The 56,609-nt window shown below is 73.6% G+C and carries 53 protein-coding genes (1 of these 53 running past the window's edge); 23 read left to right on the top strand and 30 right to left on the bottom strand.

The genetic code is table 11. The annotated features are described in order from the left end of the window. The 5 genes in view from pseC to VK501_RS21270 are tightly spaced (at most 4 nt apart) and all read left to right on the top strand, a layout consistent with a single transcriptional unit that may run on beyond the window. Window positions 1–494: the final stretch of a UDP-4-amino-4,6-dideoxy-N-acetyl-beta-L-altrosamine transaminase gene (gene pseC, locus VK501_RS21290; protein WP_324340974.1), read on the top strand. Its footprint begins 688 nt before the window's first position; the window shows 494 of its 1,182 coding nt (coding positions 689–1,182); its start codon lies beyond the left edge, outside the window; it ends in the stop codon at window positions 492–494. Window positions 495–498: 4 nt separating this feature from the next. Beyond that, window positions 499–1,806, top strand: a complete 1,308-nt coding sequence (locus VK501_RS21285; RefSeq protein ID WP_324340972.1) for an aminotransferase class III-fold pyridoxal phosphate-dependent enzyme — start codon at window positions 499–501, stop codon at window positions 1,804–1,806. After that, complete coding sequence (locus VK501_RS21280; protein WP_324340970.1) at window positions 1,803–2,864, top strand: N-acetylneuraminate synthase family protein; 1,062 nt, start codon at window positions 1,803–1,805, stop codon at window positions 2,862–2,864. Before VK501_RS21285 ends, VK501_RS21280 begins: the two co-directional genes overlap by 4 nt. After that, window positions 2,849–4,240 carry a GNAT family N-acetyltransferase gene (locus tag VK501_RS21275; protein WP_324340968.1) on the top strand — a complete coding sequence of 464 codons (1,392 nt, stop codon included), beginning with the start codon at window positions 2,849–2,851 and terminating at the stop codon, window positions 4,238–4,240. The genes VK501_RS21280 and VK501_RS21275 overlap by 16 nt, the downstream gene beginning before the upstream one ends. Continuing rightward, window positions 4,237–5,361: a glycosyltransferase family 1 protein gene (locus VK501_RS21270; protein WP_324340966.1), complete on the top strand. Its 1,125-nt coding sequence runs from the start codon at window positions 4,237–4,239 to the stop codon at window positions 5,359–5,361. Before VK501_RS21275 ends, VK501_RS21270 begins: the two co-directional genes overlap by 4 nt. An 877-nt stretch (window positions 5,362–6,238) precedes the next feature. Here the strand turns inward: VK501_RS21270 and VK501_RS21265 are convergent. The 3 genes from VK501_RS21265 to VK501_RS21255 all read right to left on the bottom strand — a co-directional run bounded on the left by VK501_RS21265 (window position 6,239) and on the right by VK501_RS21255 (window position 9,761). Then, window positions 6,239–6,931, bottom strand: coding sequence for a hypothetical protein (locus VK501_RS21265; RefSeq protein WP_324340964.1), 693 nt, complete (start codon window positions 6,929–6,931; stop codon window positions 6,239–6,241). Continuing rightward, window positions 6,924–8,408, bottom strand: coding sequence for a hypothetical protein (locus tag VK501_RS21260; protein ID WP_324340963.1), 1,485 nt, complete (start codon window positions 8,406–8,408; stop codon window positions 6,924–6,926). Before VK501_RS21260 ends, VK501_RS21265 begins: the two co-directional genes overlap by 8 nt. An 87-nt stretch (window positions 8,409–8,495) precedes the next feature. Continuing rightward, window positions 8,496–9,761 (bottom strand): glycosyltransferase family 4 protein, encoded by a 1,266-nt coding sequence (locus VK501_RS21255; RefSeq protein WP_324340960.1) that lies wholly within the window; start codon window positions 9,759–9,761, stop codon window positions 8,496–8,498. A gap of 18 nt (window positions 9,762–9,779) precedes the next feature. Between VK501_RS21255 and VK501_RS21250 the strand changes: the two genes are divergently transcribed. Continuing rightward, window positions 9,780–10,304 (top strand): hypothetical protein, encoded by a 525-nt coding sequence (locus VK501_RS21250; protein ID WP_324340958.1) that lies wholly within the window; start codon window positions 9,780–9,782, stop codon window positions 10,302–10,304. Here the strand turns inward: VK501_RS21250 and VK501_RS21245 are convergent. After that, complete coding sequence (locus VK501_RS21245; RefSeq protein ID WP_324340957.1) at window positions 10,253–11,434, bottom strand: glycosyltransferase; 1,182 nt, start codon at window positions 11,432–11,434, stop codon at window positions 10,253–10,255. The two genes, VK501_RS21250 and VK501_RS21245, sit on opposite strands and share 52 nt — an antisense overlap. Window positions 11,435–11,608: 174 nt before the next feature. On the opposite strand from VK501_RS21245, the gene VK501_RS21240 reads away from it, so the two are divergent. Together VK501_RS21240 and VK501_RS21235 are read left to right on the top strand one after the other, a co-directional pair. Further along, window positions 11,609–12,322, top strand: a complete 714-nt coding sequence (locus VK501_RS21240) for a glycosyltransferase family 2 protein (RefSeq protein WP_324340955.1) — start codon at window positions 11,609–11,611, stop codon at window positions 12,320–12,322. Then, entirely contained in the window at window positions 12,322–12,732 is a 411-nt protein-coding gene (locus VK501_RS21235) for a DUF2304 domain-containing protein (RefSeq protein WP_324340953.1), read from the top strand. The genes VK501_RS21240 and VK501_RS21235 overlap by 1 nt, the downstream gene beginning before the upstream one ends. Window positions 12,733–12,740: 8 nt before the next feature. Here VK501_RS21235 and VK501_RS21230 read toward each other — a convergent pair whose 3' ends face one another. The 7 genes from VK501_RS21230 to VK501_RS21200 form a co-directional block, all read right to left on the bottom strand. Then, a complete protein-coding gene (locus VK501_RS21230) occupies window positions 12,741–13,061 on the bottom strand; it encodes a glycosyltransferase family protein (protein ID WP_324340951.1) in 321 nt (106 codons plus the stop codon). Further along, window positions 13,033–13,269, bottom strand: a complete 237-nt coding sequence (locus VK501_RS21225) for a hypothetical protein (protein ID WP_324340949.1) — start codon at window positions 13,267–13,269, stop codon at window positions 13,033–13,035. The genes VK501_RS21230 and VK501_RS21225 overlap by 29 nt, the downstream gene beginning before the upstream one ends. A 205-nt stretch (window positions 13,270–13,474) precedes the next feature. After that, on the bottom strand, window positions 13,475–13,936 hold the full coding sequence (locus VK501_RS21220) for a hypothetical protein (protein ID WP_324340947.1): 462 nt from the start codon (window positions 13,934–13,936) through the stop codon (window positions 13,475–13,477). Beyond that, entirely contained in the window at window positions 13,933–14,496 is a 564-nt protein-coding gene (locus VK501_RS21215; RefSeq protein WP_324340945.1) for an acyltransferase, read from the bottom strand. The genes VK501_RS21220 and VK501_RS21215 overlap by 4 nt, the downstream gene beginning before the upstream one ends. Continuing rightward, on the bottom strand, window positions 14,493–15,623 hold the full coding sequence (locus tag VK501_RS21210) for a DegT/DnrJ/EryC1/StrS family aminotransferase (protein WP_324340943.1): 1,131 nt from the start codon (window positions 15,621–15,623) through the stop codon (window positions 14,493–14,495). The genes VK501_RS21215 and VK501_RS21210 overlap by 4 nt, the downstream gene beginning before the upstream one ends. Then, the gene (locus VK501_RS21205; protein ID WP_324340942.1) at window positions 15,620–16,477 is read right to left on the bottom strand and encodes a glycosyltransferase family 2 protein; all 858 of its coding nucleotides are present in this window, start codon (window positions 16,475–16,477) and stop codon (window positions 15,620–15,622) included. The genes VK501_RS21210 and VK501_RS21205 overlap by 4 nt, the downstream gene beginning before the upstream one ends. A 328-nt stretch (window positions 16,478–16,805) precedes the next feature. After that, window positions 16,806–17,630: a class I SAM-dependent methyltransferase gene (locus VK501_RS21200; protein ID WP_324340940.1), complete on the bottom strand. Its 825-nt coding sequence runs from the start codon at window positions 17,628–17,630 to the stop codon at window positions 16,806–16,808. A 38-nt stretch (window positions 17,631–17,668) separates the two neighbouring features. Here VK501_RS21200 and VK501_RS21195 point away from each other — a divergent pair, with 38 nt between their 5' ends. From VK501_RS21195 to VK501_RS21175, 5 genes are all read left to right on the top strand, one after another. Continuing rightward, complete coding sequence (locus VK501_RS21195) at window positions 17,669–20,002, top strand: glycosyltransferase (RefSeq protein WP_324340938.1); 2,334 nt, start codon at window positions 17,669–17,671, stop codon at window positions 20,000–20,002. Beyond that, on the top strand, window positions 20,003–20,632 hold the full coding sequence (locus tag VK501_RS21190) for a hypothetical protein (protein WP_324340936.1): 630 nt from the start codon (window positions 20,003–20,005) through the stop codon (window positions 20,630–20,632). A 58-nt stretch (window positions 20,633–20,690) separates the two neighbouring features. Then, complete coding sequence (locus VK501_RS21185) at window positions 20,691–22,826, top strand: glycosyltransferase (RefSeq protein ID WP_324340934.1); 2,136 nt, start codon at window positions 20,691–20,693, stop codon at window positions 22,824–22,826. 78 nt (window positions 22,827–22,904) lie between these two features. After that, entirely contained in the window at window positions 22,905–24,233 is a 1,329-nt protein-coding gene (locus VK501_RS21180) for an ABC transporter ATP-binding protein (RefSeq protein WP_324340932.1), read from the top strand. Next, a complete protein-coding gene (locus VK501_RS21175) occupies window positions 24,230–25,138 on the top strand; it encodes an ABC transporter permease (protein ID WP_324340930.1) in 909 nt (302 codons plus the stop codon). The genes VK501_RS21180 and VK501_RS21175 overlap by 4 nt, the downstream gene beginning before the upstream one ends. Here the strand turns inward: VK501_RS21175 and VK501_RS21170 are convergent. Next, window positions 25,135–26,739, bottom strand: coding sequence for a hypothetical protein (locus tag VK501_RS21170; RefSeq protein ID WP_324340929.1), 1,605 nt, complete (start codon window positions 26,737–26,739; stop codon window positions 25,135–25,137). The two genes, VK501_RS21175 and VK501_RS21170, sit on opposite strands and share 4 nt — an antisense overlap. Before the next feature lie 170 nt (window positions 26,740–26,909). Between VK501_RS21170 and VK501_RS21165 the strand changes: the two genes are divergently transcribed. Next, a complete protein-coding gene (locus VK501_RS21165) occupies window positions 26,910–28,166 on the top strand; it encodes a hypothetical protein (RefSeq protein ID WP_324340928.1) in 1,257 nt (418 codons plus the stop codon). 19 nt (window positions 28,167–28,185) lie between these two features. Further along, complete coding sequence (locus VK501_RS21160; protein WP_324341066.1) at window positions 28,186–28,995, top strand: FkbM family methyltransferase; 810 nt, start codon at window positions 28,186–28,188, stop codon at window positions 28,993–28,995. Here the strand turns inward: VK501_RS21160 and VK501_RS21155 are convergent. The 3 genes from VK501_RS21155 to VK501_RS21145 are packed head-to-tail and all read right to left on the bottom strand — an operon-like array spanning window position 28,979 to window position 31,351. Beyond that, complete coding sequence (locus tag VK501_RS21155; RefSeq protein WP_324340927.1) at window positions 28,979–29,878, bottom strand: decaprenyl-phosphate phosphoribosyltransferase; 900 nt, start codon at window positions 29,876–29,878, stop codon at window positions 28,979–28,981. The genes VK501_RS21160 and VK501_RS21155 overlap by 17 nt on opposite strands. A 2-nt stretch (window positions 29,879–29,880) precedes the next feature. Then, window positions 29,881–30,387: a hypothetical protein gene (locus VK501_RS21150; RefSeq protein WP_324340926.1), complete on the bottom strand. Its 507-nt coding sequence runs from the start codon at window positions 30,385–30,387 to the stop codon at window positions 29,881–29,883. 25 nt (window positions 30,388–30,412) lie between these two features. After that, window positions 30,413–31,351, bottom strand: a complete 939-nt coding sequence (locus VK501_RS21145) for a class I SAM-dependent methyltransferase (RefSeq protein ID WP_324340925.1) — start codon at window positions 31,349–31,351, stop codon at window positions 30,413–30,415. Between the two features lie 56 nt (window positions 31,352–31,407). Between VK501_RS21145 and VK501_RS21140 the strand changes: the two genes are divergently transcribed. Both VK501_RS21140 and VK501_RS21135 read left to right on the top strand, forming a co-directional pair. After that, on the top strand, window positions 31,408–31,998 hold the full coding sequence (locus tag VK501_RS21140) for a D-sedoheptulose-7-phosphate isomerase (RefSeq protein WP_324340923.1): 591 nt from the start codon (window positions 31,408–31,410) through the stop codon (window positions 31,996–31,998). A gap of 10 nt (window positions 31,999–32,008) precedes the next feature. Continuing rightward, window positions 32,009–33,058: a glycosyltransferase family 9 protein gene (locus VK501_RS21135; protein WP_324340921.1), complete on the top strand. Its 1,050-nt coding sequence runs from the start codon at window positions 32,009–32,011 to the stop codon at window positions 33,056–33,058. On the opposite strand, the gene rfaE2 is transcribed toward VK501_RS21135, so the two are convergent. From rfaE2 to VK501_RS21115, 4 genes are all read right to left on the bottom strand, one after another. Further along, window positions 33,055–34,506, bottom strand: coding sequence for a D-glycero-beta-D-manno-heptose 1-phosphate adenylyltransferase (gene rfaE2, locus VK501_RS21130; protein WP_324340919.1), 1,452 nt, complete (start codon window positions 34,504–34,506; stop codon window positions 33,055–33,057). The two genes, VK501_RS21135 and rfaE2, sit on opposite strands and share 4 nt — an antisense overlap. 302 nt (window positions 34,507–34,808) lie before the next feature. Continuing rightward, window positions 34,809–35,381 carry a dTDP-4-dehydrorhamnose 3,5-epimerase gene (gene rfbC / locus VK501_RS21125; RefSeq protein ID WP_324340917.1) on the bottom strand — a complete coding sequence of 191 codons (573 nt, stop codon included), beginning with the start codon at window positions 35,379–35,381 and terminating at the stop codon, window positions 34,809–34,811. Between the two features lie 780 nt (window positions 35,382–36,161). Then, window positions 36,162–36,971, bottom strand: coding sequence for an MOSC domain-containing protein (locus VK501_RS21120; protein WP_324340915.1), 810 nt, complete (start codon window positions 36,969–36,971; stop codon window positions 36,162–36,164). An 11-nt stretch (window positions 36,972–36,982) separates the two neighbouring features. Beyond that, window positions 36,983–37,960, bottom strand: a complete 978-nt coding sequence (locus VK501_RS21115; protein WP_324340913.1) for a hypothetical protein — start codon at window positions 37,958–37,960, stop codon at window positions 36,983–36,985. A 22-nt stretch (window positions 37,961–37,982) separates the two neighbouring features. Between VK501_RS21115 and VK501_RS21110 the strand changes: the two genes are divergently transcribed. Further along, window positions 37,983–39,221: a glycosyltransferase gene (locus tag VK501_RS21110; RefSeq protein WP_324340911.1), complete on the top strand. Its 1,239-nt coding sequence runs from the start codon at window positions 37,983–37,985 to the stop codon at window positions 39,219–39,221. Here the strand turns inward: VK501_RS21110 and VK501_RS21105 are convergent. Continuing rightward, window positions 39,199–40,221: a hypothetical protein gene (locus VK501_RS21105; protein WP_324340909.1), complete on the bottom strand. Its 1,023-nt coding sequence runs from the start codon at window positions 40,219–40,221 to the stop codon at window positions 39,199–39,201. The two genes, VK501_RS21110 and VK501_RS21105, sit on opposite strands and share 23 nt — an antisense overlap. Window positions 40,222–40,249: 28 nt before the next feature. On the opposite strand from VK501_RS21105, the gene VK501_RS21100 reads away from it, so the two are divergent. The 5 genes from VK501_RS21100 to VK501_RS21080 are packed head-to-tail and all read left to right on the top strand — an operon-like array spanning window position 40,250 to window position 46,312. Next, window positions 40,250–41,062 (top strand): methyltransferase domain-containing protein, encoded by an 813-nt coding sequence (locus VK501_RS21100; RefSeq protein WP_324340907.1) that lies wholly within the window; start codon window positions 40,250–40,252, stop codon window positions 41,060–41,062. A 6-nt stretch (window positions 41,063–41,068) separates the two neighbouring features. Further along, the gene (locus tag VK501_RS21095; protein WP_324340906.1) at window positions 41,069–42,271 is read left to right on the top strand and encodes a glycosyltransferase family 4 protein; all 1,203 of its coding nucleotides are present in this window, start codon (window positions 41,069–41,071) and stop codon (window positions 42,269–42,271) included. Continuing rightward, entirely contained in the window at window positions 42,271–43,464 is a 1,194-nt protein-coding gene (locus VK501_RS21090) for a glycosyltransferase family 4 protein (RefSeq protein WP_324340904.1), read from the top strand. Before VK501_RS21095 ends, VK501_RS21090 begins: the two co-directional genes overlap by 1 nt. 2 nt (window positions 43,465–43,466) lie before the next feature. Continuing rightward, the gene (locus VK501_RS21085; RefSeq protein WP_324340902.1) at window positions 43,467–44,441 is read left to right on the top strand and encodes a hypothetical protein; all 975 of its coding nucleotides are present in this window, start codon (window positions 43,467–43,469) and stop codon (window positions 44,439–44,441) included. After that, window positions 44,438–46,312 (top strand): polysaccharide deacetylase family protein, encoded by a 1,875-nt coding sequence (locus tag VK501_RS21080; protein ID WP_324340900.1) that lies wholly within the window; start codon window positions 44,438–44,440, stop codon window positions 46,310–46,312. The genes VK501_RS21085 and VK501_RS21080 overlap by 4 nt, the downstream gene beginning before the upstream one ends. Before the next feature lie 168 nt (window positions 46,313–46,480). Here the strand turns inward: VK501_RS21080 and VK501_RS21075 are convergent, their stop codons facing one another. Genes VK501_RS21075 through VK501_RS21030 form a run of 10 tightly spaced genes read right to left on the bottom strand, consistent with a single transcriptional unit; the run spans window position 46,481 to window position 56,458 of the window. After that, entirely contained in the window at window positions 46,481–47,452 is a 972-nt protein-coding gene (locus VK501_RS21075; protein WP_324340898.1) for a lysylphosphatidylglycerol synthase domain-containing protein, read from the bottom strand. Window positions 47,453–47,464: 12 nt separating this feature from the next. Beyond that, window positions 47,465–49,009, bottom strand: a complete 1,545-nt coding sequence (locus tag VK501_RS21070) for a methyltransferase domain-containing protein (protein WP_324340896.1) — start codon at window positions 49,007–49,009, stop codon at window positions 47,465–47,467. Then, the gene (locus VK501_RS21065) at window positions 49,006–49,986 is read right to left on the bottom strand and encodes a glycosyltransferase family 2 protein (protein ID WP_324340894.1); all 981 of its coding nucleotides are present in this window, start codon (window positions 49,984–49,986) and stop codon (window positions 49,006–49,008) included. Before VK501_RS21065 ends, VK501_RS21070 begins: the two co-directional genes overlap by 4 nt. After that, window positions 49,983–50,849 (bottom strand): SDR family oxidoreductase, encoded by an 867-nt coding sequence (locus VK501_RS21060; RefSeq protein ID WP_324340892.1) that lies wholly within the window; start codon window positions 50,847–50,849, stop codon window positions 49,983–49,985. Before VK501_RS21060 ends, VK501_RS21065 begins: the two co-directional genes overlap by 4 nt. Further along, window positions 50,846–52,153: a UDP-glucose dehydrogenase family protein gene (locus VK501_RS21055; RefSeq protein ID WP_324340891.1), complete on the bottom strand. Its 1,308-nt coding sequence runs from the start codon at window positions 52,151–52,153 to the stop codon at window positions 50,846–50,848. Before VK501_RS21055 ends, VK501_RS21060 begins: the two co-directional genes overlap by 4 nt. After that, on the bottom strand, window positions 52,150–53,157 hold the full coding sequence (locus tag VK501_RS21050) for a Gfo/Idh/MocA family oxidoreductase (RefSeq protein WP_324340889.1): 1,008 nt from the start codon (window positions 53,155–53,157) through the stop codon (window positions 52,150–52,152). Before VK501_RS21050 ends, VK501_RS21055 begins: the two co-directional genes overlap by 4 nt. Further along, window positions 53,154–54,140 (bottom strand): galactokinase, encoded by a 987-nt coding sequence (locus VK501_RS21045; RefSeq protein ID WP_324340888.1) that lies wholly within the window; start codon window positions 54,138–54,140, stop codon window positions 53,154–53,156. Before VK501_RS21045 ends, VK501_RS21050 begins: the two co-directional genes overlap by 4 nt. Then, complete coding sequence (locus VK501_RS21040; RefSeq protein ID WP_324340886.1) at window positions 54,137–55,111, bottom strand: NAD-dependent epimerase/dehydratase family protein; 975 nt, start codon at window positions 55,109–55,111, stop codon at window positions 54,137–54,139. Before VK501_RS21040 ends, VK501_RS21045 begins: the two co-directional genes overlap by 4 nt. A 9-nt stretch (window positions 55,112–55,120) precedes the next feature. After that, the gene (locus tag VK501_RS21035; protein ID WP_324340884.1) at window positions 55,121–55,831 is read right to left on the bottom strand and encodes a transaldolase; all 711 of its coding nucleotides are present in this window, start codon (window positions 55,829–55,831) and stop codon (window positions 55,121–55,123) included. Window positions 55,832–55,873: 42 nt separating this feature from the next. After that, window positions 55,874–56,458: an HAD family hydrolase gene (locus VK501_RS21030; RefSeq protein ID WP_324340882.1), complete on the bottom strand. Its 585-nt coding sequence runs from the start codon at window positions 56,456–56,458 to the stop codon at window positions 55,874–55,876. Window positions 56,459–56,609 lie beyond the last annotated feature (151 nt).

Raw genomic sequence — 56,609 nt, 5'->3', positions numbered from 1 at the left:
ACTACGACATCGACACGCTGGGCTTCAACTACCGCATCACCGACTTCCAGTGCGCGCTGGGCCTCAGCCAGCTCGAGCGCCTGCCGCAGTGGGTCGCGGCACGCAACCGCATCGCGGCGCGCTATCACGAGCTGCTGGGCGGCACCGCCGGGCTGCAGCTGCCGGCCGAGCCGCGCGCGGGAGAGGTCCACGGCCGGCACCTGTTCGTCGTGCGCTTCACCGAGGGGGCGCGCCGGCGCCGCGCGATGTTCGACGCGCTGCGCGAGGTCGGCGTGGGGACACAGCTGCACTACATCCCGATCCCCCGCCACGGCCTCTACCGCTCGCTGGGCTACGGCGATGCGACGATGGCCGAGCTGCCCGAGGCCCAGGCCTATTACGAGCAGGCGCTGTCGCTGCCGATGTTCCCCGGCCTGACCGACGGCGACGTCGAGCGGGTGGCGCGGGAAGTCCGGCGGTTGCTGCAGGCGCCGCTCACGCAGGCCATATGGTGAAGCCGTGGCCGCTCGCACCGACACCTCGGACCTGACCGAGTCCCAGCGCTGGCTCGCCCGCTCGCGCGCGGTGATCCCCGGCGCGTCGCAGACGATGTCCAAGGGCCCGACCCAGTGGGTCCAGGGCGTGGCGCCGAGCTTCGTGGTGCGTGCGCGCGGCGCCCGCGTCCAGGACGCCGACGGCCGCTGGTACGTCGACCTGCCGGCCGCGCTCGGGCCGATCATCCTCGGCTACGGCCACCCCGGCGTCGACGCCGCGGTCCGCGCGCAGCTCGACGACGGCATCACCTTCACGCTGCCTCATCCGCTCGAGGTCGAAGTCGCCGAGCGCATCCAGGCGCTCGTCCCCTGCGCCGAGCGCGTGCGCTTCGGCAAGTCGGGCTCGGACGCCACGAGCGCCGCGGTGCGCATCGCGCGCGCCGCGACGGACCGCGACCACGTGATCGTCGCCGGCTACCACGGCTGGCACGACTGGTACGTCGGCTCGACCTCGCGCCGGCGCGGCGTGCCCGAGGCGGTCAAGGCGCTGACGACGACGGTCGCGCCCTGGGACCTCGCGGCGCTGCGCGCCGCGCTGGTCGCCCACACCGATGAGGTCGCCTGCGTGGTGGTCGAGCCGATCGGGACGCGCGAGCCGGGCGAGGGCGAGCTGCAGGCGATGATCGACCTCGCGCACGAGCACGGCGCGCTGGCGGTCTTCGACGAGGTGATCTCCGGCTTCCGCGTCGGGCTCGGCGGGGCGCAGGAACGCTACGGCGCGGTGCCCGACCTCGCCGCGTTCGGCAAGGCGCTGGGCAACGGCATGCCGATCAGCGCGCTCGCCGGGCGGGCCGAGGTCATGGAGGTGCTGGAGGATGTCTTCTTCTCGGGCACCCACGGCGGCGAGGCGCTGAGCCTGGCGGCCGCCCGCGCCACGCTCGACGTCCTGCAGGAGGAGCCGGTGCACGAGCACCTCTGGCGCCTCGGCCGGCGGCTGGCCGACGGCGTTCGCGAGCAGGTCGCCCGCCACGGCCTCCAGGAGTGGGTGACCGTCGGCGGCGCCGCGCCGTGGACGCTCGTGCTGGTGCGCGAGCCGCATCCGGGCGGCGCGGGCCTGCCGGCCAAGTCGCTGCTGCAGCAGGAGATGCTGCGCCGCGGCGTGCTCTACAACGGCTCGAACTTCATCTCCTACGCCTGGGACGACGCCGACGTGGACGAGGTCGTCGCGGCCTACGGCGGCGCCTTCGAGCGCCTCGCGGCCGCCCTGCCCGACGACGTCGCCTCCCACCTCGAGGGCGAGCCCGTCGGCACCGTGTTCCGGGCGGTCTCATGAGCGCGCGGGACCTCGCGCCGACGTTCGCGATCGCCGGCCGGCGGATCGGCGGCGGCGCGCCGTGCTACGTCATCGCCGAGGCCGGGTCCAACCACAACCGCGACCTCGGGCTGGCGCGCGAGCTGATCGACGTGGCCGCCGACGCCGGCGCCGACGCGGTCAAGTTCCAGATCTACTCGGGCAAGACGCTGTACTCGTCCAAGACGCCGCGCTTCACCTACCTCGAAGGCGTCGCCGACAAGGACACCCAGCAGCTGCTGGAGGACATCGAGACGCCGCGCGAGTGGCTGCCCGACCTGGCCGAGCACGCGCAGAAGGCGGGCATCGCGTTCTTCGCCGCGCCGTTCGACGACGCCGCGGTGCAGGAGCTGGCCGACGTCGGCGTCCCCGCCTACAAGGTGGCCAACTACGAGCTGATCGACGTGCACCTGATCCGGCGCGTGGCCGAGGCCGGGGTCCCCGTGATCCTGTCGGTCGGCATGGCGACCTACGGCGAGGTCGAGGACGCGCTGGACGCAGCGGTCGCCGGCGGGGCGACCGAGATCGCGCTGCTGCGGTGCGCGGCGCAGTACCCCGCACCGGCCAACATCATGAACCTGCGGGCCATGGGCACGATGCGCGCCGCGTTCGGCGTGCCGGTCGGGCTCAGCGACCACAGCGAGGGCATCCACGTCCCGCTCGGCGCGACCGGCCTGGGCATGGACCTGCTGGAGAAGCACTTCACGCTGGACCGCTCGATGCCGGGCCCCGACCACCCGTTCGCGATCGAGCCCGACGAGCTGCGCGCGCTCGTGCGCGGCGTCCGCGAGGTCGAGTCGGCCATGGGCAACGGGCGGCTGGAGGGCCCGACCGCGGAGGAGGCCGAGATGCACCGGCTGGCCCGCCGGTCGGTCATCGCGGCGCGGCCGATCCAGGCCGGGACGGCGATCCGCCGCGAGGACCTCACGATCAAGCGGCCGGGCTTCGGGATCGCGCCGAAGGAGCTCGACCACGTCGTGGGCCGGGTCGCGCGGGTCGACATCGAGTTCGACGACATCATCACGTGGGACATGGTCTGAGGGTCGCGGTCCTCGGGCAGGGCTCGATCGGCCGCCGGCACGCCGGGCTGCTGCGCGAGCTCGGCGCCGAGGTCGTGTCGTTCGACCCGCTGGCCGAGGCCGACACGGCCGACGAGGCCGCGGCGCTGCGCGGCGCCGACGCCGCGGTGATCGCCAGCCCGACGTCCGAGCACGAGGCCCAGGCGCTGCGCTGCGTCGCCGCCGGCGTCCCGGCGCTCGTCGAGAAGTCGCTGGCGCGCGACGCGTGGGGCGCCGAGCGGGTGGGGCGCGCCGCGGCTGCGGCGGGCGTCCCGATCGCGGTGGCGATGAACCTGCGCCACCACCCGGGCGTCCAGGGCGTGCGCGCGACGCTGCCGCAGCTCGGCCGCCCGCTGCGGGCCGCCGCGTGGTGCGGCTCGTGGCTGCCCGGCTGGCGTCCCGGCGCCGACTACCGCCAGGGCTACAGCGCCCGGCGCGCGCTGGGCGGCGGCGTGCTGCTGGACGCCATCCACGAGATCGACGAGCTCACCTGGCTGCTCGGCCCTGTGCGGTCGGTCTCGGCGCTGCTGCCGCAGGTGTCCGACCTGGAGATCGACGTCGAGGACGTCGCGCTCCTGCAGCTCGAGCTGGCCTCCGGGGTCCCGGCGACCATCACGCTGGACTATCTGGACCGCGGCTACCACCGCGGCTGCCGCGTCGTGGGCGCGGAGGCGACCGCGGCCTGGGAGTGGACCGCCGAGGAGGTCGTCGTGCACGGGGGCGACGGCCTGCGGCGCTCGGTGCCGGCGCCCGCGGACGCCGCGCCGACGTACCGCGACGAGCTGGCCGCGCTCCTGGAGGCGGTCGCGGGCGGCGCGGTCGCCGGCGCCACGCCGAAGGAGGGCCACCACGCGCTGCAGGTCGTCGACGCCGCGCGTGCGTCGGCGACGACCGGCCGGCGGGTGCCGATCGGCCCGGCCCTGCGTCGCGCGACCGCCGGCGACGCCGACCGGCTGCGGGCGTGGCGCAACGACCCGGCCGCCGTGGCCGGCTCGCTGACCACGGCGGAGGTCGGCGAGGACGAGCACCGCGCCTGGCTGGACCGCGTGCTCTGCGACCCGGCGCGCGCGCTCTGGGTCGTCGAGGACAGCGGGCGCCCCGCGGGCTCGGTCCGGCTCGACCGCGAGGCCGGCGGCGCCGCGGAGGTCTCGATCGCCCTCGATCCGGCTGCGCGCGGGCTCGGCCTGGCTGCGCGCGTGCTGGAGCTGCTCACCGTCGCCGCGGACGGCTTCGCCACCGAGCTCGTCGCGCAGGTGCGCGAGGCCAACGCGACGTCGCTGCGGGCGTTCACACGCGCGGGCTACGCCGAGCGCGGACGGGCCGGCGGCGTCGTCACGCTGCGCCGGCCGGTCGCATGACCCCGCACATCGGCCTCAACCTGCTGTACCTCGCGCCCGGCGACACCGGGGGCATGGAGACCTACGCGCGCGCCCTGGTGCCGCGGCTGCCGGCGGCGTTCCCCGGCGCGCGGTTCACCGCGTTCGCGGGGCGCGAGCTGACCGAGGAGTGGCGGCGGGCGCCGTGGCATCCCGACGTCCGGCTGGTCGCGTTGCCGGTGTCGTCGGCGACGCGGATCGTGCGCACCGCGGCCGAGCAGACCATGGTGGCGGGCGCGGCGGTGCGGGCGGGCGTCGACCTGCTGCACTCGCTCGGCAACACGGGACCGCTCACCGGTCCGCGACGTCGCGTGGTCACGATGCACGACCTGATCTTCCTGCGCCACACCGACACCACCACCAACGTGCTGGCCCGCGGGCTGGCGCTCCTGGTCCCGGCGGTGGCGCGATCGGCCACGCGGCTGATCGCCGACTCCGCCGCCACGGCGGCCGACCTGGACGAGCTGCTCGGCGTGCCCGCCGGCAAGGTCGACGTCGTGCCGCTCGGCCCGGGCGCGCCGCCGGCGGTGGCGCCGATGGACGAGGCGCAGCTGCGCGCCGAGCTGGGCCTCGGCGACCTGCCGCTCGTGCTCAGCGTCTCCGCACGCCGGCCGCACAAGAACCTCGCGCGGCTGATCGAGGCGATGGCGCGCCTGCCGCACGCCGCGCTCGTGCTGCCCGGCTACCCCGGCGCCTACGACGACGAGCTGCGCGAGATCGCGCGCCGCCACGGGGTCGAGGACCGCGTGCACCAGTGCGGCTGGGTCGGCGACGCGCAGCTCGAGGGTCTCTACGCCGCGGCGACCTGCCTCGCGTTCCCGTCCCTCGCCGAGGGGTTCGGCCTGCCGGTGCTCGAGGCGATGGCCCGCGACCTCCCGGTCGCCTGCTCGGGCGTCAGCTCGCTGCCCGAGGTCGCCGGCGACGCAGCGCTGCTGTTCGACCCCACGTCCGTAGACGCGATCGCCGGCGCGGTCGGGCACCTGCTGGACGACCCCGCGCTGCGGGCACGGCTCGTCGAGCGCGGCCGCGAGCGGGTGACGCAGTTCTCGTGGGAGCGGGCGGCGGCGGAGACGGTGGGGTCGTACCGGCGGGCGCTGGGGTAGGGGGGCCGCGGCGCGGGCGCGGCTGGCGTTCCGTGCGGGCGTGGGTGGTGCCGCGGGGCGGCACGGGCGCGGGTGGCGTTCCGTGCGGGCGTTGGGCGGTGCCGCGGGGCGCTCGTGGGGGCAGTGACAGGGAGGTTGCGAGTGGCGCCGGCGCCCGCTGTCTGCCGCCGGCCTCGCGGGGATCGTTCGGGCGTGAATTGCCGTCCGAGGCCCGCCTCATCGGTGAGCGGCACCTAGACGTTGGATGTCAACGTCCAGGTGCCGTTCGTGGCGAGAACGGATCGTTCGGGCGTGAATTGCCCGCCGGCGGGGACGGATGGCGACTTGGGGTCGCATATCGACCCCTATTCGCCATCCGTCTCGGACGACCCGCTCCCGGGCGCCCGCGGAGACCGAGGAGGTCGGCGCCTCCTCTCACCTCCCTGTCACTGCCCCCGAACCACGCCGCGCGCCGCGCGAACGGTGGAGCGGAACGCCAAGCTCGCTCGCCCCTGCCCTCGGGTTGCGCGGTCGCCGGTGGCGTTCCGCGCGGGCGCTCGGGTGCCGCGGGCGCCTCGTGGGGCAGTGACGACGGAGGTTCGAGCGGGCGCCGGCGCCCGCGGTCTGCCGCCGGCGTCGGGTGGGGATCGTTCGGGCATGAATTGCCACCCTCGCGGGACCCGGGTCGACTTTCCCTTGCATCTCAACGGTAAATCGACCCGGACCCTGGCGGACGCCTCCGGGCGCCGGTGCTGCCTCCCGCGCCCCGGCGCCGGCGGACGTCCTGGGCGCCGGCACCATCCGCCAGCGCTCGCTCTCGTCACTGCCCCCGAACCACGCCCCGCGGCCCAAAAAGCGTCCGCACCGAACGCCAACCGCGCCAACCGCGCCCGCGCCCCTACGAGCCGCCCGGCGCCTCGTCGTCCTGCGCGAGCGCCCGCCCCAGCGCCACGCCCACGGCAACGGGCACGCCGATCAGCGCCAGCAGCGCCACCACCCACACCGACCAGCCGCTCATGGGGTTGAAAGCGGCCATGTGGTCGAAGGTCGTGCCGAGGCGGCTGCCCAGCGTCTTCGACGGGCTGGTCAGCAGCGTGAGGCTGAGGTCGAGGTCAGACAGCGAGCCGTCGATCTTGGTCTGCGGCGCCGTGCCCTGGCGGCCGCCGGCCGATACGCCGTAGAACCCCACCTTGTGCTGGCCCTCGTTGGTGATGCACAAGGTGCCGCCGCGGACGTCGCGGGCCGCCGGCTTCAGCGGCACGACGATCTGCTGGTTGCTGCCGGTGCCGGGGGGCGCCACCGCGTCGGCGGCGTAGCCGGGTGCGCGCGCCTCGAAGCGCAGGCGGCCCGTCGGCTGGTCGGTGATCGCGGTGACCACGGCGTAGCGCGCGCCGGGGCCGAAGTCGAGCTGGTCGATGCACACGCGGCCGTGGCGCTTGACCGCGACGTTGCCGAGGTCGCCGGGCCCGGTGGGCTGGACGGTCGGCGTCGAGAACACCTGTGGGCGGGCGCTGTCCAGATACGGCTTGCCCTTCCACGCGAACCACAGCGCGAAGCCCACGACGACCAGGATCAGGGGCGTCTTACGCATAGAACCGCTCCACGCTGAGGGCGAGTCCGGCGATCGACAGCGTCAGCACGCCGACGAGGACCAGCGTGCCGACCACCACGCCCGCGCGCCGCGGCAGCCACTGCGTCAGCGCGGCGATCGCCACGCCGAAGATCCCACCCAGCGGCACGAGATAGCGACCGACGATCAGCGGGTTCTCGCCGCTGGTCTCCAGGAGCGACCGGTACGAGGCGATCTGCAGCAGCGCCATCAGCGAGACGACCAGCGCGCCGAGGATCACCACGACGGGCCAGTTGGCCCGGACGGTGCGCCAGCGCATCGCGGCCGCCGTGTAGAGCGCGATGAAGATCACCGCCGCGAGGACCTGCACGGTGTCGTAGACCCAGTAGGGGAAGTACACCTCGAAGGACCCGAACACGCCCGCGAAGTACTGCTGCACGAAGATCTGGCGATAGCCGATGCCCGGCCCGAGCCGGCCGGCGAACGAGTCGAGGTGCGGGAGGTAGAACTCCCAGATCGACGTCAGCATCTGACGGACGTTGAACTTGCCCGTGTGGCCCAGGTTCGTCTCCCCGCCGTACAGCGAGCCGCTGCCGACCGCGGTCGAGAACGCGAGGCGGTAGACGACGAGACCCGCGACCATCACGCCGACGCTGCCGGCGGCGGCCTTCAGCGTCTCGCGCAGCGACTTGCGGTGCACGAGCCACGCCACGAGCAGCGCGACGCCGAGCGCGGGGACGATCGCCAGCCCGCGCCCGTGGGTCAGGATCGACGCGACCGACACCGCGGTCAGGCCCGCCGCGCGCTGCCACGTCAGGCCGAGCCTCACCGTCCTCAGCGCCAGCCACGCGAACGCGGTCCACTCGGCCGCCAGCATGATGTCCGTGTTGACGATCCCGGCCATGAAGCCGTCCATGGGCAGCAGCGCCACGAAGCCCGCCGCGACGGTCTGCGCGAAGCGCCGGCGCCCGAAGATCTCTCCGGCCAGCAGCCACGTGAACGCCACGAAGGCCAGGAGCAGCAGCCCGCTGAACGCCCGCAGCATGAAGGCGCGCCCGAAGAAGTGCCCGCCCGGCGTGATCCGCCAGCCGATCGCCTCGAAGGCGTAGTACAAGGGCGGGTTCTTGCCGACCGACGTCGGGCCGTCGCCGATGCCCGGGGCGCCGGCGGGCAGGCTCTTCTCGAAGGCGCGGAAGCGCCGCTCGGCGTCCGGCGTCCACGGCGGGCGCGCCTGGCGATTGCGCAGCAGCGCTCCGTAGCCGAACTCGCTGAGCGCTCCGGCCTCGTCCGCGCCGTACGCGCCCTTGCCGCCGCCGTTGGCCGACGGGATGTGCCCCGTTTCGGCCAGGTGGGCGACGTAGCCGATGTGCTCGGACTCGTCGGGACCCTGCAGCGGGGCGGTGGCCAGCGACCAGCTGAGCGCGAGCACGGCAGCGACCCCCAGCAGCAGCGCGAGGGGGGCTGGGACGCGCGCAAGCCGGGCACGGACGCGTGACATCAGCGCGACAGCGTAGGCGCGAGGCCCGCGGGGGCGCGGTGCGACGTCCCCGCCGGTGGGCGGGCTGGGCGCGGTCGTCGACACGGCTCAGCGGGCGGGCCGGCCCCGGCGGGGCCCGACGCGGGACAGCAGCGGATCGGCGTGGCGGCGCACCTTCAGCGCGGCGCGCACGGCGAGCTGGGCCCGGAACGCCGCGTGCTCGTCGTGGGCGCCGGCGAGCTCGTCCTCCAGTTCGGCGTAGCGCCGCCGGTCCTCGCCTGCGCGCACCTCGGCGAGATCGAGGGCGGCGATCATCGCCTGCGCCCCGGCGGCGGCGCGGCGGCCGGCCGGCTGGGGCGCCGGCGGCGGCTCGGCGACCAGCGCGCGCATGACCTCGGCCATCTGCGCCGACGAGGTCTCCCAGTCGGGCCAGGCCCGCGCGGTCTCCAGCGCGCCCTCCCGGAGCCGGTGCAGCAGCGTGCGGTCGCGCGCCAGCAGGTCCAGCGCGCGGGCCGTGCCGACCGGGTCGTCCCAGTCCACCACGAGCGCGTTCTCGCCGTGGCGCACGTACTCCTCGTGGCCGGTGACCGGGTTGGTGACGCAGGTGCAGCCCATGTGGAACGCCTCCAGCGGCGGACCGTACATGCCCTCGGCGCGCGAGAGCTTCAGCAGCACGTCGTGGCGCGCGAACAGGTCGGCCATCGCCGCATGGGGAATGCCGCCGACGTGCTCGTCGACGTCGGCGCGCAGGGTCTCGGGCGCGCCGGGCGTCACCAGCGTCACGCGACGCGGCTCGCGCATCAGGCCCACGGCCTCCAGCGCATGGGGCACGCCCTTGCGCGCCAGATGCAGGCCGCCCTCGACGACGATGCGCAGGGGCCCGTCGTGCGGCTCGGCCCGCGAAGGCGACGCGAACGTCGCCTTGTCCATGCCCGACGGCACGTAGAACGCGCGGTTGCCCGGCTGCATCCGCTCGACGATGTCGCGGATCCACCCCGCGGCGGTGATGAAGCGCACGGGCAGCCCGTAGACCTGGGCGAAGCCGAGGCGGTTCGCGCTGCCGGCCGGGTAGTGGCTGTCCTCCAGCAGCTGCAGGAAGTGCGCGTGGCGCCCGGCGTCGAGCGAGAAGAGGTCGAACGCGGTCTCCCACCAGGTCGCGACCGCGACGTCGAAGCGCCGCTCCCGCGCCTCCTCGACGGTGATGACCTCGAGCTCGTCCAGGCCGCGATAGGCCCAGTCGGCGTGTGTCTTGGGCCTCGTGCGGACCAGCGTGCCGGGCATGCCGTGGTCGTGCGCGAGCTGCCGCGCGTGCTCGATCACGATGCCGGCACCGCCGGAGAGCGTCAGGTCTGGCAGCAGCCAGGCGATGACCATCCGACTATCCTAGGGGCGATGCGCGTGACGTTCCTCGGCCGCGAGATCGAGCACCGGCCGTGGGTCCTCGGCGCGCCGGCCGGCGACGTGGTGCCCACGTTCGTGCCGCATCCGGACGGCGCCTCGGCCGACGCGCTCCTGGCCGCCGTGCGTGCCACCGACCCCGAGGTCGTCGTCGCGCTCTCGCCGCGGGACGTGCCCGGCGAGGCGCTCGCCGAAACCGGTGCGCTGACGCTGGCCGTGGTCGACGAGGAGCACGTGGCGCCGGGCGTGCAGGACGTCTGGGACGTCGGTGCCGCGCCGCTGCCCCAAGCCCCCGCGCTGCCCGAGGGCTACGACCGCGTGCTGACCACCGACCCGCTGCTGGCCCGTGCGGTCGCGCCGCCTTCCCGGCTGCGGCCCTGCCTGCGCGGTCGCGCCCGCATGGAGCTGTTTCGCGCCTCGGCGATCTGGCCTCGCGTGCTGGCCGACCTAGCCGCCGACGTCGCGGCCTACGGGCGCGGCGCGACCGCCGCCGCTGCCGCCGCCGCGGGACGGCCGTAGCGGCCGAGCACCTGCGCCAGCGCCGTGTCGATGCTCAGCATGTCGGCGTGCTCGGCGAACCAGTCCGCGGTGGACTCCCGCAGCGCGGGGCCGCCCTCCACGGTCGCGACGATCCCGTCGGCCAGCGCGGCCGGCGAGAGGTCGGGGCAGACGAAGCCGTTGACCCCGGGCACGATGTGCTCGGTCGAGGCGTTGTCGGGCGCGTCGACCAGGACGCTCGGCACGCCCATCGCCGCGGCCTCGACGACCACGAGGCCGTAGCCCTCGCGCGTGGACGGCAGCACCAGGCAGGCCGCGCGCGCCATCGTGTCCTTCAGCACGTCCTCGTCCACGAAGCCCGGAGCGTCGACGATGCCCTCGGCGCCTTGGGCGACGATCGCGGCGCGGACGTCGTCCAGCTCGGGGCCTTCGCCGAAGATCGTCGCCCGCAGCTGCGGGACGCGCTCGCGGGCGACCATGACCGCCGGCACGATCGCCGGGGCGTGCTTCTCGGGGATCATCCGCCCGGCGAACACCGCCAGCGGCTCGGCCGGCCGCGGCGTCGGGCGGTCGGTGGACCCCGTCCACATCCCGCGGACGACCGTCGGCTCGGTGCGCAGGCCCAGGTCGCGCAGCCGCTGCGCGTGCAGCCGGCTGGAGCAGAACGCCTCCTGGCGCAGGCGTGCGCATGTCCGCTGGACGACCGCCGCCACGCGCCCCTTGACCGGGCCCAGGTACTCGCGCCAGTAGGCGTCGCTCCAGACCTCGAACCAGTCCGACGCCAGGCGGTAGCGCCCGGCGCGGCGGACCATCCCCGCCGCCAGCAGCCCGAAGAACGGCGCCGCGCTGACGTGCACGACGTCGTAGGCGCCGCGGTGGGTTGCGAGATGCCGTGCGACGCCGCGCCCGAAGCGCAGCGCCTGGCCGATCGTGCGGTTCCCGTCGGCGCCGTAGAGCTCCTCGGCCGGCGCGACGGCGATGACCCGCACGCCCGGGACGTCGGGCTCGTCGCCGTCCTCCCACTGGCGCCGCGTGAGGTAGGTCACCTCGTGTCCGGCGGCCGCGAGGGCCTCGCCGACGGCGCGCATCCAGCGCTCGGCGCCCCCGACGGTCCAGGGGAACAGGCAGTCGTAGACCAGGCAGATCCGCATCGACGGGGAAGCGTCGCAGAAACCGCCCGGGCCTCCCTGCCGATCGTCATGGGCGAATGCCCGGAACACGTTCGCGAGGCCCAGCGCAGGTACACTGCGGCACTTGCGCAACCTCTTGGACGGAGGCCCGTTTCAGTCCACGATGTGCCGTTGCCGCGCGAAGCGCCCTCGATCGTGTCGAACCACCTAGTCGTCATCCCGGCGTACAACGAGGAGGCCAACGTGGCCTCCGTGGTGGCCGACGTGCTCGGCGCGCTGCCCGCCTTCGACGTGCTGGTGGTCGACGACGGCTCGTCCGACGACACGGCCGCCATCGCCCGCCGCGCCGGCGCCAAGGTCCTGCGGCTGCCGGTCAACTCCGGCTACGGCGTCGCCCTGCAGTCGGGGTACAAGTACGCCGTCCGCCATCGCTACGCGATCATCGCCCAGATGGACGCCGACGGCCAGCACCGCGCCGAGTTCATGCCGCAGCTGCTGGCGCAGGTCGACTCGGGCAGCGCCGACATCGTCATCGGATCGCGCTTCCTGGACCAGGACGGCCACTACCAGCCGTCGCGGGCCCGCAAGATCGGCATGTCCATCTTCAGCTCGATGGCGTCGCGCATCATGCGCCAGCACGTCACCGACCCGACGTCGGGCTACCAGGTGATGCGCTACGACGTGGCGCGGTTCTTCTGCTCCGACGTCTACCCGGCCGACTACCCCGACGCCGACATCCTGATCCTGCTGCACCGCTCCGGGTTCCGCGTGGCGGAGGTCGCCGTGCAGATGCGGATGCCGACGGGCAAGTCCATGCACGCCGGCCACAAGAGCATCTACTACGTCTACAAGATGTTCTTGTCCATCTTCGTCACGATGCTGCGTCCCGCCGCGGAGAAGCGCGCCTGATGGACGTCCGCATCCGCATCCTGACCATCGGCGGCGCGTTCGTCATCCTCCTGATGGTCATCGAGCTCGTGCGGCGCCGCAAGCTCAAGGAGGAGTACTCGGTCCTCTGGGTGTTCACCGCGGTGTTCATCCTGCTCGTCTCGATCTGGTTCTCGCTGCTGAGCAAGGTGACGAACGCGATCGGCGCGATCTCGCCGGCGAGCACGCTCTTCTTCTTCGGCCTGCTGTTCAGCCTCGTGCTGCTGCTGCACTTCTCGGTGCGCATCAGCTCGCTCGAACGGCGCCTCACGGCGCTCGTGCAGGAGGTCGGCCTGATGAACGTCGAAGAGCCCGAGGGAGTCGAGCCCCCGGACATCACCGGCGAGGACGTCGCCCCGGAGGGCGACCGGGTCGCCGGCCAGCGCGTGTAGCGCGCCGGTCAGCACGCCAGTCCGATGAGGCCGAGGCGCTGGCGGACGCCGTGCCGGGCGTCCATGCGCTCGCGGACGCGCGCCGCCCCCGAGGCGGCGATGCCCGCCGCCCGCTCGGGATCGGCCAGCGCATACCGCACCGCCTCGGCGAAGGCCTCGGGCGTCGGCGGCCGCTCGAGGAGATCGACCCCGGGGCGCATGATCCGATGGTCGCGCTCCGGGTTGCTCGTGATCAGCAGGCATCCCGAGCTCATGGCCTCCGCCGCGCCGCCGGTGGGGAAGCCGTCGATGATCCCGCCGTCATCCTCGCCGGGCCGCTCGGCTCGCACCGGCGAAACGAAGATCGGACATCGGGCATGCAGGGGCCCGGAGCTGCTCGCGGCCCTGCCAACCGTAGAACGTGGCGTTGGGCCCGGCGCGATCGCGCCACGCTTCGTTCGGCCCCACGATGTGCAGGTGCACGTCGGTGTCGACCTCGAGGAGCTTCAGCGCGGCGAGCGCGACGTCGAGCCCCTTGCGCGCCTTGGCGTCGGCCACGAACAGGAGTCGACCGGCCGGGCCGAGAAGTCGCGGCGGCCCGCCGAGTAGAACGCCGTGTCGATTACACCGGGATCGATCGGCACGATGCCGGGAACCTGCTCGACCGCCGACGGGACCCACGAGAGCACCTGGTCGGCGCGCTCCACGAGTTGGCCGACGCGCGCCATCGACCCGGCGGTGTGCACGAACCCGCCACCCGGCGTCAGCGAGATGTGCAGTCGGATCCGCTCGCGCGCCAGGACCGGGAGATGTCCAGTCCGTCGATGGGTCCGGCGGGGTACCCGTCAGGCCTGGGGACGCCCAGGAGGCCGAGGCCGAAGTCCAGGAAGGTGCCGTACGCGTCGGTGATCCCCAGGAGCGGCGCGAGGCGCGGGAAATCCGCGAGCGGCTGCACCGGCTCGGGAAAGTCGTCGGTCATCTCGTACATCGAGAAGAACACCGTGTCGGGAGGCAGCTCGTGCAGTGCGATGGCGTCGCCGTAGCGGAAGCCGCTGCGCGCCCAGGGGAAATGCCCGTCGAGGTACGCCAGTCGGCGGCGGCGCGCGCGTCGTAGCGCGCCGATGGCCGAGCACAGCCGTCCCGCGGCGCGCCGGGCGTACCGCAGCTGTTGCGGCGGGGTCCGCCATGGGGCCCCGTAGGCGGCGGCGAACTCAGCCTGGTTCACCCTCGCGCGTCCCGTGCGCGAACCACACGCTCGAACTCGAGGATCCGATCGCGAGAACGCTCCTTTACCGGCCGGGCCGGTACGCCGACGCTGATCGTCCACGGCGGCACGTCGCGCGTGACAACCGATCCCGAGCCGATGATGGCGCCCTCGCCGACCTCAACGTCGGTGTGGACGACCGCGTTGGTTCCGATGACGGCGTGTGCGCCGATCCGGATGCGGCCGCGGTGCACGGCGCGCTGGGGAGCAGGAATCGTCGGCCCGGTCAGGCCCGAGCCATCCATGAGGTCGGTGCCGGTGATGAGACGGCATCCCGCCGCTAGGCCGACGAAGTCACCGAGCTCACAGGTGCCGCCGCCGACAATCGACACGAAGCCTGCGACGTGCACGTGGGAGCCGATGCGCAGGCCCGCGCCGCCGTCCAGGAACACGAAGTCGTCGACGATGACGTGATCGCCGACCTCGATGCGTTGGGGATCCAGGACGCGGACCCACTCGTAGATCGTGACGTCGTCACCGCAGGCGGCGAGTGCGAACCGGCGTCCGTCGAACCGGCTCACGGCAGGGCGACCTCTCGCAGCGCGGCGCCCACGGCGGCGATGATGGTCCCGATCTCGTCGGGCGTCAGGTCGTTGGCCATCGGCAGCGACAGCACCCGGCTGCTGAGGTCGGTCGTCACCGCGAGCTCGTCGGCGCGCAGCATGCCCGCGAAGGCCGGCATCTGGTGCAGCGGCGGGTCGAAGTACGTCCGCACCTCCACCCCGGCGGCGATCGCGGAGTCGCGCACGACGTTGCGGGCCGCCGCGTCGGCCGCCACCGTGGGGAGGAACTGCCACGTCGACTGGCCGTCGGACGCCTGGAACTCGAGCCCGGCCGGCTGAAGCGCCTCCCGCAGCGCATCCACGTGCGTCCGCCTCGCGCCGAGGATCGCCTCGAGGCGGTCCAGGACCGCCAGCGCGGTGGCGGCGGGCCACTCGGCGAGCTTGGCGTTGAGGCCGATTGCGTCGGTGACCATCCCGTCCTCGAAGCCGAAGTTCGCAAGCCGGCGCAGAGCCGCGGCTCGATCCGCGTCGGCGGTGCAGGCCAGGCCGCCCTCGCCGATGCCGAACGGCTTCGTCGCGTGCAGCGAGAAGACCTCCATGTCGCCGAGCGCGCCGAGCGGCAGGCCGTCGGCATCGCGGGCGCCGAATCCGGCGGCGGAGTCCACGAGGAGGGGCACGCCGGCGTCAGCGACCGCGGCGGTCCAGGCGGCCGCGGTCTCCTTGCGCGGCGGCGTCCCGAACGTCGAACACGCCAGGACGCAGGCGACGCGATCGCGCCGCACCTGCAGCGCGCGGCGCAGCGCCGCCGGGTCGAGCATCCAGGTTTCTGGATCGACGTCGACGAAGACCGGTCGTAGGCCTGCCCACACCGCCGCTCCGGCGGTGGCCGCGAACGTGAACGAGGGCATGAGGACCTCGTCCCCGCGGCGGTCCGCGGTCAAGACCCGCAGCCCGAGCATGAGGGCGAGCGTGCAGTTGGCCAGCGGCACGACATGCATGCCGCGGCCCACGTAGGCCTCCAGGCGCTCCTCCAGCAGCGTATGGCACGGGCCGAAGTTCGAGTACCAGCGCGCGTCCTCGGCCCGGTGGTAATACGCCTCGATGGCCGCCGCCGGCGGGATCTCGGGACGCTGGAAGCGAATCATGCACGCCCTTCCCACAGGCGGCCGGGCCAGTAGTCGCCGACGACTTCGTCCAGGAACTCGAACCGCACGCCCGTGCGCAGCATCCGCCGGGCGCGGTTCCAATCCCCGGGCTCGTGGAACAGGTGCGCGGCCAACTTGTACTCGTACAGCTTGAGCGCGCGGTGCTGCAGGGCCATCTGCCAGCCGAACTGGTGATGGCTCGGCGGGAAGGTGCCGAGCTCCCAGGACGGCTTGTCAGGCTCGTGGTACAGCAATTTGCCGTAGGCGACCTCGGCCCGTCGTTCACGCGCGACGGTGAGGAGCTCCGCCACGAAATCGGGTCGGAACTCGTCATCGTCGTTGAGCACCGCGATCCAGGATCCGCGCGCGAGCTCGATGGCGCGGTTCAGAGGCTGAGTCCCTGCCGTGAACCAGAGGCCGTCGCGGTCCTCCGGGTAGGGGCCGCGACGGTTGAGGTTCTCGTAGCGCAGCCGGGTGTCACCGAACCCAGTCAGGACCTCGGCGGTCTCGGGCGGCGCGAGGTCCCCGACGACGATGACTTCGACGTTGCGGTGCGTCTGCGCGAGCGCCGACGGCACAGAGCGGGTGCGCAGGCCCTCGACGTTCGTGTAGGTCGGGATAACGATCGAGACGAGCGGGTCGGCCTCGGTAAAGGGGACGTCGTAGCCGGGCGCGGTGCGGGCCATGGCGAGCAGCCGACGGTTCGCCGCCTCGTCGTCGACGAGAACCTGCAGCGTGCTGAGCAGGTGGCCGTGGGCGTGCTGCACTCGCGTGTCCAGGTCCTCGGCGGCCGTGCGCTGCTCGGCGCGCAACTCGGCGATTTCAGCGTGCAGTACGCGGACCTCGTCGCGCAATGCGGCGAGATCCCGCGTGTTGTCCTGGCGACGATGACCTAGCACAGCGGCTCATGCTAGTTCCGGCGCACCGTTCGGCGTCCCCCGACGCGCAGCACCCGGTGGACCGCTGCGCTGCTGGCCGGCCTGGAGCTGTGGCCGGCCGGCCTGGCGCTGCGCGGCCGCAACCCGGGCATCGCCGGCGTTCTGGTCGCCGTGGCCTGCCTGAGCAACCTGCAGTCGCTGTCGGCCGGCGCCTCGGGCCTGCCCGGCAGCGCCGTCACAGTGACGCCATTTCCATGCGCGTCGAGGTCCAGGCGCCTACTCCCGCCCCGCTGCCCTCGGCGCGCTACCCCGGATCGCCGGGCACCGCGACGAGCTTGATGCCCGCGACGCCCAGCTCGCTCAGCGGCCGCCGGGCCAGCGAGCGCGTGATGCGCGTCGCGCCGGTCAGCAACTCGAACTTCGTGATGTACAGCCCGGCCGCGAGCATCGCCCGCTGCAGCCCGTCGGCGGTGATGCGGTTGAGGTGGCGGAACTCGTCGACGATGAACGCCACGTCGGCCTCGCGCCCGGCCTCGGCCTCGGCCTCGGTGATGTGCCGGGCGATCTCGTCGTCGTCGTGCAGCAGCTGGGCGTAGCCGTCCGGGTACCACGGCCAGAGGTGCGAGCCGTGCTGGGAGTAGTACAGCGGCCAGATCTGCAGGAAGAGCAGGCCGTCCGGCTTCAGCACGCGGCGCATTTCGCGTAGCAGCGCGACCGGCTCGGCGACGTGCTCGAACGTCGACCACGAGACGAGCGCGTCGAAGCTTGCGTCGTCCGCGGGCAGCGTGGTTCCGGCATTGGCGCGGAACCGCAGGCCAGCGGGCAGACCCTCGCCGGCGACCCCGGCCCGCCGCGCGTCGGCCAGCAGCGCGGCCGTGTCGGTCTCCTCGAGGTCGAACCCGGTCAGGCTCGCGGGCCGAGCCAGCTCGTAGAGCCCGAGGTCGATGATCCCGTCGCCGCAGCCGATGTCGGCCACGTGCTTGCCCTCCAGCGACAGGCCGTCGCCGGCCAGGAAGTCGACGATCTGCTGGGGCGCCTCGCGGTAGTGCTCGTCGAACCACGGCCATTCGCCGGTCTGCTGGGCCTCCCGCAGGAACCGGAAGCCGCTGGGCTGGGCATCCTCGCTCACGGAGCGCAACGGTACCGGCCCGCGTTAGCCTGCGGGCAATGGCCTTCGTGGACCTCGCCCCCGGGGCGCACCTGGATGTCGAACGCGGGGACGTCGTGGTGTGCATCCCGCTCTACAGCGGTCACGACCACTTCGTGCGGTGCCTGTACAGCCTCCTCGCGCACACGCCAGCGTCCGTGCTGATCCTGGTCGCCGACGACTGCACGCCGGAGCCGGCCAGCCGCGCGTTCGTGGAGGAGCTCGAGCGGTCCGGCGCGCTGACCCACGAGGTTGCGTGGATGCGCGGTGCGCACAACGTCGGCTTCGTCGAGAACGTCAACCGCGCCTTCGCCGCCGCGGCGCCCGCCGACGTCGTGATCGTCAACTCCGACGTGATCGTCGCGATGGGCTGGCTGGAGGGCATGCACGACGCGGTCCGTTCGGACTCCACGATCGCGACCGCCACCGCGCTGACCAACCACGGCACCATCGTGTCGGTCCCGCACCGCAACAACCCGCAGCCGAGGCTGCCGATGGACCTGACGCTCGAGGACGCCGCCGAGCGCGTGCGCCGCCGCTCGGTGCGGCTGCGCCCGCGGCTGCCCGTCGCGATCGGCCACTGCCTCTACGTGCGCCGATCCGCGCTGGACCTCGTCGGCGACTTCGACCTCGCGTTCGCCCCGGGCTACGGCGAGGAGGTCGACTTCTCCCAGCGCTGCCTCGCGATGGGCCTGCAGCACGTCGTCGCGGACGACGTCTTCGTCGCCCATCACGGCGGCGGCTCCTTCGAGGCCCTCGGTCAGCGCTCCGAGACACAGATCGAGCACGAGCGGATCATCGACACGCGCTACCCGTACTACGCGCGAGTGATCACCCAGACGGCCGGCGATCCCCAGACCCCGCTGGCCCGCTCGCTGAGCACAGCGTCGCGTGCGCTGCGCGGGCTGCGCGTGACGGTCGACGGCCGCGCGCTCGGCCCGGCGCTGACCGGCACGCAGGTCCACACGCTCGAGCTCGTCGCCGCGCTGGCCCGCACGGGCGAGGCCCGCGTGCGCGTGCTGCTACCCCACGACGTCGGCGAGTACGTCGCGCCCGCCCTGTATGGGCTGCCCGGCGTCGAGCTGCTGCATCCCCACGACGCCGACAACGCCGAGCCCGACGACATCGTCCACCGCCCGTGGCAGGTCGGCGACGTCTCCGACCTCGCGCTGCTCGGCCGGCTCGGGCAGCACATGGTGCTCACCCAGCAGGACTTCATCGCCTACCGCAACCCGTCCTACTTCCCCACCGCCGACGCGTGGCTGGGCTACCGCGCGCTGGCCGCCGAGGCGATGTCGCTCGGCGCCGTCGTCCTGTTCTTCTCCCGGCACGCCTGCATGGAGGCGCTGGCCGAGGAGCTGGTGCCCGAGCACCGGGCGCGTGTCGTGCTGATCGGCACCGACCACCAGGTCTCCGTCCAGAAGCCCGCGCCGCAGCCGCCCGCGCGCGAGCTGGCCGACCGGCCGTTCCTGCTCTGCCTGGGCACCGACTTCCGCCACAAGAACCGTGTCTTCGCGCTGCGGGTGTTCGAGTCGCTGCGGGAGCGCCATGGCTGGCCCGGGCGGCTCGTGCTCGCCGGGCCGCGCGTGGCGTACGGCTCGTCCTCGGCCGATGAGGCCGCCTTCCTGGCGGCCCGGCCGCAGCTCGCCGAGGCGGTCGTCGACCTGCCCGCGGTCAGCGAGGTCGAGAAGGCATGGCTGTTGACTCGCTGCTCGGCGGTCCTCTACCCGACGACCTACGAGGGCTTCGGCCTCGTGCCCTTCGAAGCCGCCGACCACGGACGGCCGTGCCTGTTCGCCCACCAGGCGTCGCTCGTCGAGCTGTTCGACCCCGAGCAGGCGCTTCTGGTGCCCTGGGACGCGGACACGAGCGCGGATCGGGTCATCGGCGCACTGTCGGATCCCGACCGTGCGCAGGCCCTTGTCGACGGCGTGTACGCCGCGGCGGGGAGCCTCACGTGGGACCGCACCGCCCAGGGCCTGCTGGCCGCCTACCGCGACGCGCTCGCAATGCCGGCCCGCTCGGCGGCCCGCGCCGCGGGCGGCGGGCTGGCCGCCGACGCCCGCTACTGGACGCTCCGCCACCAGATCGGCCCGACCGGGATGTCGCTCGTCGGGCCCTACAACCCGGAGGGCCCTCTGCTGCCGCCCGACGCCCAGCGCACGATCGCGGCCCTCGCGCGGCGCTCAGCGACGCGCGGGCCCCTACTGAAGGCGCTGCGGCTGCTCGGACGCATGGGAGGCCGCGGGGGCCGCAACGGCAGCGCCAACGGCGGTGGCGACGTCACCCTGCGCGAGCTCGAACACGCCGACGACCGCCCCGCGCTGCCGCCGGCGACCGGAGGGGTGGGTTAGATGCCGGCGCGCCAGCAGCTCGAGGGGTCGCTGGAGGACCAGCGCCGCTGGCGGGCGTCCTACGTGGACGACGTCGACGCGATCCACGCGTTCCTGGGCGTCGACGGGATCGCCGTGGCGGCCCGTCGCGTCGCGGTGATCGACAGCGGCGACGGCATCCTCGCGCTGGGCTTGGCGCAGCGGCTGGGGGCCGCGCAGGTCGCCGGCTTCGACGACGAGGGCTGCAACACCGTCACCCTGGCGACCTGGGCGGGGTGGTATTCGGGTTCGGCGCAGCTGCCCGCCCACCTGCGCTTCGTCGGCACGCGGCCTTACGAGATCCCGGGCGAGCCCGGGGGCTACGACCTGGCGGTGTGGTGGGGCGACATCGGGACCCGTCGCGACCCCGTACGGGTCCTGCGCGAGGTGCGGCGCCTGCTCGCTCCACAGGCCCACGTGCTGCTGCGCGTGCCGCCCAACGGCTCGCCTGGGCTCGACGAGCTTCAGCATGCCGTGCTCGCGGCCGGGCTGGCGCCGGCGCGCGTCGAGGTCGACGCGGCCACGGTCCGGCCCGACCTCGAGCAGCGGGCGCAGCCGCTCAATGCCCTGGCGACGCGCGGAGCGCGGATGCTCGCCTACCGCGTCGAGTAGGCCTGGATCGTGGCGCCCGCCATGGGTCGCGCACGGCCGAGCTTGTAGGTTGCCTCGCGTGGCGCTCACCGTCGTGGTGCTCCTCCGTTCGCCGGACGACGCCGCCCGCTGCCTGCGGGCGCTGCTGCCGACGCTGCCCGAGGGCGTCCCGGTGCTCGCCGGGGGAACGGCCGAGGCCTGGGCCGCCGCCGAGCGCCTCGGCTCCGCCGCCGAGGCCGTGCGCTGGCTGGAGGCCGACGGCGCCGCCGCCTGGAACGCCGCGGCCGCGCTCGCACCCGCCGACGACCTCGTGCTCCTCGACGGCGCGACCGAGGTCGCCGACGGCTGGCTGGACGGGCTGCGCGCCGCGCTGGGCGAGACCGGCGACGTGGCGACCGCCACCGCACTGAGCAACGACGCCGCGTTCCTCAGCGTGCCGCGCCGCAATCTGCCATGGCCGTTGCTGACCACCGGCCAGCCCGTGGCGGAGGCCGCCCGCCGCGTCCGCGCTGCCGCGCCCGACGTCGTGCCGCGCGTGCCGACCGCCCTGCCGCACGCCACGCTCATCGCGCGACCCGCGCTGGACCTCATCGGCGCCTTCGACCCCGGGCTCGGCGACGACCGCGAAGCGCTCGCCGACTTCTGCCAGCGCGCCGGCGCCGCCGGGCTGCACCACGCGGTGGCCGTGGGCGTCTTCGTCGCCCATCGCAGGGCGGAGCCCGACGCGCCGTCGATCGGCCCGGGCGCATGGCCTGGGGCGGCCGGCGAGCGCCATCCCGCGCTGCCGGCGGCCGTGCGCGCGACCGCCGAGGACCGCCACTCCGCGCTGGCCCGCGCGCTGCTGTCGGCGGCCGTGGCGCTGGAGCCGCTCTCGGTGACGATCGACGCCCGCGCCCTCGCGGGCGGCGTCACCGGTACGACTATGCATATCGTCGAGCTTCTGGGCGCGCTGGCCGCCCGCGATGACGTCCGCGTGCGGGCGGTGCTGCCGGCCCGGATGGGTGACGCCGCGGCGGCGGCGCTCGACGGCCTGCATGCGGTGGAGCGGCTCAGCGAGGACCAGGCCCGCGGCGGCGTGGCGCGCACCCACGTCGTGCACAGGCCATGGCAGGTCGCCGCGGTCGGCGACATGGCCTTTCTCGACGCGCTGGGCGAGCGGACGCTTCTTACCAACCAGGATCTCATCGCCTTCCGTACGCCGGCGGTCTTCGCCGACGCCGAGGCGTGGCTGGAGTACCGCCGCATCACCGGCGACGCCCTCGCCCTGGCGGCGATGGTCCTGTTCTTCTCCGAGCGGGCGGCGGCCGACGCCGCCGATGAGGACCTCGTGGAGCCGGGGCGTGCGCGGGTCGTCGCGCTCGGCAGCGACGCGTCGCACGTCGCGAGCGCGGGGGCGGCGCCGCGGCGCCCGCGTGTGCTGGACGGCATGCAGCGCCCGTTCCTGCTGATGCTCGGCAACCGGTTCCGCCACAAGAACGGCGCGTTCGCCCTGCGCCTGCTGGCCGCGCTGCGCGCCGACCAGGGCTGGGACGGCGAGCTGGTCTTCGCCGGCGCCGACGTCCTGCACGGCTCAGCCACCGCCGAGGAGGCCGCCTGGCTGCTGCGCCATCCCGAGCACGCCGCCGCGGTGCGCGAGGCCGGCGTGGTCGACGAGGCCGAGAAGGCGTGGCTGCTGGAGCACGCCGCCGCGGTCGTCTACCCGAGCACCTACGAGGGCTTCGGCCTGATCCCGTTCGAGGCCGCCGCTGCAGGGACGCCCTGCCTGTTCGCGCCCGTCTCCTCGCTACGCGACACGCTGCCCGCAGCTGCCGCGCTGCTCGCCCCGTGGGACGCCCGAGCCAGCGCCGCCGCGGCGATCGACGTGCTGCGCGGCGGTCCCGCCGCCGAGGAGCACGTGGCCGCGCTGCGCGCGGCCGCAGCGCCGCTGACCTGGACGGCGACGGGCGACGCGCTCATCGCCGCCTACCGCGATGCCGTGCGGCTGCCGGCGCCCCGCGCCGCGCGGCTGGCCGACGACCTCGCTCGCGCCGAGCACGACTTCTGGAAGGTCCGCGACCTAGTCCGGGGTCCGGGTTGGGCGCTCGTCCAGCCCGAACTCGGCCTGCTCAGGGACGGTCTGCAGGACGAGCTCGCGGGCCTGCTCGCGCAGCCGGGTGGCGAGACGGTCCTCCGACGCGCCCTGCGCCTCGCGCGCCGGCTGCCGCGCCGTGCGTGAGCCACCGCAACTCTTGGCCAGGCCGTTCGTTGGGGACTGGAGCGTGCCGCAGATCGCAACCGCGTACCCTCAAGCCCCGTGAGCGACGTCCGCCCCGCGGAGATGGCAATCGCCGTCGATCGCGTGTCCAAGCAGTTCGACTTGCCGCGCGAGCAGGTCCATACCCTCAAGGAACGGTTCCTCCATCCGCTGCGGTCCGCGCAGACGGACACACTGCATGCCCTGCGCGACGTCAGCTTCGACGTGCGCAAGGGCGAGTTCTTCGGTATCGCCGGCCGCAACGGCTCCGGCAAGTCCACGCTGCTGAAGTGCGTGGCCGGGATCTACGGCAGCACCGTCGGAGACATCTACGTCAAGGGCCAGGTGTCGACATTCATCGAGCTCGGTGTCGGCTTCAACCCCGATCTTCCGGCGACCGACAACATCAGGCTCAACGCGACGATGCTCGGGTTGAGTCCGAAGGATTCGCGTTTGCGAATCGACTCGGTGCTGGACTTCGCGGAGCTGCGGGAGTTTGCCGATCTCAAGCTGAAGAACTACTCCTCGGGCATGATGGTGCGGTTGGCCTTCAGTGTGATGATCCAGGTCGACGCCGAGGTCCTGATCATCGACGAGGTGCTCGCCGTTGGCGATGCTGCCTTCCAGCAGAAGTGCTACGACGAGTTCGAGCGCATCCGTCGCAGCGGCAAGACCGTGCTCTTCGTCACCCACGACATGGGGGCTATCCGTCGCTTCTGCGACCGAGCGGTGCTGTTGGAGAAGGGTCGGCTGATCGCCGAAGGCAACCCGCAGGACGTCGGTCTACGCTACCTCCAGCTCAACTTCTCCGAGGAGGCGCGCGCGACTGAGCGCGCCGCCGCCGAGGAGCAGATGCAGACCGCCGCACACGCCGTCGCCAGCGGCCAAGCGCCGCCGCCGGCTGAGCCGATCGTGCTGAGCGAGAGCGAGGAGGTCGTGTTGGGCGAGGGCGGCGTCGACATCACCGAGTCCTGGTTCGAGGACGAGGACGGCGCGCCGCAGCTGACGCTCAATAGCAACCAAGTCTACGCCTTCGCGATGCGAGTGAAGTTCACCAAGGACATCGAGAACCCGCTGTTTGCAGTAAGTATGACCAACAGCGCCTGGCAGCAGCTCTTCGGCGCAGCGTCGGTGTGGACTGACCCGACGCCCGGCCTGTTCCCTGCCGGCGAGGAGATCGTCTGGCGCGCATGGTTCCAGAACATCCTCGGCCCCGACCGCTATGAGGTCAGCTGTGCGGTCTCGCTGGCCGGCGGCCGGCACCTGCAGTTCCGAGAGCGGATGTTCTCCATTGTCAGCGCGACGTTGCGACCGACCGGCTCGATCGTCGACCTCCCCTACCGCCTGGAGCTCCAACGCCACGGCACGACACAGCAGGTGGCGTCATGAGCGCGACCACGGTGCCACTGGGCGCGACAGTGCAGGAGAGCCGCCTCGAGATCCCGCCCGAGATGGGCAAGCCGATCAGGGGCCCGAACGCCTTCGGCGACGACCCCAAGCGCCTGTGGCGGTTGGCGTGGACGATGGCGGTCACCGACTTCAAGCTGCGCTTCTTCGGCTCGGCGCTGGGCTACTTGTGGACGCTGATGCGCCCGCTGATGCTCTTCGGCGTCCTGTACTTCGTCTTCGCGGTCCTGTTCGATCTCGGCGCCACGGCGAAGTACCAGCCGGTCGCGCTGCTACTGGGCATTGTGATGTTCCAGTTCCTCGGCGAGGCGACCCAGATGGGCGTGCGAAGCCTGCTGCAGCGCGAGTCGCTGGTTCGCAAAATCGACTTCCCGCTGCTGGCGGTGCCGCTGGCCGCGGTGCTGACCGCGATGTTCAGCCTTGTGCTGAACTTCATCCCGATCACGGGGTTCCTGCTGCTGTCGGGCGGCAGGCCGATGGTCTCATGGATCGAGGTGCCGTTCCTGATGCTGGCGCTGGCGCTCTTCGCCTTCGGGCTGGTGTGCCTGCTCTCGTCGCTGTTCGTGCGCTACCGCGACGTCGAGCCGATCTGGGACGTGACGATGCAGATCCTGTTCTACGCGTCGCCGATCATCTACCCGATCCAGAAGATTCTGGACGACCAGAGCATCCCGCAGTGGGTCCCGCGGCTGCTGATGGCCAACCCCTTCGCGGCGATCATGCAGCAGACACGCCACGCGTTCGTCGATCCCAGCCACCTCGGCGCCGCCGCTGCGCTGGGCCAAGACTGGCGCGTGATGATCCCAATTGCCGTGACACTCGGGGTCGCGGTGATTGGAATCTTCGTGTTCACGCGGCTGACGCCGAGCATCGCCGAAGAACTCTAGGCGCCCTCGCTGCCACCCTGCCGGTCCATAGGATAGACCGGGCGCAAGCCCAGCTTGGTGCGGGCGCGCTCGCAGCGGGCCTGGGAGGTGATGGGGACGGCCCGCCCGTCGTTGATCGAGACGAAGTAGGTGTGGGGGCCGTACGGGGCCGGCCCAGCGACCGGCTCGGCGATGCCGTGGGCGGTGCACTGCAGTGCATTTAGGTCGCGAACCGGCCCGCCGGTGATCGCTCGCTGGTTCCATTTGAGCTGCAGCGCCGACCGCAGGTCGTTGGCGTAGAAGACCGGCAGCTGCGGGGCCACCTCGACGGGATAGTCCCAGGTGTAGATCGCAGTGCCGTCGGGGTGGTCAGGCACATCCTGGGTGATGCCGGCCAGCACGTCGCGTTGGATGCGCGCCGACTGCACGTACAGGTCGACCTCGTTGCGCGTCCGCGCCGTATACCAGGCCCCTAGGCCGAGGAGGACCGCCACCAGGACGGCCGGCACGGCCCATGCGTAGGCGCCCGCCCGCGGCGTCTGCACGTCCGGACGGAGGAGCACGCCGACCAGGCGGACGGCGAGCAGCGCTGTGCCGTAGATCACGGCGACATAGCCGAACATCGCGAGTGCGTTGACCCGGTCGCCAAGGTTCGGGCTCGCCGGCGCATAGAAGTCATCCGCCGGCACGAAGACCGCGTAGGCCAGCGCGAGCAGCACGATGCCACCGAGAACGACTGCAACCCCCTCCCGGAGCCTGGCCTGCCGGGCTCCGGCGAGGCGTCCAGCGCGCAGCGCGCCGACGCCGGTGCCGAGGACGAGCGCTATCACAAGCGGCACGAGCCATGTGTGGGGACCCTCGAACGGGACCGTGCGGTTGAACACGGTCACGGTCTGGTCGAGGAACATCTGGGCCCGGTCGCGGATGACGTCGAAGCCGCGCGGGTTGTTTAGGCCCGCCTGCCGGTCCGTGACCAGGTGGTTGGTGGTAAACGCCCATGCACAGAAGCCGACGATCGCAACGTCGGCGGCCCAGCGCTTCCAGGGCAGCGGGCGGATCCCGGCGATGGCGTAGACCACGATCGACAGGCCGATGAGCGCGTCGGCGACCTCGTAGGTGACTGCCGAGATGACGAACAGCGTTGACGCTAGGGCGTGCAGGCCGATGCGTCCGCGTCGCCCGCGGCCCGCGTCGAACGCCGCGACGGCCGCCAGCAGCCCGCCGAATGCGGCCGCGAGCGAGAGGTTGCCGTAGTAATTGGCCAACCACAGGTGCAGCGACGTGCAGGCCGGGAACACCACTGCCAGGAACGGGATGGCCAGCGCGGTGATGGCTGAGAGGCCCAGGCGCCGCAGCAAGGCGTACAGGGTGAGGCCGCTGAGGCCGATCCAGACCATGCCCAGCAGGACATAGGCGCCGCCATGCATGCCGAACGCGCGCGTGGTGAGCACCGAGTACAGGACGAGGCCCGGGCGCTTGCCAGCATCGTCGAAGACATCCTGCAGGAGTTGCCAGGTGCTGTCGGCGAAGTGGGCGCGGGCGACCGTCGCCCAGTCGTCGGCGATGAATCCGGCGTCGCGGGCGTAGCGCGCGTAGGCGACCGCCATGAGCACCGCCAGCACCAGACCGGCGATCCCCAGCTCGAGCCACACTGCGCGCTGACCGTTCGGGCGACCGGGCTCAGCCGCCCCCTGCAGCCGTGAAGTCAGCACGGCGCCATCCTACGGACTTGCGCCGCCTGGCAGCCCGCGCGCGGGGCTGCCCGGGCCACCGCGAACTAACCTGCACGCTCATGTCCTCGCCCACCGCGGCGCCGCCTCGGCCTTCCGAAGGGCGCGCGATCGTCCTTTATAGCGTCGCCTCGTTGGTCGCTAGCGCCCTCATGTTCCTGGCCAGCGTGGTGGCCGGGCGCGGCCTGGGGCCCGATGACTACGGCGTAGTGGCCGCCATGCTAGGGATGGCGGTGCTGCTGACGCTCCCTGCCCTGGCGCTGCAGGCGATGGTGGCTCGCGAGGTCGCCGCGGTCGCGCCGCGCGGCGCGGCAGGATCGCTCGCGGCGGTCGGCAGCGTGCTGCGTCGTCGCACGCGTTCGGCCGCGCTGGTCGGCGGCGCGGCCACCGCCGCGATGCTCGCCGCCAGCCCGCTGGCCGCCGACCTGTTCCACCTGCCCGGGGGGGTGCCGTTTGCCGTCACCGCCACGGCGGTGCTGCCGCTACTACTCGCGACCACCACGCGTGGGGTGCTGCTCGGCTTAGGCCGTTACCGCAGTGTCGGCGTGGCGCTGGCCGCCGAGGGCGTGGGCCGTGTGCTGGTCGTGGGGCTGGCGCTGCTAGCAGGCAAGGACGTCGGGCTCGCCTGCGCGGCGGTGCCAATCGCTGCGGGGTTCTCAGCGTTGGTGGGCGCCGCTAGCCTGCGCGACGTTGCGCGTGCAGCCGGCACGGCGCACACGGCACTGGGCCGCGCGTCGGACGGGCCGATCCTCGGGTTCTACCTTGCCTTCGCGTGCATGACCAACGCCGACGTGCTGGTCGCGCGCATCGTGCTCGACAACCGGGCTGCCGGCCTGTACGCCGCGGGTGCGTTCTTCGGCAAGATCGCGCTGCTGGTCCCGCTGGCGACCGGATCGGCGCTCATCGCGGAGGTCGCCCAACGCGTAGCACAGGGCCGCGGCGCCGAGGACCTGCTGCTGCGGGCCGTTGGCATCGCGTTCGGGCTTACGCTGCCGGTCGCCGTGCTGTGCGCGCTGATCCCGCGCGTGCTGCTCCACCTGTCGCTAGGAAGCGAATACGACGCGGCGGCCAACCTCCTGGCGCCGTGTGTCCTGGGGCAAATGCTGTTCGGTCTGGCCTTCGTCGTGTTCCACTACGCCTTCGGCCGCGGCCAGGGACTCAGCCCCCTGTTCATGGCGCTGATAGCGATCGGCGTCGTAGTGCTGCTGTCGTCGCTGCCCCGCAGCGCGCTGGGACTTGCCTGGACGCTGGCCGGCTGCGGCGTCGCGGTTGCCGTCGCGCTGAGCCTGTGGACGCGGATGGCCGTTGACCGATACTAGAGTGGGCCCGGTGCCCACGATGAACAACGCGCTGAGCCCCCGACGACTCACGTACTACGCGGCGGCCGTGCCCCGCATGCTCCGCGGCTTCCGCCGTCCGCTGGGCGCCATCGGCGCGCTGGCCGGCGCCACCGCACCGCGGCCGATCACACTGCGCGATAACGGCCTGCGCCTGCAGGTGCGCGACCGCATGGACGTCTGGGCCGTCCAGGAGACGACGCTCCACCGCCACTACGAGATCTACGGGTTCCTAGTCGGCCAGGGCTGGAGCGTCCTGGACATCGGGGGCGGCCTGGGCGACTACGCGCTGCTTGTCGCCCACGAGCACCCTGACGCGCACGTCGTCGCCTACGAGCCGTTCCCCGGTTCTCGCGAACTGTACGAGCGAAACCGCGCCGCCAACGGCATCCAGGGCGCCGAGGTGCGCCCCGAGGCCATCGGCGAGCCAGGCTTCGTCCGCTATGCCGACCTCGGACGCGGTCCCGGCGAGCACGCCGTCGCACCGGCCGGCCCCGCCACTCCCGACGCGATCGAGTCGATCGCTCTGGAGACCGCGCTCGACCGCGCCGGCATGCCGCGCTGCGACCTGGCCAAGATCGACTGCGAAGGCGCGGAGTTCCCGATCCTGCTTGGCGCGTCCGACGAGACGCTCGCGCGCATCGACCGGATCGTCCTCGAGTACCACGACGGCCCCGGTCGTGACCATGGCGAGCTCGAGCTGCGCCTGCGCGCCGCGGGCTACGAGGTCCAGGAGTTCCCGAGCATCCATGAGGGGCTCGGGTACATGCGCGCTTGGCGGTCGGCCGCCGGGCTCAGGCCGTCAGTGTGATGACCGCGCAGGCCACGCCCCAGAGCACCACACACACCAGCAGCGGCGCGTCGCGGTAGACCAGCGCATCGACCTCCTCGGTCATTCCGGCGCGGTCGCGGTGGTGCATGAGGAAGAGCACGCGGAAGATGCCGTAAAGGACGAACGGCAGCGTGGCGAGCATCGTGTCGGTCCGCGCGCCGAGCACGGTGTAGAGCGCGTAGACGACGACCACCGACGGGGTCACCACGCCAATGAGCTCATCGAGCAGGCTCACAGAGTAGAAATCGAGCACCGGTCGCTGCGGGTTGGACTGGCCGCCGATCGCGACCGCCTCGCCGCGGCGCTTGCTGAGCGCCAGGAACAACGCCAGCAGCCCGGTCACCAGCAGCAGCCACGGGGAGATCTCCGCGTCGACGGCCATCACGCCCCCGAACGCCCGGAGCACGAATAGCGCGGCGATGACCATCACGTCGACGAACAGCACATGCTTGAGGCCCATCGAGTAGCCCAACTGCAGGCCCAGGAAGACTGCCACGACCGCCGCGCTCGCGGCATTGACCGACATCGCCAGGCCGACGGCGGCCAGTAAGGTCACCACGGCAGCTGCGTACGCCATGTTGACCGGCAGGTCGCCGCGCGCGATCGGCCGGGTCGCCGTGCGCGGGTTCAGCCGGTCGGTCTCGGCGTCGCGCGTGTCGTTGAGCAGATAGGAAGCCCCGGAGGCCAGGCAGAACGCGATGGTGACCAGCACTGCGTTGCCCAGCGCGTCCGCGTCATCGAGGCGGCCGCTAAACAGCACGCCGGCCAGCACGAAGCTGTTCTTGATCCACTGCCGAGGCCGCATCGTCTGCACGACAAGCAGCGGCAGCCGGCGGCGCGTGATCCCGGTGGTCGCGGTCACAGTTATAGGACGAGCTCGATGTCGCAGAGCTCAGCGGCACGCTCCGCCAGGCCGACGGGGGCATTACAGACGATCGCGCGCCGAGCGCAGCGCCACACCGCCAGGTCGGCCTCGGAGTTGCCAACGTAGTCGAATCCGCGTTCGCCGAAGCGCTCTACGAGCCGCGCGGCCTTGCGCGCGCCGGTGTTGTTGTGCCCAGGCTGGGTGCCGAAGACGCCGGCGAACTGGCCGGAGGCGTGGGACGCCTCGTCGGCCAGCGCCTGCGGGGCGCCGGTGGCAAGGAAGATGGGACGGGTGCCCTCCTGCGTGCGCAGCCACTCCTGCAGCGGCGCGTAGGGCGTGAAGCGCTGCACGGGCACTGCCCCGTGGCGGTACAGGTACAGCTTCATCTCGGCCTTGTCGCCGCTGCGGCGGGCGCGCCACAGCCCCAGGAGTCGGTGGGGCCGCCGGGCGCGCAGCCGGGCGGTCATGAGCGCCGTCGAGTCTGAGGAGAAAAGCGTCCCGTCCATGTCGACCACTAGCGGCACGGGCGGGTCAGCGGCCATCGGCCGTCAGGACAGCATGTAGGACGGTGTCGCCGAACTGCGCCTGCGCCACCGAGGCGGCGCCGGCGATCAGGCCGGTGGGACGGAGCGCGCGGGCGGCGCATAGGGCGCGCTTGCCCCCGCGCACCAGGAGCGCTCGGTGGGCCGACGTCGCCAGCTCATCGAGCCCGTAGGTGCGCAGGAAGTCCAGGCGGTAGCCGGCGCGGGCCGCGCAGAGCCCGAGGCTGTCGGCCGAGAAGAACGTCAGGTGACGCGGCGGATCCCAGTAGTACCAGTTGGCGCCCAACCGCCGTGCCAGGCGTGACTCGACGTTGGGGACGATGACTAGCACGTGACTGACGCCGTGCGCGCGCAGGCCGACGAGCGTCTCGGCGGGGCGGTGGACGTGTTCGAGCACGTGGCGCATGACGGCGCCGCATGCCGCGGCGCCGGCCCCCGCGAGGTCCTCGGCGGTGGGGCCGCCGCCGCTGAACGAGATCTGGCGGTAGGGCACGCCGTCATGCGTCCACTCGGCGCGCGGGTAGATGTCGAGGCCGACGGCACGATGACCGTGGCGGTGAAGGTGTTCGGCAACCGAACCGTCGCCTGTGCCCAGATCGGCCACCGGTGCATCAGGCGTCAGGCGCGCGAGCAGCGGGGCGAGGTCGGCGGCGATACGGCGGTCGCGGAGCTTGACGAACAGAGGACCGGGCTTGACGTGCATTGCCGAGCCGGCGCTCGTGTCGTAGTAGCGGCCGATCCCGTCGGGCGTCGGCGGGTCGACCAGATACACGGTGTCGCACGCGCCGCAGGTCACGGCGGCGAAGCGGTCGGCCGACAGGTGATCGGCTAGGGCCAGCAGCGGCCGCGGGTTGTCGGCGTCGCAGACCGGGCACGTGGCGTGCAGGCGGTCCGGCGGTACAAGGACGTCGGAACGGACGTTAGCCATCTGGCGCAGCGTAGCCTCAAGCCGCCACCGGCGGCCGCTGGCTAAGGTCTCGCGGGATGCGCTCCGTGATCGATAGCACTCTCGCCGACGTGGCGGCCAACGTCGGTCGGCTGGCCGGCGACGGCCAGGCGCTGACCGCAGTAGAGGCCGGCGCGGCCGGCCTGGTGAGCGCCCTGGGTGGCGGCGGCAAGGTGTACGCCGCGGGCAACGGTGGCTCGCTGTGCGACGCCATGCACTTCGCGGAGGAGCTCTCGGGCTCGTTTCGCGACGAGCGCGAACCGCTGCCCGCGACGGCGATCGCCGATGCCGCGCACCTAACCTGCGTGGCCAACGACTTCGGCTTTGAGCGCGTCTTTGAGCGCTACGTCCGCGCCCACTTGCGCTCGGGCGATGCGCTGGTCGCGATCTCCACGAGCGGGATGAGCCCGAATGTCCTGCGGGCGGCGCGGGCGGCGCGCGAGCTCGGCGGGTTCGTTCTGGCCCTGACCGGGCGGCCGGGGAGTCTGCTGGGCGCCGCGGCAGACGTCGAAGTTTGCACACCGGCCGGCGCATACTCCGACCGTGTGCAGGAACTCCACATCGTAGTCATCCATCTGCTCGTCGAGCTCGTCGAGCGGTCGTTGTTCCCCAGCAACTACGACGCCTGACCGCCCGGCCGTGTCCACCTACTCCACCGAGCGGCTCAAGGACGTCGACCGCCTACTCGCGCCGGTGGGCGCCGTCGTGGGCGGGGCCATCGCCACCGCCGGCTCCCTGCTCCGCGGCGCCGATGACCGGCTGCTGGTGCTGCGGCCCGGCGGGATGGGCGACCTCGTCGCGGCCCAGATCGCCGTCGAGGAGCTCGGGCGCGACCCGCGCAGTGATGTGCGCTGGGTCGTCGAGCAGCGCTCGGCCGCCTGGGCGCGCCATCAGCGCCTCGACCATCTCGCCTACGACGCCGACCCTGTCGGGGTGCTGCGTGGCCTGGCGGGCCGGCACCCAGTCGTCGTCAACACCGAGCAGCTCTTCGGGTTGTCCCAGGCGCTGGCCGTCGCCGCGCGCCGCCGGGGCGGGCGGGCGCTGGCGTTCGCCACCAACCGCGCCGCGCGGTTCGCCCTGGCGGTGCCCTACGACGTCTACGACGAGCATGAGACGGTCGCCTTCCGGCGGATATTGGGTGTCGCGTGGGGCGTCCCGGTGTCGTCCGGCGCCCGGCCGCAGCCGCGGCCGCGCAGCACACCCTCCGATGGCACGCTGCTAATCGCGATCAGCGGCCGTCAGTCGGTGACCCGCACGCTGAGCGTCGAACGCTGGGCCGCCGTCGCGGCGGCCTGGGCTGGAGAGCGCGCGGTTACGGTGGTCGCTGCCCCGGTCGACCGCGACTTCGCCGACGCGCTGGCGCATCGGCTGGGCGACCGCGCCGGCCGCGAAGACCACGGTTTCGACGCGCTGTGCTACCGGATCGCCGCGGCCGAGGGCCTGCTGACGATGGACGGCGGGCCGGTGCACATCGCCAGCTACTACGGCACGCCCACGCGGACGATCTTCACGTCGGGACGCGAGGCGAAGTGGGCCCCGCTGGCGCAGGGCTCCGAGATCGTGCGCACGAGCGGCCTGTGGTGCCAGCCGTGCACGCTGTTCGGCCAGACGCCCCCCACGCGCAACGACCTGGCTTGCCACCGGCTAGACCCGCTGGCCGACGTGCGCCCCTCCCCGGCGTTGAGCTAGGACGCCCCGGCCTGGAGCAGCCGGGTCGTACTGCGCCCTTTCAACAGGGGGACAATCTCGACCCGGCCACCCCAGGCGGCGGCCTGCGCACCTCCCACCACGTCCTCGCGCGCGTAGTCGCCGCCCTTGACGATCAGGTCGGGCTGCGCTGCGAGGATGAGCTCCAGCGGCGTCTCCTCGTCGAAAGCGCACACAAAGTCCACACAGGCCAGGGCACTGAGGACCGCCACGCGGTCGTCGAGGGCGTTGACCGGGCGTGAGGGTCCCTTCAACCGCCGCACGCTGTCATCGCTGTTGACCGCGACCACCAGCGCATCGCCCAGGGCGCGGGCCGCCTGGAGCAGCCGCACGTGCCCGGCGTGCAGCATGTCGAAGCAACCGTTGGTGAACACCACGCGCCGGCCATCGGCCCGCTGGGCGGCGACGATCCTCGCGGCCGTCTCGCGGTCGGGCAGCCACTTCTCGGGCTGGTGATCCTCGGTTTCCTCCTTGAACGCCTCCAGCAGCTCGCTGGATGTCAGCGTCGCGGTGCCGAGCTTCTCGCACACCCGCCCGGACGCGATGTTGGCGAGCATGACCGAGCGCTCCAGCGGCAGTCCGACGGCCGCCCCGGCGGCTAGCAGGGCCACCATGGTGTCGCCGGCCCCGGAGACGTCGGCGACCTGGCGGACGTGCGCGCAGAGGCGCAAGGGCGCGGCCAGAGCGGCGCCCGCGGCGATTAGCCCATCGGCGGACAGGCTCAGGACGACATTCTCGGCGCCGCTGGCGGCGAGCACCGTGGCGGCCAGCGCCTCGGGGTGGTGGTCGGCGCCCGGTCCCGCGGCGCGCACTGCCTCAGCCCGGTTGGGCTTCAGCACGGTCGCCCCAGCGTAGCGGCGCAGGTCGTCGCTCTTGGGATCGGCGATGATAGGAACGCGGGCCGCGCGGCAGCGCTGCACCACCGCGCGCAGCATCTCGTTGCTCAGCACTCCCTTGGCGTAGTCGGCCAGCACGACGGCGCGGCCGCCGTCGCCGTCCAGGAACACGTCGAGGCGCGCCAGAAGCGCGTCAGCGGTCTGGCGCGAGACCGGTTCCGTCTCCTCGCGGTCGATCCGCACGAGCTGTTGGTAACCGGCACGCACGCGGGTCTTACGCGCCGTGGGGACCCCGCCGTCGGTGAAGACAGCGTCGATGCGGATGCCGTGCCCAGTCGCGAGCGCGCGTATCCGCTCGCCGTCGTGGTCATCGCCGACGCGCGCGCCGAGCGTGGCGGTTCCGCCGAGCTGGGCGATGTTGGCAGCGACGTTGGCCGCGCCCCCGAGAACCTCCTGTACGCCGCGCTCGTGCACCACGGGCACCGGTGCCTCCGGGGAGATGCGGTCGACGGTGCCGTCGATGTAGACGTCCAGCAGCGCATCGCCGAGGACGAACACCTGGGCGCCGCGGAGCGCAAGGACGTCGGTGGCCACCACGCGCGCGGGCGCGGGGCCTAAGGGGGCGGAGGGCACGAACACAAGCTAATAGTTCGCCGCCTGCGAGGTCCGGTCGACCGCCGCGCCGAGCGTCCCGTGGCGCCTGTCGCCGTCGCCGTCGCCGGGCGGTAACGGCAGGCGCCGGGGAACACGCGCAGGAACAGCCCGCGGTCCTGCGCGCGGATCGCCAGCCACTGGATTGCCCAGCCGGGCGGCTCGTTGAAGCACGCAAGCTCTTCGTCCCGTACTCGTCGATCATCGGGGCGGTGGCCCGCGCCCCGCGGGCTGGTAGGTGCGCCTCAGGCGCGCGGCACCGCGAACGGCAAGCCGGCGGCCACGTCGGCGAGGGCCGGCGCGTCGACGTCGCGCTGGCTGACCTGCAGCTCGGCGTCGGGGACCGGCCACTCGATCCCCAGCGCCGGGTCGTTGTAGGCGATCTCGCGCTCGGTCTTGGGGTCGTAGTAGGCGTCGAGCTTGTACACCACGTCGGCGAGCTCCGAGACCACGCAGAACCCGTGCGCGAAGCCGGGCGGCGAGTACAGGATGCGCAGGTTCTCGTCGGTGAGGTCGTAGCCCTCCCACTGCCCGTAGGTCGGCGAGCCGCGGCGCAGGTCGACGAGCACATCGTAGACGTGGCCGCGCGCGCAGCGCACGAGCTTGCCCGCGCCGCGGCCGACGGTGAAGTGGAGGCCGCGCAGGACGCCGCGCGAGGAGCGCGAGTGGTTGTCCTGGACCATCTCCTCCTGGATGCCGATGGCCATCAGGTCGCTGCGGCGGTAGGTCTCCACGAAGAAGCCGCGGTCATCGCCGAAGGCCTTGGGCTGCAGGAGCAGCGGGCCGTCGAGCCGGGTGTCGATCAGGTCGAAGGGCACGGCGGGCAGAGTGCCAGATCCGTCTAGGGTTGCGCGGACATGCCGTCGCTGCTCCGTCGCGCACGCTTCGCCCTGGGCCGGTGGCACGCCGCCGCCTGGCGGACTGCGGACGCTGCGCTGGCGCGGGCGGCGCCCGGCTCGGTGCGGATCGCGCGGTCGCAGCCGCGCCTGCCGGGGGCGCCGGTGCACCGCCGCTACGGGCTGCGCATCGGTCAGCCGGTGGATCGCTTCTACATCGAGCGGTTCCTCGCGGGACGGTCGGCGGACATCGGCGGGCGCGTGCTGGAGGTGCTCGACGCGACCTACACGCGGCGCTTCGGCGGCGCGGCGGTGGCGCGGGCGGAGGTACTCGACCTCGATCCCGACAACGCCGCGGCGACGATCCGCGGCGACCTCCAGACCGGGGACGGCGTCCCGGTGGACGCCTTCGACTGCTTCATCTGCACGCAGACGATCTCCATCACCTATGACTTCGCGGGGTCCCTGGACACGGCGTACTCGGCCCTGGCCCCCGGTGGCGTGCTGCTGCTCACCGTGCCGGGGATCTCGCACCAGGCCGAGCCCGACGGCGAGCTGTTCGCCGACCACTGGCGGTTCACCTGGCGGGCCATCCAGCGGCTGCTGGCCGAGCGCTTCGGCGCCGGGAACGTGGAGGTCTTCGCGGAGGGACGGTCGCCGGGTGCGCGGCGTTCCTGTACGGGATCCCGGCGGCGGGGCTGGACCCGGCGCTGCTCGATCCCCACGACCCGGACTACGAGATGGTCATCTGCGCGCGGGCGGTCAAGCCGGCGGGCTGAGGCGCGGCGTGAGCGCGTCGCCGACGCGGATCGTCCCGGCCGAGACGATGTCGGCGCGCAGGCCGCCGCGGTGCACCATGGGGCGCAGGAGTTCGCCGCCGTTGAGGCGGTCGAGGTGGGCGCAAGGCTGGCAGAGGCGGCGGCCGCGGCAGCGCACCGCGCCGAGCGTGAAGTCGTGGCCGACGAGCGCGTTCAGGTCGGTGCCGCGGACGACGACGTTCCGGCGGTGGTCGACGGGCGCGCCGCGCTGCTCGGCCAGCGCCTCGAGGACCTCGGCGTCGACGAGCGTGAGCGCGCTGCCGGGGCGGCCGGAGGCGAAGGTCCCGGCGCCGGCGGCGTAGCGGTCGCCGTCGAGGCCCCCGCCGGGGAGCGCCCGCGCCTCCTGCACGGCGTGGACGGGTGCGGTGGCGTCGGGCGCCAGCACGAGCGCCTCGACGGTGCCGGCGGCGATGGCGGCGGCGGGCCGCGGCGGCCAGGTCGCCAGCTCGAGCGGGGCGATCACGAAGCCGTCGAGGATCACATCGGCCGTCCCGGCCGGATCCCAGATCGGACCCGACGGCACGCCGAACATGACGACCGCGCGGGGCTCGCCGGTCTCGCGGTCGGGCCGCCGGGCGATCCACGATCCCGCCCAGCCGAACGTCGCGGGGTCGGCGACCGGGACCAGCCCGAGGCCGCGCTCCCCCAGCCAGGCGCGCAGCTCGTCGTCGCCCAGCGGGACGTCGGCGGCGACCGCGTCGACGACCTGCGCGACGCACGCGGCGAGGGTCGAGCGCTCGGTGTGGCGGCCCACGGGCGTCGCCCTCAGGCGGCGCGGCGGCCGGGCTCGACGACGCGGTCGGTGCCGAAGGCCGCGAGGTCGGCCAGCAGGTCGGCGACGACCCGCGGCCAGACCTGCGACGCGCGGAACTGGCGGCTGAAGTGGTGGCCGCGGATGCGGATGCGCTCGTAGGCGTCGGGCTGGGCGACGAGCTGGTGGACGCGCAGGTCCAGTTCGTACTTGTCGGCGACCTCCACGTAGTGGATCCCCGGGTCGAGCCCGAACGTCGGGTCCAGCGGCTCGGCCAGCACGAGGTGCCCGGCGGCCATGTGGACCAGCACGTTGCGGTCGAACGTCCGCAGCCAGCGGTCGTTGTGCAGGCTGATGCCGACGTCGCTGCCGGCGAGCATCGCCTGGAGTTGGTCGCCCATCAGCGCGTGGGCGTAGTGCGGGACGTCGAACTTGTGCTTCAGGCCGATCAGCGTGTCCTCGCGGTGCCAGCTCGCGTGTCCGACGAAGACGATCCGCGGCGGGTGCCGCGACGGCGTCGGCTGCCGGTAGAGGCCGTCGGCGACCGGCAGCGGCATGCTGCGCCAGGTCGGCAGCAGCTCGGTGGCCGCGTCCCAGCCGAGCGGATCGGCGCAGATGACCCGGTCGACGTTGCCGCGGTCGACACGGCGCAGCTCCTGCAGGTTGTAGTCGAGGCTCGGGTGCGACGTGCTGCCGGCGCGCGGCAGCGCCTCGGTCACGAAGCCGACCACCGGCGCGCGCACGCCCGCCAGCGCCCCGGGCGGCAGGCTCTCGGGGCGGAAGCAGACGACGACGTGGGGGGCGAACCGCGCGAGCCCGTCGAGCAGTCGGGCAATCTCGGTGCCGCCTCGGAAGTCCAGGAAGCACGGCTGGATACCCGCGGCGGGGCCGTCCATCGCGCTCGTCTCGAAGTACGTCCGCTGGCCCACGAACGCCACCCGCAGGGGCGCACCCTCCGGCGGCAACGGGTAGGGCAGGACGACACGCGGCACGCGCACATACGATACGCGGCGAGTGCGCGTCGCGTTCGTCCTCCAGGATCTCCAGCTCTCGGGCGGTGTCGGCGTGGTCGTCGAGCACGCGGCGCAGCTGCGCCGTCATCACGGCATCGACGCACGGATCGTGCTCACGCAGCCCGAGGAGCACGCGCGGTGGCGCTATCGCGGGCTAGAGGACGTACCCGTGCTCGACTTCGCCACGGCCTCGGAGATCGCGTGGGACGTCGGCGTCGCCACGTGGTGGCAGACGACCTCGTCGCTCTTCCACCTGCACGCCGAGCGCTACGTCTACTTCATCCAGGCGCTGGAGGACTCGGCCTACCCGGCCGGCGCGCCCGAGCGCGTGGCGGCGGCGCTGACGACCGCGCTGCCGGTGCGGTTCCTGACCGAGGCGCGCTGGGTCGCCGAGATCGTGGAGGACCTCCAGCCGGGCACGCGGGCGCTGTACGTGCGCAACGGGACCCCCAAGGACGTCTTCGCCGGGCCCGCCGCGCCGCCGGTGGCCGCGGAGGGCGAGCCGCTGCGCGTGGCGATCGAGGGCTCCAGCGGGTTGGCGCTCAAGGGCGTCGATCAGGCGCTGGCCGCCGTCGCCGCGATGCGCGAGCCGGCGCACGTGACCTGGGTCTCGCCGTGGAAGGAGGCGCCGCCGGAGGGCGTCGACCGCGTCGTCGGCGGCCTGCGCCACCCGGAGATGGCGGAGCTGTTCGCCGACCACCACGTGATCCTCAAGCTGTCGCGCGCCGAGGGCATGTACGGCCCGCCGCTCGAGGCGTTCCACATGGGCGCGACCGTCGTGACGACCGCGGTGACCGGCCACGACGAGTACGTGCGCCACCGCGTCAACGGGCTCGTGGTCGGCTGGGACGACGTGCCCGGGACGGCGCGGGCCCTCGACCTGCTCGCGCGCGACCGGCGGCTCCTGCACGAGCTGCGCGTCGGCGCGCTGCGCACCGCCCGCGCCTGGCCAGACTGGCGCCAGTCCTCGCAGTGGATGGCCCTGGCGCTGCGCCGCGTCGTCGCCGAGCCGCCGCCGTCGGCGCGCGGCGCCGGGCTGCGGCTCTCCGCCGAGTTCGCCGTCGTCCAGGCCGAGACCCAGCTCAGCCAGAAGCACACCGAGATCGCCGAGGCCTACACCCTGGAGCTGACCAGCCAGAAGGCTTGGATCTACGCGGTGAAGGTCCGGGGCCGGCTCCACCGCGTCCGCGGCGCGGCCGCGCGCCTCGCGCGCCCGCTCAAGCGGCTGCTGCGGCGGTAGCGGCGCCGCCTACGGCTACGCCGTCGCCGCCGCGCCCGGCCACCGTCCGGTGCGTGCCGAACGCCGCGACGTCGGCGAACAGATCCCGCACGAGCGCCGGCCAGACGCGCGAGGCGCGGACGAGCTCGGCCTTCTGGCGGCCGCGCACGCGGACGCGGTGGAAGGCGTCGGGGAAGGCGCGGGCCTCGGTGGCGATCGCCAGCAGATCCTCGGGATGCTGGACCTCGAGGTAGTCGAAGCCCGGCTCCAGGCCGTGGGTCGGGCTCAGCGGCTCGGAGATCACGAGGTGGCCGGCGGCGAGGTGCAGGAGCACGCGGTTCTCGAAGCTCGGGTAGGGCTCGTTGTGGATGTTGAAGGTGATCTGATGGGTGTCCAGCAGGTGCTCGAGCTCGTCGACCTGGATCCCGAACGCGACATGCAGGCAGTCGAAGCGGTGCTTGACGTCGATGAGGAAGCGCTCGCGGTGCACGGTCGAGCGGCCGACGAAGAGCATCTTCGGGACGCCCTTGACACGCTCGACCGGCCGGTAGAGGCGGTCGGCGACAGGGATCGGGAGCGAGCGCCACACCTCCATCACCTCGTCCACCGTCGGAATGATGAGCGGGTCGAACGACACGAGCCGGTCGACGTTGGCGCGGTCCATCTGTGCAAGCGCGCGGCGCCGCTCCTCAAGGTCCCAGTGCAGCGCCCCGCCCTCGGTCGAGCGCGAGATCGGCTCGGTCAGGAACCCCAGGATCGGCGCGGGCAGGTCGGCCAGCAGGCCGGCCGGGACCGTCTCGGGACGGAAGACGACGACGACGTGCGGCGAGAACGCGGCGAGCTGCGACCGCATCAGCGCCGGGTCGCGGCCGCTGCGGTACTCGATGAACGTGGTCGTGACGCGGGGCGAGTCCTCGTCCAGCGCGCACGCGCGGAAGTAGGTCTGCTGACCCACGAAGGCGAGGCGCAGCGGAGCGCCCTCGGGCGGCGTCGGATACGGCGGGGTCGCCCGGTCGGCCATCGTCGGGCATACGTTACGCTGCGCGGCGATGCCCACTTGGGAAGCCCGTGTGTCCCGGGGGACCGCTCCGGCCGACCGCGTCGACGCCGAGCTCCGCTACGCCTTCGCCGCGCCGCTGGTGCGCGACGCTGCGCTGTGGATCGACCTGGGATGCGGGACCGGCGTGCCCGCCGGCGCCGCGCTCGCTGGCCGGCCGCTGGCCGGCCGCGCGATCCTGGTCGACCGCGAGCCCGACGCGCTGGACAAGGCCGCACGCGAGACGGGCGCCGAGGTGGCGGCCGCCGTCGAGGCCGACCTGTCGACCGCCGAGGGCGCCGCCGCGGTGCCTGCGGCGATCGCCGGCGCCGGGATCGACGGCCCGCGGGTGGTCACCTGCTTCGACGTCCTGCACCAGCTCGCGGACTTCACCGCGCTGGTCGACCTCCTGCTCGCCCTCGGCGAAGACGGCGCGACCGTGCTGCTGAGCGTGCCCGACGACGCGGCCGGCGGGCTGGACGACCCGCACCGCGAGAGCGCGTGGTCGGCCGGCGCCGCCGAGGAGCTGCGCCGCCTGCTGCCGCCCGGCGCGGTGAGCTTCTCGCAGGTGCCCGTGCGGGCCGCCGCGATCGTGCCGGCCGCGGGCGGAGAGAGCGCGCCGCTGGGCGGCGTCACGGTGGCCGCCGGGCAGCCGCCGTCGCACCACTTGCTCGCCTTCGGCCCGGACGCCGGGCGCCTCGCCGGCGCCTCGCTGGCGCGCGCGGCCGACCTGGACGCCGAGCGCGCCGACGCGCGCCGCCGCGAGAGCGATCTGGCCTACCTCGAGGCGCGCCTCGCCCGGGTCGAGGCGCCCGCGGCGGGCTGACGCCCGGTGCGCGTCGCCTTCCTCATCCCCGCGCTGGACCTCTTCGGAGGCGTCGGCGTCGTGGTCGGGCACGCCCGCCGGCTGCGGGAGCGCCACGGCGTCGACGCCGTGCTCGTGCAGACGCGCCCCGACCGCGCGAGCGGCGACCAGCAGCACAACGGCGTCGGCACCGTGCCGGTCGTCGAGCTCGCCGACATGCGCGGAAAGCGCTTCGACGTGGCGGTCGCGACCTGGTGGGAGACGACGCTGCACCTGCACGACGTCGAGGCCGATCGCTACGCGTACCTCGTCCAGTCGATGGAGGACCGCTTCTACGGTCCCGACACCGCGCAGCGGGCCGCCGCGGCGATGACGCATGCGCTGCCCGTCGCGATGATCACCGAGGCGCGCTGGATCGCCGAGCAGCTCGAGGAGCTGCGCGGCGGACCGGACCGGTTCCGTGTGCACTACGTCCGCAACGGCATCGACAAGCGCGTGTTCGCGGTCCCCGACGCGGTGGCGCCGAGCGTGGACGGCCCGCTGCGCGTGCTCGTCGAGGGCCGGCCCGGCGTGCCGTTCAAGGGCGTCGACGAGGCCCTGGCGGCCGCGGGCGCGATGCGCGAGCCCGCGCACGTGACGCTCGTGTGCGCCGACCGCGGCGCCACCAGGCCTGCGATGGCCGACGAGGTCCTCGGGCCGCTGAGCCCCGAGCGGATGGCCGACCTGTACGCGCGGACCGACGTGGTGCTCAAGCTGGCGCGCGTGGAAGGGATGGCGGGCCCGCCGCTGGAGGGCTTCCACCGCGGCGCGACCTGCGTCACCACGCCGGTGACCGGCCACGACGAGTACGTCGCCGACGGGCGCAACGCGCTGCTGACGAGCTTCGACGACGAGCGCGGCACGTCGCGGCTGCTCGACCTGCTGGCGCGCGACCGGCGCCTGCTGCACGAGCTGCGGACCAGCGCCCTGCGCACGGCGCGGTCGTGGCCGTCGACCGAGCAGTCGACGGCGATGCTGCTCCTGGCCCTGCGGCGCATCGTCGCCGGGCCGTCACCCGATCCGACGGGCTCGGCCGCCGGGATGGCCGCCGACATCCGCATGACCATGCAGCGCCACCAGGCCGCCGAGCGCGACCACGAGCGGCTGCAGGTGCGGATGAACCGGATCGAGTCGCTGCTCCTGCGCGGGCCGCTGAAGGTCGTGCGGCGGCGTCTGGCGGGGCGGCGCTGATGGGCTTCGGGATCAAGACCCGGCTCAAGCGCCTGGCCGCCGGGCCCTACGTCAACGACGAGTACGTCGAGGCGCGCGTGCTCGGGGACCTGCTGCGCGCACCCGCGGGCGCGCTGCTCGACGCCCCCGCCGACAGCGCGCCGCTGCACGTGGCGCTGGTCGTGCCGTTCTTCCGCCAGGGCAGCGGCGGGCACATGACGATCGCCAACCTCGTGCGCGCCCTCGAGCGCCGCGACCACCGCTGCTCGCTGTGGATCGACGATCCCGGCCGGCGCGTGGCGGGCGGGCCGGCGCAGGCGGTGGCCGACCTGCGGGCGTGGTTCGGACCGTTCGCCGCCGACGTCCACTACGGCCTCGACGGGTACGAGCGCGCCGACGTCGCGGTCGCCACGGGCTGGCAGACGGTCGCACGCGTCCGCACCCTCGCCGCGGCGGGCCGGGCGTACCTGGTCCAGGACCACGAGCCGGAGTTCTTCGGCACCAGCGTCCAGCACGCGTGGGCCGACGACTCCTACCGCCACGACCTCTACCCGATCACGGCGGGCCAGTGGCTGGCCGACACGATGGGCGAGTTGTACGGGTTGCCCGCGACGCCCTTCGACCTCGGCATCGACGGCGAGCGGTACCGCCCGCTGCCGGATGTGGCGCGCCGCGACGACGTGGTGGTGGCCTACGCGCGGTCGAGCACGCCGCGGCGGGGCGTCCCGGTCGCGCTGGCCGCGCTGGCGGAGCTGCACCGCCGCCGGCCCGGCGTGGAGGCGTGGCTGTTCGGGCACGGCGGACCGCCCGGCGTCGACTTCCCCTACAAGAACCTCGGCGTCGTGCCCGAGCCGGAGCTGCCGGCGATCTACGCCGCGGCGACCGTCGGGCTCGTGCTGTCGATGACCAACTACTCGCTGGTGGCGCAGGAGATGCTGTCGTGCGGGCTGCCGTGCGTGGAGCTCGACGCGCCGAGCGTCGTCGCTGCGTTCGGGCGCGACGGCGCGGTGGACTTCGCGCCGCTCGATCCGATCGCGATCGCCGACGGGCTCGAACGGCTGCTGGCCGACCCGGAGCTGCGGGCCCACCGCGCCGAGCAGGGCGCGGCGCTGCGCGCCGAGCGCACCTGGGACCACGCGGCCGAGCAGGTCGAGACGGGGCTGCGCGCCGCGATCCTGCACGCCCGTCGCGCGGCGCTGCGCGGAGGGGCTTAGCCGTGCCGTCGCTGCGGCGGCGGCCACGCGGGGGCGCCGAAGCGGGCTCCGTCGCGGGCGCCGCCGTCGCGCCCGAGGTGCCGTGGGCGCTGGGGCCGCTGCTGCGCGACGGGCCCACGCCGCTGGTGGAGCGGGCGGCCGGCGGCGAGCGGCTGGACGTGGCGGTGGTGCTCGGGACGGGCCAGGCCGAGGCCCGCGACGCGGGGATCCCCGGCGAGCTGGTGGGCGCGCTGGGCGCGGCGGGGATCGACGTGCGGATCGTCGGCCAGGACGAGGCGGCGCAGGCGGCGGACGCCGACGTGGTGCTGGCCGCGGGGTGGCCGGCCGCGCCCGCGGTGCTGACGCTGCACGGCGTGCGGGCGCGCGCGGTTCTGGCGACGCCCGCGCCGCCGGTCCTCGGCGAGCTGGGGTGGGCGACGGGCCTGTCGGTGTTCGGCCCCGCGTGGATGGGCGGCGCGCTGCCCGGCGGCGCGGACGCGGCGTACGGCGCGATGCCCGTCCACCGTCGCGAGGATCTCGTGCTGGTGCACTCCGAGGAGCCGTTCGGGCTGCTGGCGGCGGCCGAGCTGCACGCGCGGCGCGACGACCTGACGTTCGCGGTCAGCGGCGCGCGGCGCGATCTGGACCTGCCGTTCGAGTACCTGGCAGTCGAGCCCGGCGGCGAGGCGCTGGCGCACGCGTTCGCGTCGGCGACCGTGGCCTTCGCCCCGCCGGTGCGCGGGTGGCGGCCCGCGGCGGTGGCGATGCTCGTCTGCGGCCAGGCGGTCGTGGCGCCCGGCGACGGCGCCGGCCGCTCCGCCCTGGGCCCGACCGCGTCGCTGGCGACGAGCCCGCTCGAGGCGGCCGACCTCGCCGAGGTCCTCGTCGCCGACCTCGAGCTCCGGGCGACCCGCGCGCGCGCCGGCTTCGCGCGCTTCAGCGGCGGCTGGACCGCGACGGCCACCGCGCTCGCCGCCGCGCTGCGAGCGCTGCCATGAGGATCGCGGTCGCCGTCGTGACCGTGCCCGGTCGCGACGCGGGGCCGGCGGTGGCGGCGCTGCGGGCCGCCGGGATCGAGGACGTCGCGGTGGTGGCGACGGCGGCGCCGGGGGCGTGGGCGGCGGCACGCAACGCGGCGCTGGAGGACGCCGGCGATGGTGATGTCCTTGCGTTGATCGACCATGATGTACGGGTCGACCCGGGGTGGGGTGCAGCGCTGCGCGCGGCGTGGGTGGCGCCGGGCGCGCGGCGCGTCGGCGCGGTCGGCGGCCCGCTGCGCGGCGAGGGTGCGCCGGCGTGGCATGTCGGCGATCACGCTGAAGTGCTTGCGCTGCACGACGGCGCCGTCGGGCCGTTCCCGGGCGGCAACGTGTCCTTCCGGACGTCGGCGCTGCGGGGCGTCGGCGGGTTCTTCCCCGCGCGCGGGCACGCGGCGGCGCGCGACACGGTCGGCGAGGATCGCCGCGCGCAGCGGGACCTGGAGGCCGCCGGCTGGAGCGTCGTCGGTGCCGCAGGGATGAGCGCCGCGCGCGACCTGTCGGCGCTGCGGCCGGTCGACCTGCTGCGCCGCCGGCTGCACGCGGGGGCGCGGAGCGCGGCGCTGGGTGGCGCGGCGCGTGGGGCCGGGCTGTCGCTCGCGGCGCGCGCGGGGGCGGCCGCGGCGGCGCGGGCGGTGCGGCGCGACCGCGCGGGGGCCGTCGACCGGGCGGCCTGGGCGGCGCACGGCGCGGGGACGGTGCTGGGGCGCCCGCTCGCGCACGCCGGGCTGCAACCCGACCGGGAGCGCACGGCCCTGCGCCCCGACGTCCCTCCGGCCGAGCCCCATCCCTGGGCGCCGGCGCCGCGGCTGGTCGCGCGCCGTCGTGGCCGTGGCCGCGTCCACGGCGCGGTCCTGCTCTACCACCGCGTGGCAGCCCTCGGCGCGGACCCGCTGGGGCTCGCGGTCACGCCGGAGCACTTCGCCCAGCAGCTCGCCGTGCTGCGCGAGCGCTGGACGGTCGTCGGGCTGGAGGCCGTCGTCCGCGGCGAGGCCGGCGACCACGCCGTCGCGCTGACCTTCGACGACGGCTACCACGACAACCTGCTCCACGCCCTTCCCGCGCTGACCGCGGCCGGGGTTCCGGCGACGCTCTTCTGCTCGACCGGTCACGTCGCGACCGGCGAGGCCTTCTGGTGGGACGCGGTGACCGCGGCGTTGAGCGCCGGGGGCGCGGGGATCCTGGAGCTCGACCTCCCCGAGGGCCGCCGCGCCTGGGCCCCGCGCGATGACGCGCACCGTGCCGCCGTCCGCGCCCACGCCCATGCCGCGCTGCGCACCCGCGACCGCGAGACGATCGCGACCGCGCTGGCGCAGCTGGACGCCTGGGCCACCGCCACCACCCCCGCTCCTGCGGACGTCGAGGGACGACTGAGCCGCGATAGTCGCGGCTCAGTCGTCCCTCGACGGTCCCCAGCGGCGGCGGCTGGCCCGCCGCCCGAGCGCGATCGACCGATGACGGTCGCGGAGCTGCGCGCGCTCGCCGCCGCCGGGCCGTTCGCGGTGCAGGCCCATGGGCGCACGCACCGCAGCCTCGCCCACGCCCCGGCGGCCGCGCGGGAGGACGAGCTGCGCGGCAGCGCCGACGACCTCGAGGCGTGGCTCGGTGCTCGCCCGACCGCGTTCTCCTATCCCTTCGGCGTGCCGGGCGTGGACGTCGACGAGGCGACCAGGGAGGCGGCCCGCGCGGCCGGGTACGCATACGCCACCGTCAACGCGCCGGGCCTCGTCCGTGCGGGAACCGACCGCTATGCCCTGCCGCGGCTGGCGGTCGGCGACCTCGACGGCGGCGCCTTCGCCCGCTGGCTGGACGCGACGTTCCCGGGCCGGTGACCGGCACCGCCACGGCGCGGCCGGGGCTCGTCCTCGCCGCGACGATCCTCGGGTCGTCGGTATGCGCGACGGCCCGCGCGCCTGACCCCCATCGGCGTGGCACGGCCGGGACTCCGGGCAGCGCGTGGACACCGCCGCCTTCACCGACTCGTCATCCTGGAGCGCGTGTCAGCCGTCGCTCAACAGCGGCCGGCCGGACGGCTGCTCCGCCATCGTCTGCCGGCCGCCCGTCCGCCGCGCCCACAGCGCCGTCGTCACCGCGTAGAAGATCTCGATCCCCGTCTGAACCAGTCGCACCGCGATCGCCGTGGTCAGTGCGACCGAGAACGGCATCGAGGTCGCGAGCGCCGTTGCGGTGGCGACGTCGCGGGCGCCCAGCCCGGCCGGAGCGACGAACGCGATCGCCGCGGCCGCGTAGCCGATCGCGTAGGAGCTGAGCGCCGTGACGCTCGGGTCGCCGACCGCGTGGATGCCGCGGGCCAGGCAGTAGATGGCGACGCCGGCCTCGAGCCACGCCACGAGGTAGACCGCGAGATACAGGACGAGCCGGCGCAGCGGGATGGTCACGTGCGCCGGGGTGAAGCGCAGGCGCGCCGCGAGCCTCGACGACAGCGCGTCGATGACGCGCGGGTGCAGGAGCAGCAGCACGCCGACGGGCGCGACCAGCACCACGTAGCGCAGCGGCTGGTCCTGCAGCGAGTCGAGGCCGAGGACGAAGGAGACGCTCAGCGCGCAGGCGCTGCCGACCGCCAGCGCGAACTCGTAGGCGAACGCCGCGACGGTCACCGTGCGCGGGATGCCCTCGCGCTGGGCCAGCTCGATCCGCGTGACCGCCATCAGCACCTGCGTCGGGACGTAGCGCGTCAGCAGCGAGACGTTGTAGATCGCCTGGCCCTGGGCGACCGGCAGCGGGCCGCCGGCCTCGGCCATCACGCGCCGCCAGATCTCGGCGACCGCCGGCTGGAAGGCCAGCAGGAGGACGACCGACAGCGCCAGCCACGGCCACGAAAGACGGACGTCGAGGCTCGGCAGCCGGCCGGTCGACGTGACGACGGCGAGCGCGACGAACACGACGGTCAGGGCGACGAGGAGCGCGACGGCGACCCGCCTGCGGGTCTCTCGCGTGAGGAGGCCGTCCATCGCCACTCCCGCCTACGCCGGCTTGCGCAGCACCGTGAGCGACCGGATGCCGAACGGCAGGCGCACGTGGCGACCCAGCAGCGCGCGCTCCAGCCGCGTGGTCAGCGCGCCGAGCTGCGAGTCGGCGGTGCGGTCGATGTCGGCCTCGACGAGCGCGCGGCGCTCCTCGGAGCTCGGCGTGCGGTGCCGGATCCGGTTGCGCTTCTTGACCGCCCAGAAGGCCGGATAGATGATCGAGCCGACGTGGGTGTCGTGCAGCACCTCGAACCCCTTCGCCTTGCCGGCGAGCTCGCCGCGCGCATAGCGGCGCTCGTGGCCCAGGAACGCGTCGTAGTAGTCGTAGGTGCCGGGACCGGCGGGCACGATGACCGCGGCGATCCCGCTGGGGCGCAGCACGCGGCGCAGCTCGGCCAGCGCGCCGACGTCGTCGGGCACGTGCTCCAGCAGGTTGGCGCTCAGCACGACGTCGACGGCGTCGTCGTCGATCGGCAGGTCGCACACGTCGGCCAGCAGCAGCTGCGCGTCGGGCACGAGGCCGTGGGCGCGGCGCAGGCCGGCCGCGATGAGGTCGACGCCCAGCAGCGTCGCGGCCGGCAGGCGCGCTCGGAGGTCCGCCAGCAGGTAGCCCGACGAGCAGCCGGCGTCGAGGACCACGCCGGGATCGCCGGGGCCGAAGGCGCGCATGCTGTCCAGCAGGGCGTTGCGGGTCCAGACGTCGAGGAAGTGGTCGCGCGAGGACTCCTCGTGGAGGGCCTCGAGGTCGTCGGACCAGTTGACGTCCAGCGACTCCGCGTAGGCGGTGAACGCGGCTTCGGAGGGCGGCGCGCCGGCGGGGGGAGTCCGAAGCGCGCGACGGCGGCGCAGGAACGCGTCGGTCTCGGCCAGCGCCGCGGGCGTCCCGATCTCGTAGAAGCGCCGCGTCGCGACGTAGGCCGTCAGCTCGCCGTCGCGCGCGAGCGCGTGCTGCAGGCCGGCCAGGTCGTCCTCGTCAGGATGGTCGCGCAGCGCGCGGGCCTGCAGCGCCCCGAGCCCGTAGTCGATCCACTGCATCGCGCCGGTCGGGTGGTGCTTGTCGTAGGCGGCGACGCGGCGGCCGTCGTCGGACAGCACGACGTTCGAGGCGTCCCACCGGCCCTGGTTGTGCAGCACGCTCATCAGCCCGAGGCGGCCGGACTCCCAGAATGTGCGCCAGGCCGCGCGGTAGTCCAGGCGCAGGTAGGTGTCGCCGTACAACACCAGGAACGCCTCGCCCAGCGCGTCGAGCGCGCCGCGGATCGCGCCCGCCGTGCCGGCCAGCTGCGGCGGGTCGTAGCGGTAGACCAGCTCGATGCCGTGGCGCCGGCGGCCCAGCTCGGCCTCGATCCGCTCGCCCAGGTAGCCGACGCACAGCACCGCGCGGCGGACGTCCTGGCCCGCCAGCAGCTCGAGCTGCCAGTCCAGGAACGGGCGCCCGGCGACCGCGAGCAGCGGCTTCGGGGTGTCGCGGACCGACTCGCCGAGGCGCGAGCCCAGGCCGCCGGCGAGGATGCACGCCGTTCCGATCGCGGGCGCGGTCATCGCGGCACCGGCTCGGCGTCGGGCACCGACTCCGCGTTCAGCCCGTAGGCGGACTCGACGATGTACTGCGGTCGTTGCTTGACCTCGTCGTAGATGCGGCCGACGTACTCGCCCATGATCCCGATGGAGAGCATCTGGATCCCGCTGAAGAACGAGATGACGAGCACGATCGTCGTGTTGCCGGTCGGGAAGCCCACGCCGACGAGCTTGAGCACCAGGTACGCGAAGCCGAAGAGGAACGCGAAGCCCGCGAGGCCCATGCCCGCCAGCGAGATGAGCTGCAGCGGGTAGCGGCTGAAGCTCACGATGCCGTTCATCCCGATGAGCAGGGACCCGAGGAACTTGTTGTACTTCGACGTGCCGGCCACGCGCGGATCGCGGTCGTAGAGCAGGCTGGTCTGGCGGAAGCCGACGATGCCCACCAGGCCGCGCAGGAAGCCGTGGGCCTCGTTGAGCGAGACGACGTGGCGCACGACGCGGCGGCTCATGAGCCGGAAGTCGCCCGTGTTGGGCGGGATCTCGACGTCGGCGATGCGGTTGATGACGCGGTAGCCGACGGCGGAGACGATGCGCTTGACCAGCGTCTCGCCCTCGCGGGTGCGCCGCTGGGCGTAGACGACCTCGAAGCCCTCTCGCCACAGGTCGACCATGTCGGCGATGAGCTCGGGCGGGTCCTGCAGGTCGCAGTCGATGACGACCACCGCGTCGCCCCCGGCGTGGGCCATCCCGGCCAGCGTCGCCTGCGGCTGTCCGAAGCGGCGCGAGAAGCGCAGCATCTTGACCCGCGGGTCGCGCTCGCGCAGGTCGAGGATCAGCTCCTCGGTGCGGTCGGTGCACGGGTCGACGCTGAAGATCAGCTCCCACTCAAGGTTCTCGATCGGGTCCAGCACCGCCGACAGGCGCTCGTGGACCACCAGGACGTTGGCCTCCTCGTTGAAGGTGGGGATGACGACCGAGAGCAGCGTCGTGGCGCTCATGGGCGCTCGCCCCAGTCCTGGCCGCGCTCGGACGGGACGATGCGGCGCAAGGTGTAGATGTCGGTCCCGTCGAGGCCCGGCAGGTGCTCGTCCAGCGTCTCCCACGGGTCCCAGACGGCGCTGAGCAGGCGGCCGGTGATCCCGTCGCTCTTGCGCGAGCCGAGGTAGACCGCGAGCTCCGCGCCGACGGTCAGGGGCGTGCCGCCGCTGTCGCGCTGCTGCAGCGCCTTGCCGTGGAACGCCTCGCCGACGGCGTCCGGTCCGGCGGCGATGACCTCGTCGAGCATGCGCGTGTTCAACGCGCCGGGCGCGATGGCGTTGACGTCGACGCCGTCGCCGGCGACTTCGCCCGCCAGCGTCTCGGCGAAGCGGATCACCGCGGCCTTGGACGCGGCGTAGGCCGACAGGCCCGGCATCGGGGACGTGGCGCCTCCGCCGGAGAGCTGCACGACCTTGCCGCGCGCCGAGCGGCGCAGGTGCGGCACCGCGAAGCGGGCCGCCAGGACCGACCCCATCAGATTGATCTGGATGGCCTCCGCCCATTCGGCCCAGTCGACGTCCTCGATCGGGCCCTTGGGCCCGTAGACGCCGGCGTTGCTGACGAGGACGTCCAGGCCGCCGAGCTGCTGCACGGCGAAGGCGACGAGCGCCTCGGCGGCCTGCGGCGAGGCGACGTCGGCCGCGTGGGCGTGGACCTCGCCCAGCGGGGCGAGCTCGTGCCGGGCGGCCTGGAGCGGCTCCTCGGAACGGGCGCAGATGACGACGCGCGCGCCGTCGCCCAGGTAGGCGCGGGCGATCTCCAGGCCCAGGCCCTGGCTGGCGCCGGTGATGAGCGCGGTGCGCCCGTCGAGCCGGCCGCTCATGCGGGCCGCCGTCCGACGGAGGCGTAGCGGACGCGACCGTCGCCGGCGAGCGCGCCCGCCAGGAAGCCGTTGGCGTCGACGACGAGGTCGCCGCCCAGGACGTCGGCGATCTGCGTGGCGTCGAGCTCGCGGTAGGCCGGCCACTCGGTGGCGATCACCAGCGCGTCCGCGCCGCGCGCCGCCTCGAAGGGGTCGTCCATCAGCGTCACCTCGGACAGCTCGGAGGGCAGCGCGCGCACGGCCGGATCGTGCGCGCGCACGGTGGCGCCGGCGGCGAGGAGCTCGTGGCAGAGCTCGACCGACGACGAGCGGCGCAGCGTGTCGGTGCCCGGCTTGTAGGTCAGGCCCCACACGGCGACCGTCTCGCCGGCCAGGCCGTCGGGCGCGGCGCTCGGCGCGCCGGCGGCCAGCAGCGCGCCGATCGTGCGCCGCGGCCACCCGCGGTGGGCGGTGTTGCTGTCCCAGACCCCGTGGAGCAGGGGCGTCACGAGCCCTTCCGCGTCGCCGATGCTCGTCAGCGCGCGGACGTCGCGCGCCAGCGTGCCGCCGGCGAACGCCCCGCCCGGGCCGAGGTAGGCGCGGGGACCGACGCGCTCCTCGGACTTCAGCGCCCGCGAGACGTCGGCGGCGTCGGCGCCGACCCGCTCGCAGACCGCCGCGATCTCGTTGATGAAGGTGACCGAGGTGGCCAGGAACGCGTTGAGCGCGTGCTTGGCCATCTCCGCCGACTCCACGCCCATCCACTCGATGCGGTCGGTGACCGGCGCCAGCAGCGCGGCCACGACCCGGCGCCCACGGTCGTCGCGCGTGCCGACCACGACGCGGTCGGGCTCCAGGAACACGCGCAGCGCGCTGCCCAGGCGCAGGTTCTCGGGTGAGTAGGCCAGCGACACGCCGGCGGGCGCCTCGGCCTGCAGCCGCGCGGTGCAGCCGACCGGGACCTGGGAGGAGATGAGCACGACCGCGCCGTCGTCGACGAGCGGCAGCAGCGTGCGCACGCGGTCCAGGACGTGGTCGACGTCGGCGGCGTCCTGCTCGTCGACCGGCGTGTCGTAGGTGATCCAGACGACCTGCGCGCCGCGCACGGCCACGGCCGCGTCGGCGACGGGGCGCAGCGTCCCGGCGGCCAGGCCGCGGCCGACCAGCTCCTCGAGCCCGGGCTCGAAGATCGGCGGCGTGCCGGCGGCGAGCGCCGCGACGGCATCTGCGTCGGCGTCGTGGGCGGTGACCTCGTGGCCCACGGACGCCAGCGACGCGGCGGTGACCGCGCCGAGGTGCCAGAGGCCGGCGACGCAGACCTTCATCGGTCGCCTCCGGGCGCGGGGTAGCCGTTGCTCGCGTAGGCCTGCTCGACGAGCTCCCAGCAGTAGCGCACGGAGTCGAGGTCGCCGGCCGGCTCGTCGGCGGCGACGGCGGCGCGGACGCTGTCCCACTCCCCGGCCCACGAGACGTCGACCGGGTCGAAGGCGTACACCTTGGCCTCGGGCCGGCCCATCGTGACCGGATCCATCGTGTAGACGGTCAGCGCCTGGGGGCCGTAGGAGCCCTGCAGGCCGTCGACGACCAGCTTGCCGGTCCGGCAGGTGATCTCCATCGAGAACAGGTTCTTCCACTCGGTCCACGTGACGTGCAGCGTGGCCCAGGGCGCCGTGTGGTCGCCCGGCGTGCCGAGCAGGATCGCGGCGTTGTCCTCGACCGGCATGTCCCAGAAGCTCGTGCGCAGCAGCGCCGAGTGCAGCGGCAGCTCGCCGAGCAGCCAGTGCGAGAGGTCGAGCAGGTGCATGCCCTGGTCGGTCATCTCGCCGCCGCCGCCGGTCTTGGGGTCGGCGCGCCACTCGCGGTCGTAGCCCGGGCGGCCGCCGTGGCCGTAGCGCCCGCGCAGGAACAGGACGTCGCCGAGGCGGCCCGAGCGCGCGGTCTCGATCGCCTGGCGGATCGCGGGGTGGAACCGGTGGTTGAACCCGACCTTGGCGACGCGCCCCGACGCGCGCGCCGCCGACGCGATGCGGTCGACGTCGGCCACGCCGATGCCGGCCGGCTTCTCGACGAGCACGTGGCTGCCGGCCTCCAGCGCCGCGACGCTGCTGGGCGCGAGCTGGTCGTGGCTGGTGGCGACCACCACGACGTCGGGCTGGAGCGCCAGGAGGTCGTCGAGCGTCGCGCACGCCGTGCCGCCGAACTCCCCGACGAGCGCCTCGGCGGCGCCGCGCCGGGGGTCGTAGGCGCCCGCGAGGCGGTCCTCGCCCAGCGCGCCCGCCCGCTTGCGGCCCATGAGGCCGCAGCCGATGATGCCGACCGTCAGCGTCACGCCGACTCGTTGCCGATCGCGCCGCGGAACTCGAAGTCGAAGGGCAGCTCGGAGGCGCCGGCGGCCGCCATCGCCTGGCGCGTGTCCTCGGGGCGCTGGGCGTAGACCACCAGGAACCCGCCGCCGCCGGCGCCGACGAGCTTGCCGCCGACGCAGCCCGAGCGGCGGGCCAGGGTGTAGAGGGTGTCGATCCGCTCGCCGGTCATGCCCGGGGAGCGGCGGCGCTTGTTCTCCCAGTGCTCGTGCATGAGCTCGCCGTAGGACTCCAGGTCGCCGGCCTCCAGCAGCGCGCGGCTGCGGTGGCCCATCTCCTTGGTGCGGTGGAGGTTCTCGACCATCGACTGGTCGCTGTCGGACGTCCGCTTGACCTGGTCGGCCAGGATCGCGGACGCCGAGCGGGCCTCGCCCGTGTAGAAGAGCAGGAGGTTGTTGCGCAGCCGGCGCTGGGTGGTGTCGTCGAGGTCGAGCGGGTCGACGGTGACCGACCCGTCGGCCGCGAAGGTGTAGGCGCAGATCCCGCCGTGGGCCGAGACGTACTGGTCCTGCTTGCCGACCGGCTCCTCGAGGATGTCCAGCTCGATCTCGCACGCGGCCTCGGCGAGGTCGCCGGCAGTGATCGAGCGGCGCTTGGCCAGCGACAGCGCCTTGATCAGGCAGACAGTGAACGCGCCCGACGAGCCCATGCCGGTGCCCGCGGGCACGTCGGCGACGACGGCGATCTCCAGCGGGTTGCCGTTCCAGTGGCGCTTGAGCGTCTCGCGGAAGATCGGGTGGCTGATGTCGCAGGGGTCGTCGACCTCCTCCATCTCGGAGTACTTCAGGCGGTAGCGCTTCTGGAAGACCGTGTGCGTGAGCATGTACACGTACTTGTCGATCGAGCCGCTGATCAGGTAGCCGCCGTGCTCGCCGTAGTACGAGGGCAGGTCGGTGCCGCCGCCGCCGAGCGAGATGCGCAGCGGCGCGCGGGAGAAGATGACGCTCACGAGGACACGGACTCCTGGTCGAGGGCGATGCCGGGCTCGGCCTCGAACCAGTCGAGCGTCCGGCCGATCGCCTCGGGGATGGTCAGGGTGGGAGCCCAGCCGAGGGACCGGATCTTGGCCGTGTCGAGGTGGATGACCGGCGAGTCGCCGGCCCAGCCGCGCGTGCCGCCGGTCTTCTCGACGGTGGGCTCCAGGCCCATGCGGGCCGTGATCAGGGCGACGGAGTCGTCGACGACGACCGTGGCGTCGGTGCCGAGGTTGTAGACGTGCGCCCCCGGCGCCTCGCCGTGGTGCGCGCTGGCGACGAGCATCGCGCTCACGCAGTCCTGCACGTACAGGTAGCTCTTCTCCTGGCGGCCGTCGCCCAGCACGCGCAGGGTGGTCGGGTCGCGCCTGAGCGCGCGGTAGAAGTCGATGACGTGGCCGTGGGTGTAGCGCTCGCCGAGCACCGAGACGAAGCGGTAGATCAGGCCCGTGAACCCGTAGCCGTGCGCGTAGGCGGCGATCATGCCCTCGCCGGCGATCTTGGACGCGCCGTAGAGCGACGTCTGGACCGGGAACGGCGCGTCCTCGGGCGTCGGGACGACCGCGGGCTCGCCGTACACCGAGCCGGTCGACGAGAAGCAGATGCGGCGGGCGCCGGCGGCGCGCATCGCCTCGAGCACGTTGGACGTGGCGATGGTGTTCTGCTCGAGGTCGCGCTGCGGGTGGTCGAGGCCGTGGCGGACGTCGGCGTTGGCCTGCAGGTGGAAGACCGTGTCGCAGCCGGCGACCGCGGCGGCGAGCAGGTCCTGGTCGAGGACGTCGCCCTCGAAGAGCTCCGCGCCGCGGTCCAGCGCGCCGGTGAGGAACTCATGCCGGCCCGTCCGGAAGTCGTCGAGGATCGCCACCTCGACGCCTTCGTCGAGCAGCCGGTCGGCCACGGTGCTGCCGATGAAGCCGGCTCCGCCGGTGATGAGGACGCGCTCCATGCAAGGGTTCTACAGGGCGAAGCCGGCTGCCGTGGCATCCCGGTGGAACATCTGCACGGTTTCCAGCGAGAACTGATCCAGATCCTTGCCCAGGCTCTTGACCTTGGGGAGCAGGTCGTGGGTCATCGTGATGATGTGGCAGCCGATCTGCTCGGCCTGCACGAGGTTGAGCACCTCGCGCGGGCTGGCCCAGATGAGCTCGGCGCGCGGGGCGGCGGCCATGATGTCGATCGAGCGCTGCATGATCGGCAGCGGGTCGACGCCCGCGTCGGCGATGCGACCGGCGAAGACCGAGATGCACGACGGAGCGCCGTCGGCGACCGCGGCGGTGATCAGCTCGACCTGCGCGGTGGTGAACAGGGCGGTCACGTTGACCTGCACGCCACCCTCGGAGAGCTCGCGCACGAGGCGCGCCATCGACTCGCCGCCCGTCGTCGTGACCGGGATCTTGACGTAGACGTTCGGGCCCCAGGCCGCCAGCTGCCTGGCCTGGCGGCGCATCTCGGCCTCGTCGTCGGCGAAGACCTCGAACGAGATCGGCTTGTCGCGGATGCGCTCGAGCAGCCGCTGCGCGAAGTCCGCGTAGTCCGTCAGGCCGGCCTTCCACATCAGCGTGGGGTTCGTCGTGAACCCCTTGATCATGGGGTCCGCGGCGAGGCGCAGGATGCCGTCGAGGTCGGCTCCATCGGCGAAGATCTTCGTCGAGATGCGATCGAACATGTCCAATGAACCTCGCTGCCTGGTGGGCGGATGAGCGCAACATCATGCACCGATCATCCGGGCTGCGGCGAAAACGTTGGGTGACAATGCGGCAGGTCGCACGGCGCCGGTGCGCCGGTGCGCCGATCCGGGGTGAGCGATGAGCATGGTCCGACATCCGGCGCGCTGGCCGGCCAGGACGTCGCCGTCGCTGTCGCCGACCATCCAGCTGGCGGGCAGGTCGATCCCGTGGGCCTTCGCGGCGTCCAGCAGCATGCCGGGCGCCGGCTTGCGGCAGTCGCACGGGCCGCGCAGCTCGGCGACCACCGCCTCGGGGTGGTGGAAGCAGTAGCGCCAGTCGTCGATCACGACGCCCTGTGCGTCGAGGAGGTCGGCGACGCGCTCGTGCACCGCCCAGAGGTCGTCCAGCCCGGCCTTGCCCTTCGCCGCGGCGGGCTGGTTGGAGGCGACGACGAGCAGGAAGCCGGCGTCGGCCAGCAGGCGGCACGCCCCGGCTGCGCCGTCGGCCAGCACGACGTCGTCGGCGCGCAGCGGTGACTCGGGACGGCCGTCGGCCGGATCGAGGACGGGCTCGTTGAGGACGCCGTCGCGATCCAGGAAGACCGCGACCGGGCTTCGGGCGGACACGGACGCCATGCTAGATGGGTTGTTCCACGAGGCGGTCCCGTCGATGGCTGGTCCGGGCGGATGCCTGAGGTCGCACGATCTCGCAGCCGATCCTGGTCGGATCGGCAAGGGATCGGGTGGCCTCAGGCGCCGGCCGGGCCGGTCAGCGGCG

The organism is Baekduia sp. (assembly GCF_035318805.1).
GTDB lineage: Bacteria > Actinomycetota > Thermoleophilia > Solirubrobacterales > Solirubrobacteraceae > Baekduia.
This window is presented reverse-complemented; position numbering and strand designations above follow the sequence as displayed.

Excerpts from the sequence above, each read along its gene's own strand:
- VK501_RS21265 (WP_324340964.1), bottom strand. The coding sequence starts at position 6,931 with ATGCGTAAGACGCCCCTGATCCTGGTCGTCGTGGGCTTCGCGCTGTGG.
- VK501_RS21160 (WP_324341066.1), top strand. The coding sequence starts at position 28,186 with ATGAACAACGCGCTGAGCCCCCGACGACTCACGTACTACGCGGCGGCC.
- VK501_RS21075 (WP_324340898.1), bottom strand. The coding sequence starts at position 47,452 with ATGGACGGCCTCCTCACGCGAGAGACCCGCAGGCGGGTCGCCGTCGCG.
- VK501_RS21235 (WP_324340953.1), top strand. The coding sequence starts at position 12,322 with ATGGACGTCCGCATCCGCATCCTGACCATCGGCGGCGCGTTCGTCATC.
- VK501_RS21195 (WP_324340938.1), top strand. The coding sequence starts at position 17,669 with ATGGCCTTCGTGGACCTCGCCCCCGGGGCGCACCTGGATGTCGAACGC.
- VK501_RS21260 (WP_324340963.1), bottom strand. The coding sequence starts at position 8,408 with ATGTCACGCGTCCGTGCCCGGCTTGCGCGCGTCCCAGCCCCCCTCGCG.
- VK501_RS21100 (WP_324340907.1), top strand. The coding sequence starts at position 40,250 with ATGCCCACTTGGGAAGCCCGTGTGTCCCGGGGGACCGCTCCGGCCGAC.
- VK501_RS21060 (WP_324340892.1), bottom strand. The coding sequence starts at position 50,849 with ATGAGCGGCCGGCTCGACGGGCGCACCGCGCTCATCACCGGCGCCAGC.
- VK501_RS21145 (WP_324340925.1), bottom strand. The coding sequence starts at position 31,351 with ATGGCTAACGTCCGTTCCGACGTCCTTGTACCGCCGGACCGCCTGCAC.
- VK501_RS21055 (WP_324340891.1), bottom strand. The coding sequence starts at position 52,153 with ATGAAGGTCTGCGTCGCCGGCCTCTGGCACCTCGGCGCGGTCACCGCC.
- VK501_RS21040 (WP_324340886.1), bottom strand. The coding sequence starts at position 55,111 with ATGGAGCGCGTCCTCATCACCGGCGGAGCCGGCTTCATCGGCAGCACC.
- VK501_RS21210 (WP_324340943.1), bottom strand. The coding sequence starts at position 15,623 with ATGATTCGCTTCCAGCGTCCCGAGATCCCGCCGGCGGCGGCCATCGAG.
- VK501_RS21280 (WP_324340970.1), top strand. The coding sequence starts at position 1,803 with ATGAGCGCGCGGGACCTCGCGCCGACGTTCGCGATCGCCGGCCGGCGG.
- VK501_RS21255 (WP_324340960.1), bottom strand. The coding sequence starts at position 9,761 with ATGGTCATCGCCTGGCTGCTGCCAGACCTGACGCTCTCCGGCGGTGCC.
- VK501_RS21035 (WP_324340884.1), bottom strand. The coding sequence starts at position 55,831 with ATGTTCGATCGCATCTCGACGAAGATCTTCGCCGATGGAGCCGACCTC.
- VK501_RS21105 (WP_324340909.1), bottom strand. The coding sequence starts at position 40,221 with ATGGCCGACCGGGCGACCCCGCCGTATCCGACGCCGCCCGAGGGCGCT.
- VK501_RS21090 (WP_324340904.1), top strand. The coding sequence starts at position 42,271 with ATGGGCTTCGGGATCAAGACCCGGCTCAAGCGCCTGGCCGCCGGGCCC.
- VK501_RS21070 (WP_324340896.1), bottom strand. The coding sequence starts at position 49,009 with ATGACCGCGCCCGCGATCGGAACGGCGTGCATCCTCGCCGGCGGCCTG.
- VK501_RS21250 (WP_324340958.1), top strand. The coding sequence starts at position 9,780 with ATGCGCGTGACGTTCCTCGGCCGCGAGATCGAGCACCGGCCGTGGGTC.
- VK501_RS21150 (WP_324340926.1), bottom strand. The coding sequence starts at position 30,387 with ATGGACGGGACGCTTTTCTCCTCAGACTCGACGGCGCTCATGACCGCC.
- VK501_RS21245 (WP_324340957.1), bottom strand. The coding sequence starts at position 11,434 with ATGCGGATCTGCCTGGTCTACGACTGCCTGTTCCCCTGGACCGTCGGG.
- VK501_RS21140 (WP_324340923.1), top strand. The coding sequence starts at position 31,408 with ATGCGCTCCGTGATCGATAGCACTCTCGCCGACGTGGCGGCCAACGTC.
- VK501_RS21065 (WP_324340894.1), bottom strand. The coding sequence starts at position 49,986 with ATGAGCGCCACGACGCTGCTCTCGGTCGTCATCCCCACCTTCAACGAG.
- VK501_RS21190 (WP_324340936.1), top strand. The coding sequence starts at position 20,003 with ATGCCGGCGCGCCAGCAGCTCGAGGGGTCGCTGGAGGACCAGCGCCGC.
- VK501_RS21080 (WP_324340900.1), top strand. The coding sequence starts at position 44,438 with ATGAGGATCGCGGTCGCCGTCGTGACCGTGCCCGGTCGCGACGCGGGG.
- VK501_RS21175 (WP_324340930.1), top strand. The coding sequence starts at position 24,230 with ATGAGCGCGACCACGGTGCCACTGGGCGCGACAGTGCAGGAGAGCCGC.
- VK501_RS21270 (WP_324340966.1), top strand. The coding sequence starts at position 4,237 with ATGACCCCGCACATCGGCCTCAACCTGCTGTACCTCGCGCCCGGCGAC.
- VK501_RS21165 (WP_324340928.1), top strand. The coding sequence starts at position 26,910 with ATGTCCTCGCCCACCGCGGCGCCGCCTCGGCCTTCCGAAGGGCGCGCG.